The organism is Spirosoma validum, assembly GCF_014699035.1.
Taxonomy (GTDB): domain Bacteria; phylum Bacteroidota; class Bacteroidia; order Cytophagales; family Spirosomataceae; genus Spirosoma; species Spirosoma validum.
This window is the reverse complement of sequence record NZ_JACXAA010000015.1, coordinates 57,672-115,342: the sequence shown is the minus strand read 5'-3', so window position 1 is coordinate 115,342 and position 57,671 is coordinate 57,672. Positions and strand designations below refer to the sequence as shown.

Here is a 57,671-nt window from a genome sequence, read left to right as displayed (position 1 = left end):
ATTCCATGAACGTACGCCACCAGCGCACGTGTGGAAGCCCATCGTAAGGACGTAACGGCGCTGGTCCGGTCCACATGTTATAATCTAGAAAATCAGGAATGGCCTGTACGGGTGGGTTGCCATTGTTGCGCATGTGGAAGTAGCAGCACATTTCTACGTGCGATACTTTGCCAAGCAGACCCGCATCGACGATGTTTTTCTTGGCATCAATCAGGTGCGGAGTACTTTTGCGCTGGGTTCCGACCTGAACCACTTTATTGTATTTCCGGGCAGCCGCTACCATTGCTTCGCCTTCCATGACGTCGACACTGATGGGTTTCTGGACGTACACGTGGGACCCTGCCTTCACGGCATCGATCATCTGAAGCGCGTGCCAGTGGTCGGGTGTACCGATCAGTACGATATCCATCTTATTCTCTGCAAGCATTTTTTGATAATCGCCATACAGCTTAGGCGTCTTCCCCGATTTCTGCCGTTGACTGACGAGCTTGGCCGCATCAGCCAGCATGTTCTTGTCAACGTCACATAAGGCTACTACCTCGACGGGAGCCACCTGAATCAGTCGAAACAAATCGCTCTTACCATACCAGCCCGTACCGATTAGCCCTACGCGGAGCGTTTCAGGCGGGTTAATAAGGTCTAAACCTCGTTCTCCGAAGGTGGAGAAAGCGAGAGCGGCTGAAGAGCTCTGCAGAAAACGGCGACGGTTAATGTTGAACGTATGCATGCAAGTTTAGGGTTCGGATGGCTGGTTCCGGATTAGAGTTGAAAGGAGCGCCCGTTGAGGTTTTTCCTGACGAATGTCTTCCAAGAAAGACCGTTTCATTTCGTAAATACTCCTATTGCTTCGTTAAAATGTTCAGTTGAAATAACAAGGCGAGGGTTATCGATTTACCGTAAATCGATAACCCTCGCCTTGTTCTATATTTGTAGAGACCAGTTGAGATGGTAATCAGCAACCAAAATATCCCGCATGATTTTTGACGCTATTGTAGTTGGATTGGGTGCCGTAGGGAGTGCTACACTGTATCAGCTTTCAAATCAGACGTCCAACGTTTTGGGTATTGATCAGTTTGATCCTCCGCATACATTGGGGTCAACGCATAGTGATAGCCGTATTACCCGGCAGGCCATTGGTGAAGGAGCGTATTTTGTGCCGCTGGCACTACGTTCCTACGAAATCTGGCAGGAGCTCGAACAACGTAGTGGTGAGCAGTTATTTACCGTTACGGGAGGCCTTTTTGTTGGCAAAGAACACTCGACGATGCAGACGCACAACAAGCCAGGCTGGCTAACAACCACTATTCAGGCAGCGGAACAGTTTGGCATCGCGCATCAACTTCTCGACGTAGCGACCCTTCGGCAGCGATTTCCGCAGTTCCGGTTTCTGGATAGCGACGTTGGGTATTTTGAAGAAATGGCCGGATTTCTTCAGCCGGAGAAATGCGTTTCAGTACAATTGGCGCAGGCCCGGCAAAACGGCGCAGCACTACGTATCAACGAGCGAATGCTATCGTTCGAAACTGTTGGCGAATACATTCGGGTGCAAACGGATCAGGCTATGTATCGAACCCGAAAACTGATTTTAACGACGGGTTCCTGGCTTACGGAATCGCTGCGTAATACGCCGTATCGTGATTTGCTCAAGGTGTACCGGCAGGTTCAGTACTGGTTCGATATTCAGGACGATTACGAACCATACACACCCGGTCATATGCCGGTGTATATTCTGAGTGACCGGGATGTATATGGTTTCCCGGCTATCGGTGGAGCAGGAGGAGGTATCAAGATGGCGACGGAACAGTACGTGCATTCAACCACGCCAGATGACGTAACGCGCGAGGTTAGCCAAACCGAAATAAAGCAAATGTATGAGCAATACGTTGCTCCGAACTTTGTCGGTATTGGTCCTACATGCATTAAATCAGCCGTGTGTCTGTACACCATGACGCCCAATGGTGATTTTATTATTGACCAGCACCCGGTCTATTCCAACGTATTACTCGCTTCAGCCTGCTCAGGACATGGCTTCAAACATTCAGCTGCAGTCGGGCAAATTTTAGCAGAACTAGCGTTACATGGTCAGACGAATTTTGATATTCGCCCGTTTCAATTGCTGTAACCTGGACGGCCACGTCCGGGTGGAATAAACATTTCTTTATGCCCGGACGTGGCCGTCCAGGCTACCAGTAGCTTATGTCTGATCAAATAGCCAATGAACGGGCAAAAATGCCCACCGTCCATAATCCGGTTTTGGAACGGCGAACAGTCGAGAATGCGAATCGTAATTTGCTGAAATACCTGAAGCCTGGTATTCGTGTGCTCGATATGGGATGCGGCTCAGGTGCCATTACCCGTAGCATCGCCGAAAAAGTTGGTCCAACTGGCTACGTATTGGGTGTTGATCCTAATGAAAATCTGATTGAGCAAGCTCGGCAGAATGCAGGCAATCAACCGGGGCTTACTTTCGAGCAAGGAGACGTCTATACGTTTGATACATACGAACGATTCGACGTAGTAACCTGTGCCCGAACATTACAATGGCTGGCCCAGCCCAAAGAAGCGCTTGTCAACCTGAAGCGGTTGGTTAAACCGGGAGGCTATTTAGCAATTCTCGACTTCAATCACGAAAAGCTTACGTGGATGCCTGAAACACCGAACGCCATGCAATTATTTTACAACGCTTTTCTGAAATGGCGGCAGGAGGCTGGATTCAATAACGCCATTGCAGACCATCTGAAAGATCTGATGCTGGAGATTAGTTTTCAGAATGTATTGGTGGAGGCCCAGCATGAAGTGGCAAAGAAAAATGATCCTGACTTTGTGGTTGCCAGTCGCTTGTGGGCAGAAGTAGCCGAGTTGCGCGGACCTCAGTTGGTTAAAGCGGGTTGTATCACCGAAGAACAGCGGCTTCAGGCGATCTCGGAGTATGATGCCTGGATTGCTGGGGTAGGCGAGTCAATGACGGTGTATCTGCTGGCTGTAGAAGCACAACAGTCTATTAAATTGTAACTTACGCTCTCAAAACACATTCCTACACCCATGAAAAAAAGTATTTTGTTTATTCTAGCTATGGCTGCATTTCTTGGTTGCCAATCGAATAAGAGCGAACAGACAACGTCTACGGCCAACTCGGACTTCGCTACGGTAGTAGACGATTATTATGAACAGCGGTTGAAATTGTTTCCCCTTGAAGCTACCCAACAGGGGGATAACCGCTATAACGATCAACTGCCTAATGATATATCCCAGGCGTTTCTAAATGAGACAAAAACGTTTTATTCGAACACCCTGGATAAACTGAAAGGCTTTGATCGGGAGAAGTTATCTGATGAAGACAAGATCTCCTACGATATTCTGAAACGGGAAATGGAGCTTCAACTGGAGCAGTATCCTTTTCATCAGGAAGAGATGCCGTTTAATCAGTTCACCGGTAACACGCTGGGATTCGGTCAGTTGGGTAGTGGGGAAAGCGCGCAACCCTTTAAGACGGTAAAGGATTACGATGATTGGTTGAAGCGCGTTTCCGCTTTTGCCGTTTGGGGCGATACGGCTATTGGTACGTTTCGACAGGGAGTCGCAACCGGGCGAGTTTTGCCAAAGAGTTTAGTCGTAAAGATGATTCCGCAAATGACGGATCTGGTCGTCAGCGATCCGACCAAAAGCTTGTTTTATGGACCCATCAACAAACTGCCCGCTACATTCAGCGCAGCGGATAAAGAGCGTCTGACCACCGCCTACAAAAAAGCCATTACGGAACAGATTGTACCAACGTATCGGAAGTTAGGTACGTTTCTGAAAGATGAATACTTGCCCAAAGCCCGCACTACATCGGGAATTGACGCCATTCCGCAGGGGTCGGAATTATATACATATCTGGTCAGAACCTGGACCACGACCAATGATACGCCCGAGCAAATTCATCAGATTGGTTTGAAAGAAGTGGCCCGGATTCGGGGCGAGATGGAAAAAGTGAAAACGCAGGTTGGTTTTAAAGGGACCCTGAATGAATTTTTTACGCACCTCAAAACCGATAAAAAGTTTTACCCCTACAAAAAACCGAAGGACGTATTGGACGCCTTCAATAGTATTCTGGCTAAAATTGAGCCAAATCTGAAAAAATATTTCACTACTACGCCTAAGTCAAAATTTGAGGTGCGGCAGACCGAAAAATTCCGGGAAGCTTCGGCCAGTGCAGAATACAATCAGGCATCAGCCGATGGGAGCCGACCAGGGATTTTCTACGTACCAATCCCCGATGCTACCAAGTTCAATATTACGTCGGGCATGGAGTCGTTGTTTTTGCATGAAGCGATTCCCGGACACCACTATCAGATTTCGCTGCAACAGGAAAACACAAGTCTGCCTAAATTCCGGCGGTTTGCCTGGTACGGCGCGTATGGCGAAGGATGGGCCCTCTACTGCGAATCGCTTGGCAAAGAATTAGGTTTATACACCGATCCGTATCAGTATATGGGTGCCCTCGGCGACGAAATGCACCGGGCCATTCGGCTCGTGGTGGATACCGGCATTCATACCCAGCACATGACCCGCGAACAGGCTATCAAGTACATGATGGATAATGAGCCAATCGCAGAACAGGGCGCCGTAGCTGAAATCGAACGATACATGGCCATTCCCGGTCAGGCGTTGTCCTACAAAATTGGCGCATTAAAGATCCGTGAGCTACGTTCGAAATATGAACAGCAATTGGGCGACAAGTTCAGTCTGGCCGCTTTCCACGATGAATTTCTAAAAGACGGCTGCATGCCGCTGGACGTATTAGAGCGGAAAATGGACGCCTGGGCGGAAAAACAGAAGTAACTACATTTCACATAAATCTCTTTCGAACGGCTCTCTCTTTTTTACGAAAAAGCCATCCGAAAGAGATTTATACATTTATAACGAGGAAGTTTACCAATTCGCCCGACGTAGCTTATCCGGCTGTAATACGCGGATACCCGCTCCGGTAATTTCGATAAGATTATCGTGCTTGAATTCGCTCAAGGTTCGGATCAGTGATTCGGTAGCGGTACCAATAACAGCGGCTAAGTCATCGCGCGAAAGCTGGATCGGCGGAGCGGGTTCACCACTTGATAAGGGCTCTTGAAGGCGTAACAGCGCATCCGCTACGCGCCGACGTAGTGAACTGTAGGCCATACCCAGCAATTGGTTCTCTTTGTCACTGACACGCCCCGCCAGCAACCGAACAAACTGCCGGCCCACTTCGGGTTGAGACGTCAGCAGTTGTCGGAAATCCTCTTTCGGAATGTACACTAGTTCAGAATCATCGAGTGTCAGGGCTGAGTCGGTGTAGTTGGTTTCTTCAAGCAGCGCCAGGTCACCGAAGAATTCACCGGGGCCATAGAGACCGGTTACCAGTTCTTTGCCGTCGTTGTTGGTACGAGTGGTTTTGATACGTCCGCTTTTCAGAAAATACAGTCGTGTGGGTTCGTCGCCTTCAGTATAGATAAACTGCTTTTTAGGAACGTAGTGCGTCTTGCGATCAACCGATAAACTGTGCAAACCGCCAACTGAACGGGCATCGTCCAAGAATTGGGTAAGACCTTCTTGTTTGAGATTGTAATCTTCGGCCCAGAGCTTGCTGAAGCGATTGAGTCGGCCTTCAACGGCGCTGAGTAATTCGGTGTCGTCGAAGGGTTTGGTGAGGTAATCATCGGCACCGAGTTCCATGCCTTTTCGAAAATCAATCCGTTCGGATTTGGCAGTCAGGAAAATGAACGGAATACCGTTAAGCTCGGGATTTTTGTTGACGATATGCAGGACACCATAACCGTCCAGAACCGGCATCATAATATCGCAGATAATCAGGTCGGGCCGGTCGGCTAAAGCCAGTTCAACGCCGATTTTACCGTTTTCGGCAGTCGTTACGCTGTATCCGGCAAGTTCCAGAATTTCGGCCGTATTCTCCCGAATATCAGCGTTGTCTTCAATGAGCAGAATGGTCTTCATAAGGAAATGTAAGCGTTACGGTGGTGCCTTCGCCTAGCTGGCTGGTCAAGTCAATGGTGCCGCCCAACAGTTCGAGGTATTTGGCAACAATATGCAGGCCCAGACCCGTACCCGCGAAATTGGTCGCATTTTTTGCCCGAAAAAAACGTTCAAACAGGTGCTTCTGATCGTCCGTCGAAATACCAATTCCTTCGTCGCGAACGGTTAGTTGAAGATCCGCTTCATGGCAAATGGCCGTTACGTATATAGTCTGGTTCTCGCTGGAGTATTTGATGGCATTGGACAGCAGATTGACTAGTATTTTTCGCATCAATGACGGGTCAGTCATTACCGGCTTTGTACAATCGAACTGGGTCTGAATGGCTTGCCCGTCTTTTAGCATATCGTGCAAATCCAGTCCTACTTCGTCAATCAGACCTGGCAGGCTAATCCATGACCAGGTCGCTTCGATACGTCCTTCTTCGAGCCGTCCGACCGACAGAAATTCTTCCAGGATAGTATTGAGATGATTGACTGACGATTTGATCCGATGAATGTGTCGGAGCCGCTTTTCCTGCTGATCCGTGCTCGGGTATTTTTCAATCAACGAGGCTGACGTAAGAATGGCGCTCAAAGGCGTTCGGAACTCGTGCGAAGCCATCGATACAAAACGCGATTTGAGTTCACCCAGCTCACGCTCAGCGGCTAAAGCTTTGGCCAGCTCATCTTTCGACTGTTCGAGCTGGTGCAGCGTCGCCATGAGCGCATGGGTGCGGTCGATGACTTTCTGTTCCAGTTCAGCGTTGAGTTGCTCAATACGGCTATTCTGTTCGAGCAACGTTTGTTCGGCTTGTTTTTTTGCCGTAATGTCAATGACGTAGCCGACCGCCAGGAGTGCATTATTCCGGTAGAAATAACTCAGACTGATTTCGGCTGGAAATACCGAGCCATCCTTTCGTTTGGCGAACAGATCACGCCCATGCCCCATTGCTCGTACCGACGGATTTGCGTTGAAAGACGCGCGTAACTGTGCATGACGACCGGCTACGGAATCAGGGACAAGCGCGTCGATGGAAATGGTGTGCATTTCGGCCTCGCTGTAGCCAAACAGAGATCGGGCGTGTCGGTTCGAGGAGACAATACGCCCCTGTTCATCGGAGACGATAATACCAATGGTAGCGTGCGTAAAAACGGCCTCAAACGAATCGTCGAACATTGTCGTCAAACTTTCTGCAAAGTAAAGGACTGCAAGCCGAATGCGGTTGACAAAAATCAGCTTCCTGCTTGATCTACCTCACGATTCGCCCAGAAAAAATAAGGCAATTTTGACTCATTAACCGGATTATTGGCATGATACCTTACTCTTCGTTGATGACATCGGCTCTTCAAGCGCCTGTTTTATTGGTATTTACGGCTGCTACGCCGACTCAACGTAGCGAAGTAGAACAACTTCTGGATAAGGCTCAATCGGTGCTGAACCCAAGTTTGCAGATTATACGCGTCAGCGAAACGACCCATCCTGAAGTGGTACGTAGCTTTGGCATTACGGCCTTACCTGCGTTTGTATTGCTGCTGCGTGGGCAGGAATTATGGCGATATGCTGGCCCTGTCGATAATCCTCAACTGTTTCATCAACTGGACAGCCAGATGCTCAAAACTTCCCCGAAAACTCGTTAATCGTCAATTTATATGAACTGTACACCGTCAATCGACTCATCTGGTCAGCCCATAACGACAGTGGCCTGTCATCAGGAGCATCAGCACTGGCAGAAAATCATTCGCCAGCAGGAAGAAGAGATTCGCCAGCTTCGGGCGCTATTGCTTGACGTAATGAATCACTACAACTGTCGTAGCCTTCGTCACGATGCGGTCGATTACTATCGAGATCTGAATCAACTGCAAACTAAACTCGACCGGCTGCACCGCGACCTGATCTGCGAAGGAGCTGATTGTTTAGTGGCTGAAAAGAAATCGTCGTGCGCTGATACACGCTTCGGACTGTCGGCAACGATTGAGCGTCACGCTACGTCGCTCGTTAGTGAATTTACCCGCATCAAAGATGGCTGCCTTCAATTTCTGGCCGGAATGATGAGTTTAAATAGGCTGTAGGGCAGAGGGCATGGGGGAAGGGCAGAGGGGTTGCTAAACCCTTCCCCTCTGCTCTTCCCCCCATGCCCTGCGCCTTACAACCCCTGTCCGCCCGATACTTCAATACGTTGGGCGTTGATCCAGCGGGCTTCGTCGCTACACAGGAACGCCACAACGCCACCGATATCGTCGGGCAGACCGACGCGACCCAGGGCGGTGAGGCTGGCAATGTGCGCATTGATTTCTTGGTTGTCCCGTACACGGCCTCCGCCAAAATCGGTTTCTATCGCTCCGGGCGCCACTACGTTTACGGCAATGCGTCGTGGTCCCAATTCCAGCGCCATATAGCGCGAAAGTACCTCTATCGCTCCTTTCATTGAGCCATAGGTCGATGAGCCCGGATAGGTCATGCGGGCAAGTCCTGACGATATATTGATGATACGGCCACCGTCATTCAGGAAAGGCAAGGCTTTCTGGGTGAGGAAAAAGACGCCTTTGTAATGAATGTTCACGATGGTGTCTAGCTGCTCTTCGGTCGTTTCGGCAAAGGGAGCGTAGAGGGCGGTTCCAGCATTGTTGATCAAAAAATCAAAATGATCGGCTTCAAAGCTTTCCTGCAGGACGGTTTTTAGCTGGGCGAAAAACGCATCAAATCCTTTCACATCGCTGGTGTTCAGTTGAAGCGTAGCCGCTTTCTGTCCAGCCTGTTCAATTTCGGCAACTACCGCTTCGGCTTCATCCTGTTTGCTGTTATACGTCAGAATGACGTCGATTCCTTTTTTTGCGAGGCTAAGTGCCATGTTTTTGCCTAGTCCACGGCTACCGCCGGTAACTAATGCGATTTTACTATTGCTCATCTTTCTGGTTGATTTTGATGAGACAAAGGTAGATCAGCAGCACGACTAGCTGGTTGCAAACATCAATCCGAAGTTTGCGAAATTCAAACTTACTATGTTACGCACGGAAAGCTACGGGAGCGAGTGACGTCTGTTTTTTGAAGAAATTGGAAAAGTGTGCCACTTCTTCAAAGCCGAGCGTGTAAGCGATTTCAGAAATATTCCAGTCTGTTTGTTTCAACAGAATCTTGGCTTCTTGGATAATTCGGCTGCCGATTAATTCGGTCGTGGTTTTGCCCGTATTCTCTTTCAGGACTTTATTCAGATGATTGACGTGTACGGACAGCCGATCCGCAAAATCTTTAGCGGTACGTAGTGAAAGTTTCTGGTGTGGAGACTCAATAGGAAATTGCCGTTCCAGCAGTTCAACAAATAGTGAAGAGACCCGTGCCGAGGCTGTATGCGTTGGGTATAAAGCCGTAGCCGGTTGTAATTTCTGACCGTAATGAATAAGTTCGAGGACGTAGTTACGTAGCAAATCGTACTTGTACACGTAGTCTGAAGCGATCTCTTTAGCCATCTTTCGAAAGATATACATTAACTCTTCGACGTTCTCGTCGGTCAGTAGAAAGACAGGGTAACCGCCTGGTTTAAAGATGGGTAAGTCGTCTAACACGACGCCACTTTTATTCTGAATTAGAAAATCAGCCGTAAAAATGCAGAAGTAACCCGACAGACCTTCTTCCTGCGGAATCCAGTGATATGGAATTTTGGGCGTAGCAAACAGCAGCGCACTCGTCTCAATGTCAATCACCTTATCAGCGTATTCAGCTTTGCTACGTCCGCGAATCAGGCTGATTTTATAATAAGCCCGCCGATTGTACGGCATCAGGCGAGGATTCTTTTTGATTTTTGCGTGGACCTCTTCTATGTTAAATACGTTGAAGTGCCCAATCTCTTTGTTGAGATCTTCAGGAATGAGCGTAGCAATTTCTTTATAAAACCCTTCCAGCGTCGTCGTTTCCATACCTGCTCTGATTTGCGAAAATCAAATGTAGGAAATTTTTGGTAGAGGGCATAGGGGTAAGGGCATAGGAATGAAGCCCGTTTTATCCTAGGCCCCAACCCCTATGCCCTCTATTACTCACTACGTAACGATTTTACGGGATTCACCAGCGCGGCTTTAATGCTGTGGAAACTTACTGTTGCCAAGGCAATCAGGACGGCAGCGCCACCGACCAGTACGAAAACCCAGATGCTTATATCGATCCGGTACGGATATTCCGCCAGCCATTGATTCATCAGAAACCAAGTCAAGGGTGTAGCAATCGCCAGCGCGATGAGTACCAGTTTAACGAAGTCGCGGGAGAGCAGGAGAACAATGCCGGGAATACTGGCTCCCAGCACTTTCCGAACACCGATCTCTTTGGTACGTTGTTCGATAGCCATCAATGCTACCGCAAACAAACCCAGACAGGACAGCAGAATCGCAATACCCGAAGCAAAGCTGAAAACCTGTGCCATCGAATCTTCATTCCGATACCACGCATCGATATTTTCGTCCAGAAACGAACCGGTAAATTCAGCACCCGGCGCTATTTCGCCCCATATACCCCTCAGTTTTCCCATCGACGTATTCAGACTTTGCGGAGTAACCCGAACAAAAATATAGCTAATAGGCTCGGAATGTGACAGGTGCATGGTGATTGGTTTTTTCTCCTGCTGCAACGAATACAGATGATAATCGGGAATCAAGCCGATGATCTGATACTTCGTACCTGCCGTATCAGTCTGGAAAAATTTACCAACCGGGTTCTTTTCACCAATCTGTCTGGCCATACTTTCCGTGATGATTACCCGATCCAGCGAGTCGGCAGGGTAAGCGGGATTGAATTCACGGCCCGCCAGAAGCTGGATGTTGAGCGTTTTGAGGTAGTCGTAATCAACCAGCAACCAGTCGGTTGAGATTTCCTTTTCTTTGTACGTAAACCCAAGCATAGACCGTGACGTACTACCATCTTTCCCGCGTCCCAGATTAACACCGCTGCCCGAAATACCTAGTACGGTGGGGTCATTTGTGAGTTTGTTGCGCAAGCGTTGGATTAACTGTCGACCGCTGTATTTATTCCCGACGGGAATACTGATGACTTGCTCTTTCTCGAAGCCCAGCGGTCTGCTACGTAGGTAACCAACTTGCTGAAGGGCAAAAATGGTACAACAGGTTAACAGACAGGATATGGTAAACTGCGTAACAATTAGCGAGTTACGTAGAAAGCCTGGTCGTTTCATGGTGATTTTTCCTTTCAACACGTCCACCGCGTTGAACTTTGCCATCTGCCAGGAAGGGTAACCGCCCGCTGCCAATGTAACGAGTAAAAACATAGCCAGTATACCACCAATAACACCCGGTCGAAGCAGCGAAGCCAGACTGATTTTTGCGTTGAATTGCGCGTTAAAGACCGGAATCAACAAGTAGGCCATCAACGAACCGATCAGGAAGCCAACCAGACAGATCAGCGCGGATTCACTCCAAATCTGTACAAACAACTGCTTTTTCAATGCGCCCAGCGACTTCCGTACACCCACTTCGCGGGCGCGGGTAAACGAGCGGGCAATACTCAGGTTGATGAAGTTAATGCAGGCAATCAGCAGAATAAAGAAGGCAATCCCCAACAAGGCATACACAACGGCGATGGGAGCGCCTGAACCGGATATGTCCCGATCAAAATGAACATTCGCGAGTTTCTGCAAACGTATGGCCACTAAATCACCCCGTTCGTCGGGCTTGGCTCCCTGTTTCTTCAGTTTCTCCAGATCGCCCGACAAATACGTTTGGGCGAATGGCTTTAGCCTGTTTTCAAGCGTCGCCTGATCGACGTTGGGCGCTACTTTCACATAAACGTTATGGGAGAAAGCATCCCACTGATCTCTAGAGTTCCGATACGTCGGGGTATTCTCAATTCGGGCTATTACGTCGTAGCGAACAGACGAATTATCGGGCGCATCGGCTACTACGCCAGAAACAATGTATTGTTTTTGACTTCCTTCGTTCCCCAATAGCAATGCTTTTCCAATAGGGTCTTCGTTTCCAAAAACGGCTTTGGCCGTGCTCTCGCTGATAACCAGGTTGCTTAAGTCACGAAGCGCCATAGTCCGATTTCCTTTGAGCATCGGAAACGAAAAAACTTGCAGAAAATCAGCATCCGTATAGCTAATATTTTTATCGACATACTTGCCCTTGTATTCAATCAGACTGCCACCCGTTAAAAGTCTCGTAGCGGCTGCTATCTCCGGATAGTCTGCTTTCAAGGCGGGCGTGAGCGGCATGGGCATGCTACCTGATCGATCAGCTTTTTCCGGTTCGTTCAGGAATCGATAAACCTGAAAAATACGGTCGCCGTCCTGATGAAAGGAATCAAACGTAAGCTGACGGTAAACCATCAGAAACAGAAACGTACAAACGCAGAAAGCCACCGAAAGGCCAACCACATTGATAGCCGCATAACCTTTACTACGCCAAAGCGTGCGGATAGCGATTTTTAGATAATTACGTAGCATAGATGGATGGAATGATGAGGGTTGTGGGTATTGATTTTTTTGAGATTGACGATGTAGCACGAACGGTGGCAACACGGATACCACATTCAGGACGTACCGAAGACTGGCCTGCGGTTCGCCGGCTCGTTTGTACCAGTACGTATATAGCTCGTCCAGATCGCCCTGCACTTCTTCGAGCGTTTCGGCAGGATGCAGCCAGGCCAGCAGTCGTTCAGCCCAACGAGGGGGCTGCTTATCCGCATGGTTGGGATTGTTCTGTTTTGCTGGATTCATATGCCACTAACTTTTAGAGCGTTTGGCGGCATCAGTTGCCAAAGCTGACTGCGTACCTGCTGAATGTCCTGTAAGGCCCGACTACCGAGCGCCGTAACGGAGAACAATCGTTTCCGGCGGCCGCCCCGTTCGGCCGTTGCTCCACCCAGATCGGATGTAACAAAGCCCTTTTCTTCCAGGCGGATAAGCGTATTGTGCACGGTCCCGAACGTGACCAAACGACCTGTATGCTGCTCAATTTCCTGCGATACCGTAACGCCGTAGGCTTCCCCGTTCAGGATGGCTACCATCAGCAAAACGATCTCTTCAAACTCACCTAAATACGTTCGACGCATACCCTTAACTCATTAGTCTCTATTTTATCGTACAAATCAACTGCCAAAAATAAAAATCCACCGTAGACGAGCGTAAAACCCTATTTACGATGGATTCAGATAGCGAAGATGTCCATAAGCGGACAGTATTCGTCCCGAAGTGGACAGGGAGCAGAGGGACAAAAGATCTGGATGTGATGTCGGTTACTTATAACCGACGCGTGAGGTTTCTCAAAACCGAACGTCTGTAGGGATGCGAAATATCACTACCGTTGAAACCTTGTGTCGTTCGGTTTTGAGAAACCTAACAGGTCAGGTGTGAGCACCTGACAGCACGCTAGAATCCCCACGCCCTCTGCTAATTCACTTTTATATAGTCAGTTTCCTGCTTAAGAGCGACCGTTACGGAAGGGGGTACGCCCAGAATTTCGTGCATGTTTCGGCGGATGGTTTGGGCAATCTGGTTTAGCGGCAAGTCGTTGCAATCCAAACCGAACGGTTCTTCAATTTCGTCGCCAATCATTTCAATGCCGATCAGCGCATAAGCTGCTAACGTAATAGCAACTATGGCAAAGTACCCGTACGTTTGAACGAGCACGAAGGGGATCAACAGCACATATAACGTAATGAATAGCTTGATAAAGAAGCTATACGAAAACGGAATCGGTGTTTTTTTGATACGTTCACAAGCGCCGGTTATGTCGAGTAAATTCTGATGATAGAGCCGAAAACTAATCAGATCGGTATCGTTGATGAGCCGATCCTGACGTAATTCCTGCATTCGACGTAACAACAATGCGGCAATCCGGCTGGGAACATGCGTGTATTGCGGTAAGGTCTCAAGCTCGCCATCGCCGGGATCTTCCAGCTCAGCAAAATCAACACCAGTACGCAAATGCCCTTTGAGCGCCAGCGCAAAGTTGGAAAGCATTCGGGCGAAATAAATGCGGTTGGTGGTAGCCTCGTCGGGAAGCAATGAGTCCATCAGAACCGCCAGATTACGACTGTAGTTGACTAAAGAGCCCCATTGTCGGCGCCCTTCCCAGAACCGATCATAAGCCGTATTGGTACGGAAAACAAGCAGTAAACTTAACGTAATACCTAACAGGGAGAACAGCGTACCGTCGAAAGGCAGATGAACGTCAATGACATGCTGGTCAAATAGTGTGAGCAGGATGCCGTAGAGGCTGACAAAGCCTACGCGTCGTAAAAGTACCCGAATACTAAAGCTCGTATGAAAATGTTTGAGAGCGCCCCACCAATCTTTTGCTTCGTAGATAATCACCGGTTGTAGAGGAAAATGTAGTGTTGATGTCTGTTTTACGGAATCAATATACGTATTCAGCCGTCAAATTCTACCAATGACTAGTTCGTTACCGCTTGCTGAGTGACGACTCGTTGACAAACCAGCGCCTGGCTAAGCTTCAATTAAAAGGTAATTAATTAAAAGAAATTAATGCAACAGTGACATAGTGAAAGCCGTATTTCGCTCCTGAAAATACATGTTATTTTTCAACGAGTAGGCGTGGTCTCAATCGGGTAGCTGTCCACAACTTTCAGGCTGTGGTTTGCCTGCTCGCCACCAGGTTAATTCGTAACGAAAGCAACAGAAATAACTCTACACGTTCACCGCTCCCAATCATGAAAATGTTGTTTCATGTATTCAAACTAGTGCTGTTGATTGGCATTATTTTTAAAAGTAGCATTGCTACTGCGCAGTTGACGATTGATGATGGCCACTATCAGATCGATAAAAATCTTCGTCTTATTCTCTGTAATGCAATTCCCGATAAAATACCGGTGGGCACTACGTCGATTTCTATCGGAGAAACATACACCTTGCCAAATCCAATTACTAACATTCAGGTCGGAAAAGCATACGCTGTTACAAGAAATGACACGACGTATCAACTTTATTTTACCCATCTACCGATCATAACTATAAACGCAATAAATCCTTTAAGCGATCAAGAAACAAGTGGATCGATAACCATCCATGATACGGTAGGAACACTCTTCAGTTCATCGATCGGCATTAAAACGAGAGGCTCGTATTCAAGTACATTTCCTAAAAAATCATACCATATTCAACTTTGGACGGATAGTACGGGTAGGTCTACTAAAGACGAATCTCTGTTGGGAATGCGTAGCGATCATACCTGGCTACTTTTGGCGATGTATAATGAAAAACTTCGTCTTAATAACAAAGTATCGCACGAACTATGGCTGAAGATGCATAAACTTTATTACGCGGATCTGGAGCCTGATGCACACGCAACAATACGTACCCGATATGTAGAAATTTTCGTAAATAAGGCCTATCAGGGTGTTTATCTTTTTGCGGAAAACATGGATCGTAAGGAGTTAAAACTAAAGAAACAAACCACCGCCGGAACGGGTGGTGAACTCTACAAAGGCACCTCATGGGATGCTGGTACTTTGTTTGCAGGTGTTCCAAATCTACCGGCTAAACCGACGGCCTTGTGGGGAGGCTGGGAACTAGACTATCCTGATTCCAGTCAGACAAACTGGTCAGCTCTCCACAACTTTACTGACTTTATTGTAAACGCATCCGATAGTACGTTCAGTCAGCAGGTTTCTGCAAAAATCAGGGAAGATAATTTTGTGGATTATTTTATCTTTTTGAACCTTCTACGGGCCGAAGATAACCAGGGTAAAAATCTGTTTCTGGCTCGTTATAATGAAACGGCGCCCTATTTTATTGCTCCCTGGGATCTGGATGGTGCATGGGGGTATTACTGGAATGGTGATCAGCGAAACATGACGAATGATATTCTCTCGAATAATCTATTTAATCGTTTACTATCAACTAACGAAAGTTTTAAATCGCAGCTTGCCAAACGTTGGTTTTCATTATGACCTACGCTTCTTTCAATAGATAGTTTATCAGCAGCTATTACAACTAATTATACATTTTTAATGACCAATGGCGTGTATGAGCGGGAAAATAAACTATGGAACGGAGATTACCTGTCATACGGCCCGGAAGAACTTAATTATGCTAAAAATTGGCTACAGGAACGGGTAACGTTTCTGGATACGTATTTTGAAAATTTCGCCGGTAATCAGCCAATTATTTATAGTTTCAACGCGGCAGTATCAGGAACAGATGTTGTCTTAAACTGGCGCGCTAATTGTTCGGCTATTTCTTCGTTTGCTGTAGAAGCTAGTTCGGATAGTTTGAACTGGCATACCATCACACCGATCTCTATTTTAGCGAATGACTCGATTACCTGTAACTACTCATTTACTGATACAAACGTAGAAGCAAATACTGTATACTATCGGCTAAAAGTAGCTGATAAAAATAGTGGGATTTTTTACAGTTCTGTTCGATATGTTCATCTGGATTTTCCTGTTAATTTTTCCATCGTCAGCATTTTTCCTAACCCTGTTTCCACTACGTTGCAGATACAGGGTAATATCGAAAAGGTGAATATTCTCTCTTTGCAGGGTGTCTCTGTTTATGAAGCCGATAATGGGTCTCCAACTGGGATCAACGTCCAGTCATTTCCGGCGGGGGTATATGTGGTTCGGGTTACGCAAAAAGATGGGCTAATCAGCTCACATAGAATCGTTATTAACCGATGATCAGTCGAGCGCATTATTTCTACCAATGAATTAGCCTACGTAAAGACGGTAGTATCGTAGAACTCGAGCATCAGAAACGCGTGTTCACCCGGGAAAGCCCGTTGCTCCTACGGGTATCAGTCGTTCCGGTACCTGTCGGTCTTGCATTCGCACCGATTGAAATAGATTTATCAATAAGCCCCGGTCGTAGTATTTACGGTTTTTCTCAAACCGTATTTTCTCTTTTGGCGAGAGATTCACATAACGGCAAACTACGTAACAAAAACGCCATTATGCCTCAGAGCGTAGTACGTCTAAGGGTGGACGGACCAGCACTTCCCGGCTGTTGAAAAGTCCGATCAGAATGGTCAAGCTTGTTACTACGGTCGTTACGACAACCAACGGCACTGCATTGGGCCGGTAAGCTACCTCGAAGACAAACTGCGCCAGCGCCCACGTTCCGATCACAGATAATAAAATACCCGATAGAGAGGCCAGCAAACCCAGAAGCCCATATTCCAGCGCCGTGATCCGTAAAATCTGAGCCCGGCTCGCCCCAAGCGTTCGCAATAGAACACTTTCGCGAAGACGCTGATATTTACTGATTACAACTGAACTGGCCAGCACCAGCAATCCCGTTAGAATACTGAACAAGGCCATAAACTGAATGACGAATGAGATCTGATCGAGAATTTCGTCGATCGTTTTCAGAATCAGACCCAGGTCGATGGCCGATACGTTCGGGAAACGACTCACTAACGCACGCTGCAATTGAGCTGAAACCTGGTTGTTGGGCACCTTCGTCATCAGTACGTGAAACTGCGGAGCCTGTTCCAGTACGCCCGATGGAAATACAACTAAAAAGTTGGTTTGTACTCGGTTCCAGTCGACTTCGCGCGTACCGCTTACAATTGTCTGAATCGGAGCGCCCTGTACGTTGAAGTCAAGCGTATCGCCGAGTTTGAGATGCATCCGGTCAAAGAAGCCTTTCTCCATGGAAATATGCACAGCGCCGTTAGCCTGATAGGCGTTCTTCCCGGTAACCAGTTTCTCCGACGAAATCAGCGAATCCCGATACGTAACGCGGTACTCACGTGTGAAGGCCCAGTTCGGCGTTTTAAACGTAGTGTCTTTGCGACTTATGCCCGTCGATTTTCCATTAACGTCAGACAGTCGCATCGTTACGACAGGCACCTCTTGTAAAATGGGCAGTTTTTTCGCTTTCACCAGTGATCGAACTCCGGCAATTTGCTCATTCTGAATATCGAACAACACCATATTCGGCTGGCTGCCACTGCCTGATAGCTCAACGCGACCAAGCAGAAGACCCTGCGTCAGATATAACGTAGCAATTAAGAAAGCACCGAGACCAATCGACGTAACGAGAATGAGTGTCTGGTTGTTGGGTCGGTACAGATTGGCTAAACTCTGTCGCCAGACGTAACTCCACGAAGCAGGAAAGAAACGACGAACCAGCCAAATCAGCCCCAAGCCGAGACCCGTCAGAATACCGAATGCAATGACTAAGCCGCCCGTAAAGCCAAGCGCTAACATGAAATTTTGGGTTTGCAGGTAAGCAAAGCCAATGATGAAGCCAATCACCAGCAGATAAACCAGCCAACGTAATGGATCACGTCCGGAGAGATCATCTTCGTAGGATGAGCGAATGGCACGTAACGGCGATACGTTTCGAATCGTTAATAGTGACAACAGCGAGAATAAAATCGAGATTAACAACCCCGTTCCAATACCGCTCAGAATAGCGGGAGCCGATAAAGCCGTATCCACTGTAACCGGCAGGAAGTTGCCGAAAACGCGCGGCAGAATCAATTGCACAGCTGACCCAACCAAAGCGCCAACGGTCGCACCAATCAAGCCCATTAGAGCCGTCTGGATCAGGTAGATCAGAAACGCCTGTCGACCGCTGGCACCGAGTGTTCGGAGAATAGCTACCGATGATACCTTTTCTTTTACGTAAAGCTGTACGGCGCTGGCAACTCCTACACAACCCAGTAGTAACGCTACGAAAGCGACCAGGCTCATGTACTTGGTTAAATCAGCAAACGAGCGGCCGGTCTGGCGTTTGCGACCAGCTACCGTGTCGTAGCTAATGCCTTCTTTGTCTAGCCGTGCCGAGATGGTCTTAACGTACTTTTCAATATCGGTACTAGCTGCAAATTGATAGTAATATTTGTAGTTTACCCGACTTCCCCGCTGCAACAGCCCCGTGTTTGTCAGAAATTGGTTGGGAACAAAAACGGTCGGAGCTACGGTAGCAGCTACGGCAGCTTGCCCAGGTGTTTTCATAACTCGACCGGTAATCAGGAACGACAAATTACCAACCCTCACCGAATCGCCGGGTTGAGCACCCAATTGAACCAGTAAAGCATCATCGACCAGGGCTACACGCTCCCTAGCCTGCCGGAACGACTGAATGGCCGATACCGGTTGCACCTCCCACGTACCATAATACGGAAAATTACCCTGCAAACCTTTTACCTGCGCCAGCCGGACTCCTCCCGTTTTCGGAATCGAGACGAGTGACGCAAACGAAACTTCATACGCCCGGTCCTGGCCGATGGTTTTCGTCAGCTGCTGCATAGATCGGGAAGGGGGGCGATTCCAGGAGAGGGTCAGATCGGCGCCTAGGAGTTCGCGCGCCTGCTCATCGATGCTCCGGGCCAGGTTATCGCCAAAGGAATTAATCGCGACCAGAGCCGCAATCCCCAGCACAATAGCGGACATAAATAACAGCAACCGCTGCCGACTCCGGCGACTGTCGCGCCACGCCATTTTGAAAAGCCAGGTCATATTAATTTTGAATGATAGAGTGATTGACGGGTTGACCAGTACACGCTACTATTCGCCTAGGCGCTCAGTCGCTGGAACGCCAGCCCGGTCATTCACGAATTGGTCTACCACCGTTCCCCCTTTGATACGTATGACTCGTTGGGTGCGAGCGGCTAATTCGAGATCGTGTGTAACGAGAACGAGGGTTGTACCGGCCTCTCGGTTGAGTTCAAACAACAAATCGACGACGGTAGCGCTGGTATCCGCGTCCAGATTTCCAGTGGGTTCATCGGCAAAGAGGAGCTTGGGACGGTTGGCGAAAGCCCGTGCCAGTGAAACTCGCTGCTGCTCACCCCCCGATAACTGAGTCGGATAGTGATGCCCACGCTGCCCTAAACCGACGCGTTCCAGAAGCGATTGAGCCGTTTTTGCGGCACCTTTTTCGCCCCGAAGTTCGAGTGGAACCATTACGTTCTCAAGTGCCGTCAGCGTCGGTAACAGTTGAAAGTTCTGGAAAATAAAACCGACGTATTGATTTCGCAAAGCCGCCCGCTGGTCTTCATTGAGGGTATCCAGTCGAATATCGTTCAGATACACACTTCCGGATGAAGCCCGATCTAATCCGGCGCACAGGCCCAACAGCGTGGTTTTGCCGCTGCCCGACGGTCCGACAATGGCGAACGTATCACCTGGTTCGAGGGTGAAGTCAACACCGTGTAGAACGGTCAGCTCCCGTCCACCACTTGTATAGGTTTTTGTCAGATTTTCGACGCGCAGAATACTCATTGGAACAAAAAAGGGTTGACGCTACTTTTATTCACCACAGAGGCATGGATGACACAGAGGTTTTCAGTACGTTTCTCTGCGGTTTGTTGTCACGTTGTCACGATGGCTCAGTGTTCATTAATTAACTCTTGCATAAACAATGAAGTTCTTCCCAGGTAAGAAAACGCCGTATTCTGTGATAAGTGGTCTAATGCTGCTCCTAACGGTCTGGGGATGTGGTTCATCTGACACGAAAACTGCTTCAAAATCAGATACTACGTCCTCTGCTACCGCATCTACTGAAGCAAAGCCCGATAATTCGAATAAAAAGCAGATTGTCCTTTTCTATGGCAACAGTCTAACTGCCGGTTATGGTGTCGAACCATCGCAGGCTTTTCCGGCATTGGTCGGTCAGAAAATTGACTCGGCTGGACTAAATTATCAGGTTGTCAATGCGGGATTAAGTGGTGAAACGACGGCGGGTGGAAAAAGCCGGATCAGTTGGGTCATGCGTCAGCCCGTAGCGGTGTTCGTGCTCGAATTAGGTGGTAACGATGGTTTGCGGGGCCTCCCGCTGACGGCAACCCGGCAAAATTTGCAGGCCATTATCGATACGGTTCGGCGTAAAAGCCCGGAGGCAACGATCGTACTGGCGGGTATGCAGATTCCGCCCAACATGGGCACTACGTATACGAAAGAGTTTCGGGGGTTATTTAAAGAACTGGCCGACAAGAATAAGACAATTTTGATTCCGTTCCTGCTCGAAGACGTTGGTGGAATTGCCAAACTAAACCAGCCAGACGGTATTCATCCGACACCGGCTGGTCATAAAATTGTAGCCAATACAGTGTGGAAAGTGCTTCAGCCCGTGTTGTAGCGTGGACGTCCACATCCGCATAGCCGTTAGGCTAAACATAATAGCTACATCTTAGCCTGACGGCTGCACGGACGTAGCCATCCATACTACGTATCAAAACGGATAGCCAATAGCAATGTTGAAGATTAGGTTTTGCTTTCGCCAGTCGCTACTTCGGAAATTGATCTGATTAATCACCCATTCGCTGCCTTCCGTTTGGTAAGGCTTACGTAATGGTGTTGCCAGATCGAAACGAACGAGGAAATACGATAGGTCGATACGAAGACCTACACCCGCGCCAACAGCAATTTGCTTGTAAAAGTTAGGCGAGAAATTCTCTACATCCCCATCGAAACTTTCCAGATTATAATACGTCCAGACGTTACCGGCATCAACAAATACGGCGCCCTCCAGGTACTTTGTGAATTTGGCCCGAATCTCCGTATTCGCTTCCAGTTTAATATCTCCTCCGCCATCCTGAAAAGCAGGTAGATTTCGAATCGTATCGCGTGTGAATAAACCGGGCCCAATAGCGCGGGGCCGGAATGCCCGAATGCTGTTGCTCCCACCTACGAAATATTGCTTTGTAAAGGGAAGCTGATAGCCTTTGTAATTTCCGAAAGGAATGCCAAATCCAGCAAAAAGTCGGTTAGCCCAGGTTATATTTTGGGATAGTTTCCGGTAGTATCGGGCATCGGCATCAAAACGTAGGTACTGTGCATACGGTACACCAAAAATTCCTTTTCTGGGGTCACCCTCTGCAGGCTGATGAAAGAAAAGACTCGCCAAATTGCCTGCCGCTTCAGCATTAGCTGTTAGTCGGAATGTGTTAGGAGAATTGGAGCGCGGTGACGAATTATAATTAAAGCTATACAGTGAACTCAGAATAAGCTGATTCGAGTTATAGACCGTGTTTTGATATTGCTGCTTAATAATGGCTGATATTTCTGGATCAAACAGAATGTCGTATACGCGATCGCCAATGCTACTGCTGGGAACATAAACGTAGTTAGCACTGAATGGCTGAAAGACATGCTCAACCTGTTGGTTCTGCCGCCAGGCGTAGCCAAACGTCGTCTGAAAGGAATTAATACGGTATAAATCTCCCCGGATAATGGTCTGATAGCCCAGCGTTACGTTCGTTTTAGGCAATGCCTGCCGCTGATCATACTGAAATCGAAAGGGGCTTACTAAACGGGGAAAACTTAAAATTCCCTCTAATCCAAAACGGTAGTTTGTTACGCCCTGATCGCCCGCCCCTATCTGAAATTCAATCCCTGCATTCGCATTAATCGTGAGCAGTTCGGCTCGCCGAAGGGCGTTCCGGTTGCGCCAGCTTACAGTAATCTGCGTACCATTAAAGTTGTTGGACCGTGAGGTAAAATCGGGCTCTATTCGGATTGACTTTTCGGGATACGGGGTCAGGTAATAATGAACATCCAACACGGCAGAGTCTCCCTGCTGGGCTGGCTCAAACCGGTTACGGACAAACTTGAAAGCGCCCACGTTGATAAAGCGTGAGAGGGTTAAATCCTGCATCCGGCTATTGTATCGCGTGCCCGGCAGTACCGTAACAATATCGCGGAACAACTTGGGATTAAACATCTTAGTCGAATCAGCGATTATAAAACGCTCTTCAGACTGGATAGCCTGACGCTGATTGGTATCCTGCTGGGCGGTCGAGAGGTTGTAATTCGGATAGATGAATACGTTTCGTATCGAATAGGGAACGCCGGCCGCGTCAGGTATGTCGGGCTTGATGTAAAAATAGAGCGCCGTTGTATGGGCAACGGAGTCATTATCGGCCAGGACACCTAAATAATCGGGCAGGAAGTAATAAAAACCCCGCTGCTTGATGATCTGGCTAATACGCTCCCGTTCCAGCTTAATGTTATCCAGTCGATACGGATCGCCCTTTTTTATAACCGGTCGCCTTGCGGATAACTTAAGCGCTTTCCGAACGGGCGTGGAGTCGACAACGTAGCCAACGGAATCGACGTGGAAGCGCTGTTTCACATTGACCTCATAAACACCTCGTGCTTTGTAGCCCTCTTCTTTTAACGAGCCGGTAGCCGTAGACCCAAAATAACCTTCGTTCTGTAGAGATGCCTGCCAGACCGGAATGTTGGACGAGATTGCTTTAGCGCTGGCTAAAACAGGCTCTTCACCGAATTTCTTCCGAAACCATGCCCGGAGGCCATTCTTACGAGGTTCGCCGAGGAGGTAATAAAAGCCAACTTTATAAGGGTAGCCAAATAGTTGCTTGTTTGGGCGTGGACGGGCCAGATCGGTTAATTTCTCCTTAAGACCCGACTGTTCATCTTTTGGAACGGTTGAGTCGGCTTTAATCGTAATGTCGGTTCCCATGTACAGCCGTTCATTTGCCGGTAAATGCTTGGCTATATTACAGGCGTTAAGCAAACAGGCGGTTACCAGGCAGAGGGCATAGGGGAGAGGGCGGGGGAATAAAAGGGTATGCTTTTTTGCGCTTTCCACGATAAGCACAAAAAAACGTGTACTATAATCAACTAGTATTTTTGATAAATTCCTCATAACGAATTAATTCGGCGTGGGCGTGGGGCTGGGTGTGCGACGCAGAATGTCGGAAAGCGTATTGTAGTCGAGCGTAATAACGAAACCGACCCCCGTTTCAATAATGTATCCATCCAGCACGGCCTGATAGTCATTGCGTCGGTATGCCCGCAATACGTAACGCCCATCGCGCGAGACATTATAGTTCAGCGATACGTTGTCGAACACCTGGTTGGGATTCGCTAATCCGGTTGTATTTTCCAGAACAAAGTTTTTACCTACGGATACACTCAAACGCCCATTCAGGAAACTCTTGGATAAGCCCACATTCAGATCCGTTCGCGCGCCCATCCCTCCACCGCTAGTAGCAATACCGTTCTCAGACTGTAAGTTAAAATTGACGTCAAAACCTTTCAGTACGTTCGAGGCCAGACGCCCCAACTGATCCGATATCAATTTGCTTACACTGCTCCGGGCAACGTTTTCGGCCTGTGCGTTCAATCCTCCGCCAGAATTACCAGAGAAGAAATCAGATGTGTTTTCGGGTAGGAACCGGTTGAGAATCAATAGGGCAAAAACCTGTTTGTTCACCTGTGACTGATCCTGACGTAAGCTTTTCAGTTTGTTCTCAACGAGAGTGCCAAATTCACTCGATGCAGCCGCACTATTGGCATTTTCCACCTCCGGCAGTCGAATATCAAAATCCAGTTTGGGAGCGGCTAAATTGTTGCTGATGGTTAGTGCTACGTTGAACGGTAATCGGCGATTAGCATCATTCGCACTGCCGGTTGTCAACTCATTACCGATGAGGTCAGCCGGTGAGGTTAACACCTGGTAAATCGCCGTGATGTTGATGTCGGCTCGAAGTGGATCACCCGAGAAATTGATGTATCCGCCTTTCTGGATCTGGAACTGACGCTTCAGCACCTGATACGTTAGGGAATATTCGCCTTCCGTTACTTCATAGCGTCCTAATACCGCAATTTGCCCAGATGCATTGATACCCACATTAAGTCGGGCATTTCCCCGCGCCCGAAGGTAATCACCATTTAGTTCGTCTACGACAATGGTCAACTCCGATTTTTCGTCGGCTTCCAGATCAAGCGAAATGTTTGAGTTACTCAGTTGATCGAAAGCCAGCTTGGGTGTCGTGCGAAGACTATCCTGCTTCGGGCGGGATATGTATTTCGCTATAGCCAGCGAATCATTATGATCAATGAACGTAACGATCTTATTCGCTTCTTCAATGTCAGTGGATTGATCGGGCAGGACAAGCGAAATCTTACTACCATCTTCCAGCCGGACTTTACCCGTTATGGATGCATTGGAACCGGCTCCTTTGATTCGTAAATCGGTTGTGACAGCTGCCTGTCCGTAGGCGTAGTCATTATCTTTCCGGGCTGCGTTCAGGACCTGGAAATGATCGGCTCGCACGCGCAAATCATAAGCGGCATCAGGCAGATTTTTGAGCACAACGGTTCCGTCAGTCCGGAGGGTTCGACCCTGTGTATCGCGGAGTTGGAAATTATCCAGCGTAATCGTCTGGCCCGAAAACGCGAGCTTTTCCTGATCAATGTGATACGTAGCGTTGAGTTGTTTGATGTTAAACGCCACGGAGTCGAACGCTACGCTGCCATCCAGTTTGGGGTTATCAACAGCTCCGCTAACATTGAATGCGCCGGTAAGTTTACCTTTAGCTTCCCGAAGTTCACCGAAGCTGAATGCTTCAATGGTTCGGGCATCCAGTCGGGTTAACTTAATAGCCAGATCGAGCGCCTGTTTGGCGTCGTCAGGGTTATAAAAGCCGGTTATACTGGCGTCATTGTTAGGTCCAGCCAGAACCGTATTTACATCAATACGTCCATCAGATGTATTGCGTAGCCTGGCCGTTACGTTCCCGATAGGCTGACTCATCACGTTCAGACTATCGACGTAAATAGACCCCGTAAAAGCCAGCTTACTATCGCTGCTCATATAATCACGTACAATGACTGTGCCGTTGAGCTGACCACTGGCCAGTGTCGTATCCTGATTGGCCAGCCGGGCCAGGTTTTCTATTTGAAGGGCATGAGCGGTAACGCGAATGGGAGCATTTCCATACGGCTCCGTATTGCTGATTTCAAGAAATTGATTGCCCTGTTCGAGATGTAGTCTATTGACCAGGATACCGCTTTTTCCGTATTGGGCAAAGCCTGTAGTATCGGTTTGCCAGCGTTGGTAATTCGTCAGTAAACCATTAGGCGCAAACTGGAATCGATAACTGGAATCGACAATGCTGAGCGTGCCGGCCAGTCCGTGTAAATCCTGATTGATGGAGTCTTTATTGACCATCGCAAACCGGAACCGATTATTCGCTGCCGTACCTGTCAGATCAGTTTGCCGGATCTTTATGCCATCATATAACACACCATCGACTCGCCCGTTTACCTTCAGTTGGTTATTCGCTCCCCGTATTGCCAGGCTAGCACCCTGTATGGTTGTCGTATCGTATACGATCTCGCCAGTACGTAACGTAGCGGAAAGGGTTGTGTCCCGGGTATTGTCTAAATAAGCGTTGAACCGAACGGTGTCCATCCGGGTAAGATCTGGAACAAAAGCACGTATCAGCGGATTTTGATAGGCTTTCAGATTCAGCGTGAAGGCATGCGGAGGGGGAATCCGTTTGTAGGTCAGATCGGGTAAAGCAATGTACTGACTTATCTCACCAGCTATGATGTCGTAAAGCTGAGCGTACTCAAATTGACCATTCAGGTTCATTCTCGCACCGGGCAGTTGAGCTACTACGTCTTTTGTATTACCATCGGCCGATAAACGAGCATATAGCGAATCGACAGGATAATCTTTCCCCTGCAACGTAATGACTGCATCACTGGCTGAAATCGTACCGACAGGCTTTGCTGGATTGGTAGAGGTCATATTCAGAAGGATACGTCCTTTCAGCGACAGTGGATCGTTATAGAGTTTGAGCTTTTGTAAGTTCAGCTCATTAATGACTGTCTCGCCAACGACGCTCGGAAACTCAGGATTCAGGTTTGATTTTATGTCTAATGCCAGATTCGCATTCGGGTCTTTTAAGGCGCCTGTGAGCGTCAGATTGCCATTCGTTAGTCGTCCATCAGCCGTGAGGTTCTGATACGTGTATCCCTGCAACTCAGCCGACTGGATAGCCAGGTCGAAGTTGGTGGTGAGTGTCTTTACGTCGATACCGCGCCCATCAACAGTGGCCCGGCCCGTCACTTTTCCAACCGTACCCGTTTGTTTGAGCCACTTACCCGCATCGAAGTCGTTCAGGTTAAGCGTACCTTTATAGGTCTGGTTTTTACCCGCCACGAATCCTGCCAGTCGACCATCAAAACCAGCTGTTCCCCAGGCTGTATTCAGTTTGGCATCTAAAATCAGATCATTTAACTGACCGTTAATCTTGCCGGTTAATTTTAAACCAGGTGGTAAAGCAATAGACGAGGGAATGGAGCCTTTAGGAGCCAATTTATTAATATCAGCCAGCGTTGTTGTGGCTTCCTGTATGGTCATGTCTACGCCCAGATGATCAGGGTCCGTTACGTTCGTCAGGCGTCCGCTAGCCAGAAGTTTTGTGCCACCAAGCATCTCAAATTCCACGCGGGGCAGATTTAGCGAAGCCAGCGTACCCGTCGCCTGCGCATTTGCTCGAAACACGCCACCGCGGTTACCGGCGAAGGGGGGCGTATCAGCCAGGAACGGAGCCAGTTGTAACACGTCATTGACAGACAGACGGCTCTGCTTTAAGTTCACGCGAACGCCCACACGTTTGGCAAAACGCGGATTGCTTAACTGACCCAGCGAATCATAACGTAGCACTAGCTGATCGCGAAGGAGTGTTGTAGGCGTCTGAATATACAGATTCGTTAACGTAGTGGTCGTATCGGTATAGAGAACGTTTCCGTCGAGTTGCTGTAGCACAAAGCTGTCCGCAGCCCGACCACTCGTTGCACGAAAGCGTCCGTTACGTAGCTGCCCGCTGATCCGTTGCCCGCGACTGCCTAAATCCTGATAGACCAGAAACCGTCCATTGATTCCCAAATTGTTCAGATCGAGGTGACCGTAGTCAAGTCCTGTCTTTTGCCGGGGAGCCGTTTCGTCGTCGTACCGAACGTGGTTGTTGGCAAAACGGACGTTCGTAAGTTTTGCCTGCCATCCTGGTGCGCCCGAAGACGTAGTGGACACTGGCTGCGTTGAAGAGGATTTTTTGGTTGGTTTCGTCAGGATAGCGGCAATATCGGCGTTTGTGAGATCGAGCGACTTTATGCCGATTTTCTCACCTTCCAGGTAGATATAATCCGACTCCATGGCCAGTCGTTCAGCACTCCCTTTCGTTTTAAAATCGGAGGTTTCGACACGCACATCCCATTTAGCGTTCGTAACCTGCCATTTCCCCAGAGCCAGATCGAGCGTATCGCCCGGCGCGCCAGGTGGACTGGGTGGGGATGGTAAACCCTCGTACAATCGTGTATAAACGTTTAAGCCGTTGACGGCTACGTCCGATAGATGATACTTCGATTTATCGACGTCCGTATCACTGAAGTTGGCCTTCATGTCCGCGACATAAGCATTGACGTCAGCGCCCGTTACGTCGTCGAGGTATTTGATCCGAACATCTTTCAGCCCAATTTTATTCAAATTAATGGCCATCGGTGTCGACACCGTATCCGACGGCTCCGGCTCCGATCCCGTATCGAAGGCATCAAGAATGTACTGGAAATTAAACGTCGTGTCGGGTAGGGTTCGATTAATATTGAGTTTAATGTGCTCGAACTCAATCTGATTTAAGGCAATCCGGTTGTTGAGCAACCCCCACATGTCGAGATCAACACGCATGCGGCCACCGTCGATCAATGTATCACCTTTGGGCGTTTTAAAATAAACATCCTCCAGCTCAATCCAGTCGGGAATGGAATAGCCGATTCGTCCAATGCGGAAGGGCGACTGAAGTTTTTGCGCTAAGTATGAATTAACCTGCTTCGTTACAAACTGCTGTCCCCAGGGCGTAGTGGCAACCAACACCACAAACCCGACCAGTAATAGGACGAGGGCAAGTATACCAAGTAAAATACGTACAAAAATTTTCGCCACAATACGTGAGTTTTCTATTGATCAGATTAACTATCTGAGAGCCACACTGGGCTGGGGCTATTTTGTTAATCCAGATACTCTTTTATTACGATTTGTGCCTGAAATACAGCTTGTAATCAATGTTCATATTTATAACGAGTCTAACAGGAAATATGTTACTGGTTCCTGTTAAAGCTACTAAATGTCTAGGAACATCCTGTATTTGTGAAATTATCAGCGCAAATCCATCGATAACTCTTTTGATATACGCAATTCAGGCTCCGATTGTTGCCAATTTATCGCCCGGAGCGTAATTTACCAGTTATGTAACGTACCAGCCTTTTGTCAGGCTTAGTGTTCTTTCTTTAATGAGTTGTTGCAGACACGGTTCGTAGCCGGTATTTTTGGGCCAATCTTCCCGTCAATTATGAGCGACCTATTTACGGCTGAGTCAATTATCAGTCTGTTGACCCTGACATTCCTGGAAATTGTTCTGGGTATCGACAATATCATTTTTATTTCTATTGCGGCCAATAAACTTTCTCCAGCCGATCAGCCCAAAGCGCGAAATATTGGATTAGTACTGGCCATGGCGTTTCGGCTGGCTCTGCTGATGGGGATTTCGTTTGTCATATCGCTCAGTAAGCCGTTTACGCATCTGGATGCGGGCTGGTTCAAGGCTGCTTTTACGGGGCAGAGCTTAATTCTGTTTGGTGGTGGGCTGTTTCTACTCTACAAAGCAACGTCCGAAATTCACCATAAACTGGAAGGCAGTGATCATGAGGAGACAGAAGGTAGTACGAAAGGAAAAACGACCATTTCGAGCGTCGTGACCCAGATAGCCATTACCAATATCGTTTTCTCGATCGACTCTATTCTAACGGCTATTGGGCTGACTCAGAACGTGACAATCATGATGATTGCCGTGGTTTTATCGATTTTGATTATGATGTTCTTTGCTGGTCCGGTAGGTCGGTTTGTCAATGAACACCCTACCATTCAGATGCTGGGTCTGGCATTCCTGATTATGATTGGCTTTATGCTGGTAGCCGAAGGTGCACACTTATCTGAAGTCGTAATTTTCGATCAGGAAGTCGGTGCCGTTCCGAAAGGGTATCTGTACTTTGCCATTGCCTTCTCGTTACTGGTTGAATTCCTTAACATTCGTTTACGGAAGCAGCAGAAACCGGTGAAGCTACATAAATACGAAGGCCACCCCAATCAGGATGGAATGATCTAATAAGTCGTCATTGGGCAGCGGTTAGCCTTTAGTTGTAGCAGATTTTATGTTTATTCACCTTGCAACTAAAGACTAACTTCTGTCAATGGCTGACTAACCACTACGTTATCTTGTCTCTTTCCGATCAATTAAACGATATTCTTGCCAGCCTCAGCGGTTTTGGACCAGAGGCCTGGCTGTCGTTGTCCTTTTGCGTACTGCTGCTGGTTGAATTAGTGATGCTACGTAGCAATCGGTTACGAACTCGTCAGGTTCTGGCTGGGTTGAGTGGGGTTGTGATCCTTGTAGCGGCTATGTGGGCGGTGTTATCATCGACACGGGGATTCCTGTTTATGCACTTGTTGTTTGTGGATAATCAGGCTGTTTTTATGCAGGTAGTCATTGCGCTGAGCGCGGTTTTTGTCCTGCTATACGAACTGTTTACCCATGAGGAAAACGCTACGTCAAATCCGTTGAATCGGTCGACTTTACCGCTCGAGTGGTATTCATTACTGATTGCCATGACGCTGGGGTTGTTTCTGATGACGATCTCAGTGAACATGCTTGGCATTTATCTGAGTATCGAGTTAGTATCCATCTGCTCCTACCTGTTAACGGCACTTACGGCTGACCGGAAAGCGTCGGAAGGGGGGATCAAATACTTACTGTTTGGCGCCGTCAGTTCGGCTATCATGCTCTACGGAATGTCGCTGCTGTATGGCATGACCGGTACGCTCGATCTGACAGCCGAATCATTTGGAACCCAACTTGCCGGGCAGGATTCGGCCGTTGTAGCGGTGTCCATGTTACTGACATTGGCGGGACTATTGTTCAAACTTGCGGGGGTACCGTTTCACGTCTGGACGCCCGATGCATACGAAGCGGCACCGGTGCCCGTTGCTGCGTTTTTTTCGGTTGCGCCGAAAGCGGCAGGTGTGTTGGTGCTTATGCGAATCGTAACGGCTCTCCCGCTGGAATCGTCTCTGGGCAACGTATCCGCATCGGTTCTCCAGACACCCCTGGCTGTACTGGCGTTGGCGGGTATTTTGATCGGTAATCTGTCGGCGCTACGTCAAACTGATGCCAAGCGGCTACTGGCTTATTCGACGATCGCCCATGCAGGGTTTCTACTAGTTGGGGTTGTCGCTTTGAATAATGCTGGTTTCGAGGCCGTGTTGTTTTACGCGGGTACGTACGTATTCATCTCGCTGGCTGCGTTTTTCCTCATTGATTTACTGGCACGTAGTAATGGCACCGACCTAACGATCAGCCATTTCGCAGGATTAGGACCCAAACAGCCGTTACTGTCAGTAGCGCTTATCGTGGTGATGATTGCACTGACAGGTCTTCCACCAACGGTTGGTTTTACGGCTAAACTTCTGTCGTTTTCTGCGCTTTACGACGCTTATCAGCAAACCGGCAATCCCTGGTTACTAGCCCTGTTTGGACTGGGACTATTGAACGCACTGATTTCGCTGGTGTATTATCTGAAAATTCCCTTTCTCCTTTTCTTTCGCCCGGTTGCTGTAGATTCCGAACCGAGAGAGGCTGCTACTTTGCCAAGATCTGCCGTTTATCTGGCTCTTGGCCTCACTGTGCCGATAGTGGGCTTATTTCTGAAACCTGACCTGTTGCTACGTATGTTGAGTGGCTGGTAATTGTTGTAAGTACCAGATCAATCAGGTTAGTCACTTTTTCAACTATATCGCGTAGCGCTACGTTTTAAGGATAAACGCCTTACTGCCATGAGATTTACGCTTATCACCCTCATACTAATTGGTTTAATCGGTTGCAATGGGAAATCAGTTGAGAAAGAAACGAGCAATCGCTTTGTGGGTAACTGGCAGCCGGTTGCCTTTTTCATAGCACCGACAAAAGTGTATGGAAACCTAAAGCCAGGCTGGAACCTTGATAACACGTTTCCTGCTGTTTCTTTTCGCGAAGACGGTACATTTCACGACCCACACGACATTACTAATGCCACAATTCGCTACCAGGTTCTGAACGAGCAGCAGTTTCATTTTACGAATGAAAATAACCAGGAAACCGTTTACCAGTACGAATTTCGGGCCGATACGCTTGTTACGTTAACCGAATGTGCAAACCAGCTTTATTGTGGCTGGAAATATATTCCTAAACCCTAATTCGCTGAAGAAGCCTCCGTTTGATCGAACGTATCGGCTCAATTTCGGAAATAGACCTCACTTTTCGTTCCTTTGTAGCTTCAATAAGCTTATTCTGCGCCTATGAATTCGGTCCGCGACCTGATGGTCTTAGACATGTCTCTTGATGAATTATTCGATCAATTCGATAAACTCCGCGTTTTGATCATTGGCGACGTCATGCTCGATTCCTACGTCTGGGGCCACGTCGAGCGGATTTCGCCCGAAGCGCCGGTACCCATCGTGCGGTTCGACCGGCGTGAATTTCGTCTGGGTGGAGCCGGAAACGTATTGCTGAACGTACAGGCATTAGGCGCTGAAGCCATTATTTGTTCAGTCATCGGTGCTGATGCACCAGGTGATCAGCTCGAACAGGAACTATGTAGTCGGGGCTTAAACTGCGATGGGTTGATACGTAGCAAAGACCGGATCACGACCATTAAAGAACGAATTATTGCCAGTTCTCAGCAAGTTGTACGGGTGGATACGGAGACCGATAAATACATCACCACCGACGAACGGACGCAATTAATAGCTAAAGCCAAAGAATTGATTCCGACCTGCCACGTCGTTATTTTCGAAGATTATGACAAAGGGGTGCTGAGTAAAGAAGCTATTGCTGAAATTACGGATTTTGCCAATGAACAGGGCATTCCAACCGTAGTTGATCCGAAGAAGCGCAATTTTTTAAGCTATCAGAATACCACACTGTTCAAGCCGAATCTTAAGGAACTGCGCGAGGGTTTAAAACTGGAATTCGATGTTGATAATCCTACTGATTTTCAGGGCGCCGTCGATCAATTAAAAACGCAGCTGAATCTGAAAGGGGCTTTGATTACTCTTTCGGAACGAGGTGTCTTTATCGACTTTAACGGGGAGAAAACCCAGCTTCCGGCGCACATCCGTAAAATTGCCGACGTATCGGGAGCAGGCGATACAGTGATTAGCATTGCTGCCTGTTGCGTAGCGCTACGTCAGCCACCAAGTATCATCGCAGGCTTATCGAATCTGGGCGGTGGCTTAGTCTGTGAATCGGTCGGCGTAGTGCCGATTGACAAAGCGCAGCTAAAAGCCGAAGCGAAAGAGAATTTGTGAAAGGTAGCGTGGGCTTCAGCTCGCGTAGCCGTAGGCTAAAAAATGAAGCACCACAACTTAGCCTACGGCTACGCGGGCTGAAGCCCACGCTACCTTACATCGCCTTTACGGCATCGACAAAGCATCGGGCTTTGTCGGGATCGGTATCCGGATAAATGCCGTGACCGAGGTTGGCGATATAATGCTGATGACCAAAGGCATCGATCATCCGCTTCACTTCCGCTCGGATCTGAGCAAAATCAGCGTATAGAACGCAGGGGTCTAGATTCCCTTGTAATACGCGATCCGGGATTAACTCCCGCGACTCATGCGGGTCCATGTTCCAGTCTAAACCCACTACGTCACAGCTCAGTTGACCAATTTCCTGCCGGGCGAAAAAGGCGCCTTTGGCAAAAACCGTCATGGGGACACCCGTAATCAGATCGCAAATCTGCTTGATGTAAGGAAGCGAAAAGGTTCGGTATTGCTCCGGCGACAGAATTCCTGCCCAGGAATCGAACAACTGTACCAGATCAACACCCGACCGGATTTGCGCCTGTAAATAAGCAATCGTACTGTCGGTGATTTGCTGAAGCAGCGCGTGCGCAAAATCCGGGTCGGTATACAACAGCTTCTTCGCCACTGAAAACGTTTTGGAACCCTTGCCTTCGGTCATGTAGCAGAAAATCGTGAATGGTGCCCCGGCAAAGCCAATAAGTGGTACCCGATTATTCAACTCTTTCTTCGTCAGCTTAATCGCATCCAGTACGTATCCCAGATCACTCTCGGCATCAGCTACGCGTAAGCGGCTTAAGTCGGCCATGGTACGAACCGTTTGTGGAAAAACTGGTCCCCGACTTTCGATCATTTCGTAGGGTAGTCCCATCGCTTCGGGAATGACCAGAATATCGGAGAAAATAATGGCCGCATCGACATCGAAGGCATCGACAGGTTGAATCGTCACTTCAGCCGCCAGTTCAGGCGTTTTCGCCAACGTAATGAAACTGCCGGCCCGCTCCCGAACCGCTCGGTATTCGGGCAGTACGCGTCCGGCCTGACGCATCATCCAAACGGGTATACGCTCTGTCAATTCACCCCGCGCGGTGCGGAGCAGCAAATCATTCTGTAAAGTCATATTGCAAAGATACGTCTCAACCGAACGTCGGCGCGGCAGGATTTTTATGATTTTAATGATGGACAGGATTAGTTTTGTTAAAATTTACAGACACAAATGCTTTCTCTCTTCATCGACGCCGAACGTTTACGGGATCTTAACAGTGGCTTAGGGCAAGTGTGTTTGCATCTGGGTCGTGAACTTGTTCGTCAGCGGCCTGATACGTGGCCGCTAACGTTTCTTGTGCCCGAAGATAAAGTTGGTGTGTTTGGACCTGAAGTTGAGTACATCAAAGCATCATGGATGCGAAAGTTATGGATTCCGGGGCAATATGATCTCTGGCATTGTCTGCATCAGGATTCGGCTTATCGATCAACACGATCGAAACTAATCTTAACGATTCACGATCTAAATTTTCTGGAGCGCCCCGACTATTCGGCTGGTGAAAAAGCACGTAAGCTGGCTCGTTTGCAACGTAACGTCGATCAGGCAACGGCGCTGACTACTATTTCTAACTATACTGCGTCGGTAGTAAAGAAGGAACTGCATATTCCAGATAACAAACCTGTACGGGTTATTACAAATGGTGTCGCTGTCAATCCCGCCGAAACGCCTGATGAAGCCACAAATGCAGTCATTCACTTATCTGCCCAATCGCCATTTTTTCTTTTTATGGGTGTTATCCATCCCAAAAAGAATGTACTTACGCTACTGCCCTTGCTTGAAGCTTTCCCTGACTACCAATTGATATTGGCCGGACCGGACAGTCATCCATACGCGCAACACATTCGCGAACAGGCGCAAAAACTCGGTGTTGCTGATCGACTAGTAATGCCGGGTCCTGTTGATGAACCGACAAAGTTGTGGTTATACTCGCATTGTGATGCCTTTTTGTTCCCGTCTTTATCCGAAGGATTTGGTTTGCCCGTTGCGGAAGCCATGACGTTTGGTAAACCGGTTTTCATCTCCCGGCTAACCAGCTTACCCGAAGTTGGCGGTAAGGAAGCGTATTATTTTGATAATTTCGAGCCGGAGAACATGGCTCAGACCATTGACGAAGGGATGCGTGACTTTGCCCAGAATCCATTACGTGAAGAGCGGATGAAAAAACGAGCCGCCAGTTTTAGCTGGCCGGACGTAGCAAAGCAATACTGGGATTTGTATCAGGAACTAGCCGGAGACAAAGGGATATAGAAATAAAATCCTGGCAATCCTGTAATCAGCTAAATCCCGGTTCAGACGGTATCTTTGCGGTATACATGAAAACGTACCTTCGATTACTCTCGTTTGCCAAACCATTAAGTCGCTTTCTGGTGCCGTTCGTAGCCACATCGTTAGCGTCGAGTGTATTTGGTGTGCTCAATTTTACGCTGCTGATTCCACTGCTCGATATTCTGTTCAATAATGTGAATGCCGAACGAATGCGGATGTTTCTGAGCCAGCCCGCACCTTCATTCATTACGTCGCCAACCGAGGCATTCAGTTATTACTTCGCCCAGATTTTTCAGGAACACGGTAAAGTAGGCGCTCTTCAGTACGTGTGTATCGTTATCATTTTGTCTGTACTGCTAAATAACCTTTTCAAATACTTATCCATCAGGCAGTTAGAAGCATTCAAGGCAAAAATGGTGTCTCGATTAAGGGAAACCGTTTTTAGTCGAACGATAAGTTTACAACTCGGCTTCTTCTCGAATGAACGGAAAGGAAACCTGATTTCACGCATTACGACCGACGTGCAGGAGGTCGAAAATTCCATTGCCAATACGCTTTCTGCGGCATCAAAAGAAGTGTTTTTGCTGATCGGCTACGTGATTGCTCTGTTGAGTATTTCCGTGAAACTGACCCTGTTTGCCATCCTGGTCATTCCCATATCAGGCGGATTCATTGCGTTCCTGGTTCGGCGTATGAAGCGCGATGCACAGGAAGGACAGCAGCGATTGAGTAGTCTCGTGAGTTTGTTGGACGAAACTTTTGGCGGCATGCGGGTTGTAAAAGGCTTTGTTGCTGAAGGCTTTATTCTGGATAAATTTCGGCAGGAAAACGAAGGGTACCGACAGGCGATTCGGTCGCTGGCCAACCGGCGAGAACTGGCCTCACCGTTTTCCGAAGTGATGGGCGTAGCTGTCGTTGCGGGGATTCTTTTCTATGGCGGTTCTTTGGTACTTAGCGGACAATCCGATCTGACAGCGGCTCAGTTCATTGCCTATATTGCTATTTTCTCACAGGTAACGCGGCCCGCCAAAGACATCTCCAACGCGTTTAGTGGTTCGCAGCGCGGGCTTGCCTCGGGGGAACGTGTTTTAGAACTGATCGACACGCAGCCGCTGATTCAGGATAAACCCTGTGCCCTAACGCTACCTGATTTTCAGGACAAAATCTCGGTACAGAACGTATCGTTTGCCTACAACGCTGATACGCCTGTTCTGCGTAACATCAGTTTCGACCTGATGAAGGGAAAAACCATTGCTCTGGTTGGTTCATCGGGTGGGGGTAAATCGACGATTGCCGATCTGATTCCGCGCTTTTATGACCCAACGGCGGGTCAAATTTTGATTGACGGCGTGGATCTGCGCGATGGCACGATGGCATCTTTACGAGGGCAGATGGGCATCGTAACCCAGGAAAGTATTCTGTTTAACGACACGATCTTCAATAACATCGCCTTTGGAAGTGCCGCTACAGAGGCCGATGTCATGGAAGCCGCCCGGATTGCCAATGCGCATGACTTTATTGTGGCTCAGACCGATGGCTATCAGACCATTATTGGCGACCGGGGTGGCAAGTTGTCGGGTGGGCAGCGTCAACGAATTAGCATTGCCCGCGCCATACTGAAAAACCCACCAATTCTGATTCTTGATGAAGCCACATCCGCGCTCGATACGGAGTCGGAGAAGTTGGTGCAGGAAGCTCTGACTCGCTTAATGACGAACCGCACAACGCTCGTGATTGCCCACCGGCTCAGTACGATCCAACATGCCGACGAGATTCTGGTTGTCAATCAGGGACGTATCGTCGAGCGCGGCCGTCACGACGAATTGCTGACGCTGGATGAAGGCTTCTACCGGAAATTAAGCACGATGCAAAGTGTTTAGCATCTGTTCAGAAACAGTTATTTGCTGATAATAATTGTCCAGTCCGGGCCGCTGAGAACTTTATGTTTTTCAGAAAAATTTCCTTGATTGACGGCAACCGAAAAATTCAGCAGGCTATTGATATACGCTACGTCCTCGCCGACTGGTGCTTCGCCAAACGTATGAACCCAACGAACCGATTTGTCGTAAACGAACTTGCCATTCTGAGCGATTTGAACGTGTACTTTGTCGCCTGGTTTGAGGCTTAATTGGTCAATGATGGATTTAGGAATGTTGCTCCAGACATTACCGTACTGAACATCGAGTATGGGAATATTTCCCTTAACAACTCCATTTTTAACGTCTGCTTTCTGATAAGGCAATCGAACCACCTCGTTCGGCAGTTTTGGTCCAACCTGCTCAAAACGAATGGTATGTGCGGCTAACCGCGCGGCTGTGTAGGCATACACATCACGCCCGTGAAACGTATATGATTCATTGGAGTTTTTACGGCGGTTAATGGCTTCGTCAATTTGCCGGACCTCGCGAATACCCATGTGTTCAGCCACTAACGTTAGCGTACCGTTATCAGGTGTAACAATGTATTGGCCGGAATTAGTCATCATGACAATCGAATGCCGTTCGGTACCAACGCCAGGGTCGCAGACGGATACGAATACTGTTCCCGGTGGATAGTATGGAACGGTCTGGTAGAGTCGGTAAGATGCCTCCCATATGTTATAAGCCGGAATTTCATGGGTGAGATCAAACAGTTTGAGTTCAGACGAGACACCTAATGCCACACCCTTCATCGCCGATACGGCCCCGTCTTTCAAACCGAAATCCGACTGAAAAACAACGATGCCATTTTGTCCCAGCGATGTTCGTTTCGCCAGGAGGAAAACCAATAAAGCAAATACGTAGCGAATACGCATAGAGCCAGATTTAAAGAATGTTATAAGATGAATGGAAAAGAATGAGGCAGTCTCGCCTTGAAGTACTACAGTTAACTAACTATCAGCGTTTTCCACTGACTTTGTACTAGTAAAATAAACAATTAATCCGATACTGATCTTAGCGGTGAGATCAGTGATAGTAAAAGCAATGTGAATCCAGCTAAAGTCAATAGGCGTAACGGTCAGGAAATAGCCAAGCAGGTAAATTCCCCAGCACGTAGCGATGATCACCATCATCTGCCGATAGGCCATCTGCCGATAGGCACGTTGTTGGGTAAGCGTCGTTTGTTCACCGAACTGCTGCTCTAACCGACGTAGCGTGAATAGACTAAATCCATAAGCTATCGTCGCAACCAATCCCCAGATAACTTTCATGCCAACCTGAATTTCGTTGTCGAAGGATAGCTGCTGGTGGCCGATATAGCTGGCAAAATATAGCAGCAAAGTAGCTGTCAGCAAATAAATTAACGGTCGCTTGACTGCATTTCGCTGGAAATTAAGACCAAAGATAATTTGCAGTAAGAGCAGCGGGGACGTAATAAACCAATCCATATAGCGGAATTGGCCAATGGCATTGTATGACTCGCGAATGAGCGTTTGCCGATCGTTGGCATCCGTAACGGTCGCTAATTCGCGCAACATATCGTGGTAATACGTCTGTGTCAGGTAACAAGATACTGCTGACACAACCGCAACAACCGCCGTTACCGAATGAACAATACGAAACTCTGGACGAATAGACGGCTGGATTGCCAGCGAGAGAACGAAATTACCTATAAAAGCAAACATGGCCACGACCAGGAAAAAGTACGTGACCATGGGCAGAAGGCCAACAACACCCGCTGTTGGCATAAAAGAATCAGTTACTTCCATGAATGCAGTAATGGGAAGCTTGAATATACGACCATTACTGCATTCACGGCAAAACGTTCGGTTTTATTTAGGCTGCTGCGCTTTGAGCGTAGCCATTTGCTGTTTGGATTTATCGACTAATTGCTGCGCATAAGTCTTCAGCGCGGCATTATTACCGTATTGTAGATACGTAGTGGCCATGTCAATTGCATCCTGACGCTGGTCGAGTAGCAACGTAGCAAAGTTTTTATCCAAGTTGCTTGTCAGCTTATCGCTGGAGCCGGTTTGCTGTAATTTCAGGCTCATAGCTTCGATGTTGCGGTTCTGTTGCTGCGTGTAAGCCTGACTTGGACGCGTTGGTTTGAGTTGGCGCATTGTGCCGTCAAACATCGCTAGATCAGCTTCTGTGGCGGGCAGCGTTGATTTTGCCATATTCACCATGGCGGTGTCCTTGCCGTTCTGGATTTCGGCTTTCAGCAAATCCTGTATACCCTGCGTATGCGCTTTGGCCTGGAAAGCATAATCAAAGTCGGGATCGCCTGTTGCTGATAATTTTTTCAATCTGGTAATACTTTGCTGCAAAGGAGTAAGCAGGGTTGATTTAGCAGGGTCATTCGTTGTTGCGGCCGCTGTTGAGCCTGTTGTCGCCTGAGCACAAGCCATTAATGAACTACCTGATAGCAGGGCTGCCAGGGCCCAGATGGATAGATTGGATTGTAGCGTTTTCATAGTATTTTGATTATTAGTGTGTTTCCGTGTGTCAAATTAAACGTGTTACGTACTAAAGACAAAAATGAATAAAGAAGGTTTAGTATTGATTAATTTGAGTTGTGAGATTTTCAACTGCAGTCGTAATGGTTTTTCACAGAAAAAGGGCCTTGATGGCCCTTTTTCTGTGAAACTTAAGAATCAAACTTTTACAACCGGATAATCTCGGCACCAATAGCGTTCAAACGCGTATCGATGTGTTGGTAACCCCGGTCAATTTGTTCTATGCTGTCAATAATGCTGGTGCCTTTGGCCGACATCGCTGCAATCAACAGAGCAACCCCCGCCCGAATATCCGGCGACGACATGCGAATACCTTTTAAGGGAACTTGACGATTCAAGCCAACGACCGTAGCGCGGTGTGGATCGCAGAGAATGATTTGAGCCCCCATGTCGATCAGTTTATCGACAAAGAACAGCCGACTTTCGAACATTTTCTGGTGAATAAGTAATGTTCCCTGCGCCTGTACGGCAGTAACGAGAACGATACTCAGCAGATCGGGTGTAAAACCGGGCCAAGGTGCGTCGGCAACGGTCATCATGCCCCCATCCAAAAAACTGTCGATCTGGTAATGCTCCTGCGCCGGAACGAAAATGTCATCACCTCTAAATTCCATCTGGATACCCAACCGTTTGAATTGATCGGGAATAATACCTAATTCAGGAATCTGACAGTTTTTGATCGTAATCTCTGACTGAGTCATAGCTGCCATACCAATGAACGAACCAATCTCGATCATATCGGGCAACATGGTGTGCTCGGTACCTTTCAGTTCGGACACACCCTCAATTGTGAGCAGATTCGAGCCAACGCCCGAAATCTTGGCGCCCATCGAATTGAGCATCTTACAGAGTTGCTGAAGATAGGGCTCACAAGCAGCATTATAAATAGTCGTAATCCCTTCGGCCATAACAGCAGCCATCAATATGTTGGCTGTACCTGTTACTGAGGCTTCGTCGAGAAGCATGTACGTACCGCGCAGATTGCTGGCGTCAACCTGATAATAACCTCCGTCGTTAGCATCGTAATTGAATTGAGCGCCTAGTTTTTCAAAACCCAGAAAGTGCGTATCGAGTCGTCGCCGACCAATTTTATCACCACCGGGCCGAGGAATACGCCCCGTTTTGAAGCGCGCGAGCATGGGCCCCAACAGCATAACCGACCCACGAAGGGCAGCGGCTTTGCGTTTATACGTATCAGTCTCCAGATAATCCAGATTAACGTCGCTGGCCTGAAAGCGATACGCGCCTTCACCAATTTTTGTTACCCAAACACCTAAATCACCAAGCAGGTCAATGAGTTGATTGACATCCCGTATTCCCGGAATATTATAAATCGTAACGGGTTCTTTTGTGAGTAATACGGCGCAAAGAATTTGCAGGGCTTCGTTCTTTGCCCCTTGTGGGATCAGTTCACCTTTTAGTTTACGACCACCAGTAATTTGAAAGGATGCCATTTAAAGAATGATAAATTATGAATGATTAATTATAAATGATAAGCGAGAGAAATAGTTTGATCCTATCCAGCATTTATACCTCATCATTCATAATTAAAATATTAGCGTCTTCGGCGTGGACCGTCATTGCGGTTGTTGCCAGGGCGCTGACCGCCATCCCGATTGCCAAAGTTACGTGGCGATCCGTCGTTGCGGTTGTTAGGACGGCCCTGTGGTCCGCCATCGCGGTCGTTTCGGTTCCGGCTACCGAAGTTTCGTTGTGAACCCGAATTATCGTTCCGATTATTGGAACGTCCCTGATTTGGTCCAGAGCGTTGGTTCCCTTCGCGATCATTCCGGTAATTATTACCGCCAATCCGCTGGGGTTGATCACCCGTACGTTCGCGTGGGGTTGCATCCACGAGCCCTTGTTCCCGAATCAACTGAATGTCGTCGTGGAGTTTACCGTTCGATAACTCAATAAGACTCTGGTAAATAGTCTCATCTTCAACGGATTCTTTATTCCATGCCTGATAAAACGTACGCATCAGACGCGTCAGATACGAAACAAAAGCCCGCCGTTCGTCAGGATCTTCCAGCGACGTAGCCTTAGCTATCAATAAATCGACATTACGTCCAAAATGCTTGAATTTTAGATGATGGGTATTATAGGGAACCCTCTGTGGCTTTTTACCCAGTGCTTCTTCCGATGGCGGAGGATAAGGACTTTCTACATCCAGCGTAAAACCCGACATGATATACAGATCGTCCCACAACTTATTGTAGTAATCCTGACCGTCTTTCATGTTTGGGTGAATCTGCCGCATCAGTTCGATCAGGATATGCGCATAACGAGTGCGTTTTTCCCGATCGTCGATGTTGACCATGTTGTCAACCAACTTTTGGATACTACTGCCGTATTCTTTCAAAGGCTTATCCTGATTTGTGATAAAGAAGACAAAAGTACGAAGAAAGCAGCAGGGAGAACATAAAAAAATAATCGCGCTGGGTGAGGCACTAATCTGAATGAATAAATGATCAAAGGAAATGGCATTTTGATATAGTGAGGTCGAAACTGATATCCCGAATTATGAGTCATGACGGGCTTCAACCCACTGAGGGTTCATAGAAAATGATTTGTTTCCCACTCATCTACAGGACTCTTGTGGATGAGTGGGAAACAAATTTAATTATACGACACGTTCGTTTTCCGTTAATTTCGGATCAATCACGTAGGTCATACCTCCCGTTAATAACCCATTCGCCCATACTTCAATTGTAATGGTCCGATCTCGCTGCGAACGCACCGTTTCTGGCTTAAATTCCTCTCCCGGCTTCATCGCCATTACAGCTTCGATCTTGCCGCGCTTGTCGAGCCGGCTCAACTCCTGCTCATTCTGGAAAACCAATTGCCAGCCAAGTTTTGTAAGCCATTTTGGCTGCTGAACCCGCACGTCTAACTTGACAACTTCATCGAAGGGATTCCGAATCAAAAATCGCCGGCCTTTAAACGCTTTAACCAGGCCGTCGGGGAGGGCAGCCACCGGCGCTACGTTTCGTTGGCCAATGTTGTTGTCATTCGGTACTAAGCGCCATTCGGGTATTGAGTCGCCTGCCGTAAAATTATCGATGTTACTGGCATCGCCGGTGGCGGACGCAATCATGAGCATGCACTCATGACCAAGTTGCGTCGGTGTCCATTCAAACGGGCCGACTACCACTTCTGCCGTATTATTCGGCGCGATATTTGGGGCCGAACGCTGAGCGGTTGTCATGGGTTGCCAGTCGTTTGGCCAGGTCAGACCTGTGCCAGGATTGCAGTGAAACGCTTTCACCCGTACGTTCGTCGCGACTTGAGTGCCCCGATTTTTTACTTTCACGTAAGCAAAGTTGGGCTGGCCAACTACGGGTTCCTGGTGGGTCATCAGTCCATCGGCACTACGTCGGTTCCAGATGCGCGTATTATTCCAGTGAACGGGCTGGAAACTATACTCACCTGCCCGGCCATCCTCAATGTAAACGTCAACAGGAGGAGGAGACCCAACCGCTGTGGCTGGTGTGCCGGGAGCCCGAAACAGGGCTTGCTTCTCAAACGCCCATCGAATCACTTTTCCATAGGCACCACCCGAATGCCCGGCAGTGGTCCAGTCGCCGAGATCGGCGGTCATCAGAGCCGATGCGAAACCGCTGGCGTTGCCAGGGTTAGTGGCGGGGGTAAGGGTACTAACCGCCCGGAAAATCAGATAACAGGTGTAACGAGCGGCAAACTCACGCATGGAAACGCTGCCTGAATCGCCCCCTATTGAGCGGTAGAAACGGAAGAGCGTTGTCGAGAGTATTTGTTCGCTGCTGTAGCCACCTACATCGCGGGTACCGCCCCAGCCCCAGCCATCGACAAGAGTGCGATCGTGGCGCCGTCGTGACGTAGCAGGGAGCGATGAAAACGTCCAGGGAAAGGTCTCGAACCGGTCGGGTGCCTGACTCGTGGGGTCGTTGAGAATAGCGGCTACTGAATCACCGGCGCTGTGTGCAAAGCCAAAGTTGGGTGAGGAAACATTATCCCATAAAATGCCATGCCCGGCCAATTCGTGCAGAACTACGCGCCAGTCGGCGGCAATGCTGATTGGGTTGGTTGTATCGGTCGTATTAGCGAGCATATAGGCTGACCGTCCGATGCCATTCCCCGAGGCATTACCAGCACAATAGGCATTGACCTCTACCCCATCTACTGTACTATAACGCCCTCGGTGATCAATCGGGATTGGGAAGGTTGTATTATTGAAATAGCTTACAATGTTGAACCCCATGCTTTGCATGACCCGGAAAAAACGGTCACAGTTGTAGTAAGCATTGACGGCGGCAAATTGGTTAGAGCGACTATTGAAATTGAAGTTGACTCCAGCCGGCTGAACAGGTGCCGATACGGTAGGCAGCTCAAAGTCTGAAATTCGCACAAATTGACCTGTCAGCGTCTGGATGTTCACAATCGGCAGGGGCGGATTCAAGGGCAGAGGTACCGACTGGCGCAGTGGATTTAACGTAGCGTTACTGGCTGTTGGGCCATTTGCCGGGTTACCTGTCAACGTAATCGGGTCTGTTGTGAATACCAACCCGTTTACGTTGTCGATCAGCGCACGAAGTTGAAGCACCGAACCGGTTTCGACCTCTATAAACGCCCGCCAGTTAACAGGCCCCAAATTAGGGACAGTTGTTGTGAACAGGGCTTCAAGAGCAACGTAATAACGACCGTTTTTGATAGAGTCAGCTACGGAAGGTATTGGTAGAGTAAGGTGCAGTTCGGCGAATCCCTGAGTGAATCCCTCATTATCGGTGTGCGGGTGATCTTCTGTTCTCTTTTTCGCATCGTACAGGAAGATCCACAGCTTTTTCCCGTTAAGGGCTAGTGATTCGGGTGGTAGACCGAGCAGTTTTGCCAACTGATCAGCCGTAAGGTTCTGCATGTAGCTGACGGCGCCGTCATTGGGCTGGTCTACGTCAATGCCGGGGTCGCCGGTGTGTTGCGCTGATAACACTCGGTACGGTTCGTGTTTGACTTGTACACTCACGCCCGCTCCCCAGACTGGTAAACCAAAAAATGTTTGTTGGTAGCCTACGGTCGTAATGTCAAATTGAGCTTTTTCATTCTGAAATCGGTAGCCACCAGCCTCGGACTCAGGACTGCTGGCGGTTAAACTCTCTAATCCGCGTAATGATTCTTGACTGGTCATGAGTTGGTCGGCCTGCTGACGCAGGTAAAGATCGGCAGCTTCGCGAGCCGAGCCAGCTGGTTGCGTTACGGGCGCTTCGGCATGGTTGATGTCGCGTACGACGCCCGCGTCATTGCGGGTGATCAATGTCTGTTCATTGGGAAGCAGTTCCTGAAACATAAGAAGTGATTGAGTTAAGGGTTATAGATCGAGCTACTTTTAGCGGGTTAAAGATTGCCGAATCTGTTCAAGTGTATTAGCGTGGAATTCCGTGTTTGATAAATTGCGTGGTTTCCTGCTATCTATTGCCTGAACTACTTGATTATCTGATCAGTATGGCTTTTCAATACTTGATCTGTTCCCTTAACAAGCCAGTGCTGGGAACTCCTTATCACGTTCGTTGCTTCTGTTTTTGTGTGACTTGTTTGCATGTTCTTTTTTATCGATTCACCCCATGGTTTCCACTACTCTGTTTCGCGCTTACCGTACCGAACTTGCTGATACGCTCCGATTAAGTGTGCCGATCGTTATTGCTCAGTTAGGTGTTGTCCTGATGGGCGTTACGGATAATCTTTTTGTCGGGCGTTTGCTGGGCGCTGTGCCGTTAGGAGCGGCTGGGCTGGCTAATTCGTTGTCTTTTCTGCTATCGGGTATCGGTGTAGGTGCCTTACCGGTCGTGGCTGCTTTAATTTCAAAAGCGCGTAGTCAGAACGACGTAGCAACTGTGAACCGGCTCTTTCGGGCAGGACTACGTGTTGCGATATTGTTGAGTGTTATTCTGGGCGGCCTATCCGTAGTACTGGCTTATAATTTTGAACTATTTGGTCAAACGCCAGAGGTAGCGCGACTGGCTCGGAACTTTATGTTGATTTTGAGCGCGTCGGTTCTGCCGTTATTAATTTTCGTATCAGCTCGTCAACTCTGCGATGGCCTGCGGTATCCACACGTAGCCATGGCGATTACCCTCTCCGCTTTAGGCATAAATGCTGTTTTTAACTACGTACTTATTAAAGGCATAGGGCCATTTCCTGAGCTGGGACTGATGGGATCGGCGCTGTCTACGCTCATATCCAGGCTATTTATGGCAGCAGCAATCCTGATTTACATTTACCGGGCTGAACGGTTCAGGGAATACCTGCAGTCAAGCTTTCAGAACCTCTCAACGACGAGCGATATCTGGACGATTTTGCGGTTGGGTATTCCTGGCGGCATGACGTTTTTCTTTGAGATTGCTACGTTCTCCCTGGCTGTCGTTATTGTTGGCTGGCTTGGCGAAGACCGATTGGCGGCTCATCAGATTGCGATTAATATGGCTTCTGTTACGTATATGATGGCAACGGGCATCTCGTCGGCGGCTGCCATTCGGGTGAGCGCGGCTGTGGGGCGGGGGAGCCGGGAAGGCATTTTTAAAGCGGGGATAGCCGCCTTCCTGTTGTCTGTGAGTTTTATGAGTTTGGCTGCCCTCTTGTTTCTTACCGCTAACGACTGGCTGGTTACGCTCTACATTCGCGACAATCCGGCTGTTATGACGATTGCTGCTTCGCTGGTCATTATGGCGGGCTTCTTTCAATTGTCTGACGGCGTGCAAGTCGTTGCCCTGGGTGGCTTGCGCGGCTTATCGGACGTCAACGTACCGACGCTCATTACGTTGTTTTCTTACTGGGTTGTCGCCCTACCGTTGAGCTACGTATTAGCTTTTCCCTTTAAGATGGATGCTATTGGCGTGTGGATTGGTTTACTGGCAGGGTTAACAATTGCAGCTGTTCTGTTGACATGGCGCTTTTTCCGGCGAATCGCTCGAATGAATAATTTCGATCAGCTTAAATCGGAAGTCGCTGTAAGTATACACTAAGTTACTTATGCTGATTTTTTGATAGCTAATGAAGTAAATTGTTTGTAATGAGTATATTGCTTTCTGATTTCGTAACGGTTCCATCGTTAAGTTTTCATACGCAATGCTATCCACCTTACTTCGTTCCACTCTGGCCTTACTACTAATTTGGGCCCTTTTTTCGCAATGTCAGGACGAGCCACCTGCGGCAGTAAAACAGGTATACGTCAGCGCCGACCGTAATGAGACAGCCCGTCGTCCATCAACAGAGTGTAATTTTCGCTATACAGTTCTAAATAGTTTCGATAAGCTCAATAACGATAGCCAGCGAGAGGCTATCCGAACCGGTTTTACAGTCTGGCAGCAGATGTGCCCTAATCTCGGTTTTCTGGATTTTCAAGCAACCGACCGAGCTCATTTAGTGGTGCGGTTCGTTGATCCGTCTGAATTCCCAATGCCGTATATGGTTGCTCCTGTTGGTTTGATGGATGGACGGACTGGAGTAGGTGGAACGCTACGTAAAGAAAGTAATGGGACATATAGCCTATTGCTGAGTAATACCTTCAATTGGGATAAGAATTCGCTTACCAAAGCAGTGGCTTATCATGCTGGGTTGTTTTTAGGTATGCCTACCTCAACAGAGCCGGGCTCGTTAATGGCGCTTCAGTTTCTGGATCAGCCGGTAGTCCGTTCTAAAGCGGATTCTGTGGCGATAAATAGCTTATACAAATCAACTTGCACCGACTTGACCGTAAGTTATCTGCCCCTTACATTAAAAGTGAGTGGACCAATAAGCAAAACTATCCAGCTTTATAAACCGGGGATGATTTCGATAAAAGCCAATGGGCAGATGAAGGTAGGGGACATCGTTGGCACGGTTGGGCCTGAAGGCGCGACAGTTTTTCCGGTGCTTCCTGGTTATAATAAAGTATCCGCTATGTTTCACGCTGCTCTTATGTACAAAATCAACAATGAAGCAGACTGGCGTTATTGGGCAGATAACCAAACGTTTAAAGTTGATAATAAACAAGTGGTTGATTTAACTTTTGACATTAATGATGATGATCAGAAAAACAACACTGGTGCATTTACCGTCGTGATTGACTATCAATAAATAACCTAATTCCGCTTTCATCCTCTTACTGCTCCGTGAATTGTCGAAACATCTTCTGGTTCTTACTACTCCTGCCTCAGGTAGGCTGGACGCAGATTATATTGGCTGATACGTATCGCCAGAAGGCCGAAACATTGTATGTCCACAAAAAATACGAAGAGGCCACACGTTTTTACGAAAAAGCTTTTCAACTGGTACGTACCAGCGATCCTATACGAGCAGCCAATCTTTGTGTCGATCTAAGCAGTATGGACTACATGAAGAACCAGAACCGTATCGCCATCAACCGGTGTCTGTTGGGTCTGCGCTATCTTCATGCTATTCCGACTGCTCCCGACTCCGCTCGGTTTAAACTGTTTTCGAGCCTTGGTACGTTCTACGGTGCTCTCTATCGGAACGACTCTGCACAAATCTACTTCCGCAAAGCCGATGCCTTGCTAACCCAACACCCAACGATCGAACGGCAAATTCCGCTTTACGTATTGTTTCATTTTAACAACCAGGGAAACTGGTTTCTTAAAACAGGCAATTACACCCGAAGCCTCTCGTATTTGACTAAAGCACAGGAAATAGCTGCAAAATACGGTACTGACGATGATCTGACGTATGTTGAGAGTAACCTGGCCCAAGCCTATGACGCAATGGGAGATTTTAATGAAGCATTACATCATCGACTATTAGCCAAAAAACTGTATAAAGGAGTTGATATTCGAATGTATGGTAATCTATCCGGTATTGGATGGACGTTGTACAAATTACACCAGTATTCTAAGTCGTTAGCCTATTTTACTGAAGCAGAGCAACTCTTGACAACACTACGTCGAGGAAAGGCCGTTACTGATTATGCATCAGAACAGATACATCTTTGGTGGATGATGAGTGCCTGTTATCGTGCAACCAATCAATTAGAAAAGACAGAGCGGTACCTTACCCAAGCCCATCGGCTTCACCTGAAATCGTTTGGTAGCCAGGGCCGGTTAATGGCTAGGATTTTTGTGGAGAAAGGCCAACTTCTTGAAATCCGTCATGAATTAAATCAGGCCTTACAAGCTTATCAGGAAGCAGTGCGGGCCATATGTCGTAACCCGGAAAGTTGTACTGGTCAATGGCAGAATCCGAGGGCTGACGACGTATCCGATGAAACAACATTACTGCTGTCAATGTGGCATAAAGCAGCCGTGTTGAGAAAGTTACATACGCTTACAGCTAATTTGGTTTATCAAAACGCTGCTGTTAAGTCATATCAAGCCTGCGTTGATCTTCAGGAGCACATTCGTCACGGAATCGACTCTGAACAGTCGCAGCTTATTTTCGCAGCCCAACACAGCCTTGTACCCGAAGCCGTTAGCACTGTTTTCGAGGCTTATCAACGCAGACGAAGCGGAGCTTTACGCGATACGTTGTTTCGCTTGTTCGAGCAGGCTCAGGCAGGAAGTTTGCGGGAAGCACTTCGACTAAGCACGATTAAGCCACAAACCATACCGACGCATCTGCTTGAGCGGGAGCAGCAACTGAAAAAACAAATTAAACAAGCTCGACGAAAAAGTCTCAGTGATACAACAGCCACGGTTTCTTTAACGACTGCTCAACTGCAATGGCACCAACTCCTTGATACGTTCAAGCATGATTATCCTGCTTATTATCGGCTCAATTATCGTGGGACCAGTTCAAGTAGTTGGGCATTGCAACAACAGATCGACAACGAAACCGCTTACATTTCGTACGTACGAAATGAGACCAGTTTGTTTATTCTGCTTGTTACGCAACAGGCTGTTGAGATAATTCAGCAGCCGATCGACTCCGTACGATTTACAAAACAACTGGCTCAACTCAAGCACCAACTTTACCATGATCCTTTTCTGGCCAGCTACGAAGGAACAGGTAGCGCTGCAGATTTGTACGCCCTATTAATTGGACCTGTTCGGGGGTATCTTAAAGGAAAAACAAGGCTAATTATTGCCCGAGACTGGAGTTTTGCGTTTTTACCGTTTGAAGTACTGGAAACGGGTCGACAGGCACACGATTACTTAACCAGACACTACGCTATTGCCTACGCGTTTTCGGCACAGTTGTTTTTTGATCGTCCCCGAACTGATTTATCGAATAAACCTGTGCTCACAGTGGCGCCATTTGCCCGAATGGGTACTGTGCCATCAACCACGAATCGACAAGCGAATTTTCGGCCGCTGGCTTCAAGTGAGGCTGAAGCACGTAGTATTGGAGGAGATGTACTCTTAGGACCAGAGGCTACTTTAGCGAATTTCCTGAAAGCCGATATGGATCGTAACGTGATCTACTTTGCTACCCATGCCGAAACAGACGACGCTGACCCATCTAACTCGTATGTTGCGTTCTATCCGGATGATAACAATAAACTGTATACCGATGAAATTTACGATTTGTCCTTGTCGGCTACAGGCTTAGTGGTACTGGGGGCCTGCGAAACAGGATCGGGCAGGGTAATAAAAAGTGAGGGAGTACTATCGTTAGCGCGGGCGTTTGCTTATGCGGGTTGCCCATCCGTAGTAACAACTCTTTGGAAAGCCAACGACGAAACAACCGCTTTCCTAACCATCCGGCTTCATGAATACCTAACGCAGGGAATGGCTATAGATCGGGCTTTGCAGCAGGCTCGACAAGATTTCTTCGAGTCGTCGCTGTTTCTTAAATACAATCATCCTTACTACTGGGCCAATTATACGTTGCTTGGCAACGCGTCGCCTGTAATGGCCGCTAACCGCCGACCAGGATTAGTTAGTGGATTGGTAATTAGTATGCTATTATTGAGCATGGGCGTGTTTTGGCAGCGTAAGCGGATAACCTATTTTGTAACGCGTCGCTTATCTGGTAATCTATAATGGAGCAACCAGGATGAATAATAAAAGAGGCCTCCTTTAGAAACCTCTTTTATCAATTAATATCCTTCTCCTCCTCCAACTGTCTTGAGAGGTTGATCATCGTAGGCACGTACAATGAGCGAGCTGGGGGCAGTTTGATGAATGGATGCTGACCGGGGTATCAATCTATTGTGATTGGCAGGAGGCCAGGGTAAATGTTGATGCGATAGCACTAAGAATCAGAGTGTTTCTGACAACGCATGGTGTTGAAGATGTATGAACTTATTCGATTGGGAAATATTGTAATTTTTCATATGTAAAATGCTGCAAATAAAACTATGAATTAAATCACTATGTGCAGTTATAAAAACACGCCAGGATTCTTGAAGAATCCTGGCGTCAAATTAATTATAACCTTCTCCGCCATTTCCCCCGGTCTTCGGGGGTTGGTCATCATACGTACGTACGACAAGCGAGTCAGAGGTAGTTTGATGAATAGATGCTGGCTGGGGATCAATCTGTTGTGATTGGCAGGAGGCCAGCATAAACGTTGACGCGATGGCACCAAGAATCAGGGTGTTTTTGACTGATAAACGCATAGCATAGGAGGTTTAATGAATCCGGTTCGTCCGAACTCACTGTTCCACGCGTCGTTTTTTTGATTTCCCGCGGTTCTCTTTAAAAAAATAGTGACTTTTTTTTCGGCTGTTACCTCTCCCTCTTCAGGTGGTATATAAGGCAAATAACTTCCTCCCAAATGCATGAAGAAATCCTTTACTGATCAGCAGATTGTTGATGGTTTGCAGAGTAAGCAGGTTGCGATCACAGAAGACATCGTTACGTACCTTTATGAACAGTGCCAGCGAAATATCACGAATCTGGTTACCCGAAAAGGGGGAAGCGAAGACGACGCCAATGATTTATTCCAGGAAACGATCCTTGCCTTTCTTCAGAATGTCTGGACAAGTAAGTATCAGGTTCATCACGACGCTAAAGTGACGACGTACATCTACGGCATTGCCAGTAATCTCTGGCTTAAGGAGTGGACTAAACGTAATGCGGTTAATCAGCGCCATGAGAAATACAGCCGCAATCAACTGCTGAATGACCGCAGTCCGGAAGAGGTGTTGATCGATGAAGATGAGCTTCGGTCTGCCTGGGCCCTGTTCGGCAAACTCGGCAAAACCTGCCAGGATATACTGACCGCCTTTTATTTTGACAAAAAGACAATGCAGGAAATTGCCGACGACTTTAATCTGGGCACTGCCGACAATGCGAAGACCAGGAAATATCGTTGCATACAGGCATTGAAGAAATTAGTGACAACACCATGAAGAGACCAGCTGATAAACTAGACGAACAGGATTGGATTGAGCGCTATCTCAACGATCAGATGCCAGCAGATGAACGCACATCTGTTGAGGCTGAGATGAACGCTGATCCTGATTTTCGGGAGGAAGTAACGTCACTTAAACGAACGCACGAGATCATGCACGAAGCTTTCTTACAACAGCGGGCCATTGGCCGGATAAAACAGCTTCAGCATCAAGCTAAATACCAAACGCATCGTATCCGCTTAGTACGTCGGTCAATGGTAAGCTTTGCTACGGTTTGTGTACTCTTTATCGCCTACTTATCCTTTACACCTGTCTCATTCCCGGATTCAGAAAACGATTTCAGCGTAACACGCAGTCTAAGTGATGATAGCGTAGTCGTAGCCCAAAAACGCATCTTTGAACAGTTTTTTGAAGGCCAGATGCACCTGGTTGACGGTCAGTACGCCTTAGCCGTAAAAAGCTTTGAGCAGATCGTACACGTAACCGACATTCGACCTTATTTTCGGGAAGCAGTCCAGTGGCATCTGGCGGTAGCCTATCTGAAAAGTGGTCAGCCTGACAAAGCCAATCGTATTTATGACCAGTATGCCCACTGCATTGATTGTGAGTACCGGATTGGTTTAGTAAACCGCTGGAAGCTCTGGTGGCAAATTAAATGGGCACAATGGACATAAAGGTTATTGATCAGCTTGTTGAGGCAGCCAGACGTCCAATCGAATTAGCATTTGGTCAACGGGTAAATGAGTTTATTGGGCGAACACTCGATCAGAATCTGACTCACTACAAATCACAGTCGCCTATGCTACGTCAGGTAGTTATACAGGAGCTGGGAAGCGTGCTACGTCAACTGCAACCCGATGAGCGAGCGTTTTTCGCAACAGCATTCGATTCTGTTTTACGGGATGTTATAAAAGCAGCTGGCTGGAAGATACAGATGCGCGCACAAGCGCCCGACGCAATCGAACGCTGGGACGAAAATCGACGCATGGACGTAGTGGTCTGGATGGATCAACTTGCTCAACAACCGGGCGATTCGTATCTTAAACCTTTGTTATCTAAACTAAGCCGAGAGGATCAGCTGCGGATAGCCGAGCGCACGTTACGAGCGATTGTGCACAGCGTGATTCAGGACGATGCCCGGGTAAGAAGTCCGATGTTTGTCTTCCATAAAGAGCGAGTTTGTCTGGAGAAAAAACTTGTGTTCGACTACCTGCACGATCAGATTGGCTTATACGTCTATCAATTTCTTGATCGGCAGGCAGGTGCTTTTTTAAATGAGCCTTGCTTAAAAGTCAGGCTATATGCCCGAAAACAATTGCAGGGGCTTCAGATTATGGAGGCAGACGATCTTAGTAAGGATATTATGGCCGAGGTTCGGGAGGATTTTCTTAGAAAGCTCAATACGACAAAAACAGGTAAGGATTCGTTTTTTCTGGATTCCTTGTTAAGCACCTATTTACTTGGGTTCGTTAACAGAGGCCGCTTAGTATGGCATGCTATCAAAAATCAACTGGCTGGGGATGTCTCGCCCGACGAAATTCCCATATTAGCTGTGCATGACAACGATGAACAGTTAAAGGAAGTCCTGGTGTCTTGCAAGCAGCAGTTGAAGCCCGACTGTAAGGAAGTGATCGACAGCCGATATAACAACGATTATCTTCGGCCCCTACCAGCCAGTGAAATTGCGGCTGATCTTGATAAAGGTGTGAAAGTAGTTGAAGGATTAATCCGACGTTGCCTGGAAACGTTAAGAACTTATGTTGCTGATGAATGTCGTCGGCAGCACCTGATTTTTTCACCCCGATGACGGACGAGCAACGACAGGAACTTATTGAAAAACGGGAGCAGGGAACGCTAACCGCCGACGAATACCAGCAATATATGAACTTGCTGGAAAATGACCCTGATTTTGCCGATCAGCTGGCGTTACATCAACTCCTGTCAAGTACAGCCCGCCAGGAAGCTGATGAGGAGTTGTGGATAGCTGCGGCCGAACCAATGCCTGTTAGTATGCCAGAGCCTCCTGAAGAAACTAAATCACAACCTGGCTGGTGGTTAATTGTCCTGAATCACCCACTCGCTCGCCGGGCTGCGCTTGGCCTTGTGTTGATAGGAATTGGTTTTTTAGGATACTGGGTGTATCAGCGTAATACCGATAAGCCACCGATTGCCGCTGAATTGCCAGTGTATAACGAAGAAACCGGCGAGGAAGGGCTGGGTTTTGGTAGTGACGACGATTCGCCTAATCGATTAATGCCTGTGTTGATCTCCCGACAAAAGATTGATTCGCTAAAAGAGGGGCAGTCTTACTACGCCTTTATGGCTGATACGCTTCGATTATATTTACCAAAGCCAGAGACGGAGACAATTAAAGGATGGCAGGTACGGTATGATCCGACTGCAGATACGTATCAGTTGATAAGGCCCGGCCAGTTGCCGGTTCCACTACGTATGACGGTCAACCAGATCGTACCGTTACGCTGATAAAACATTCAGGCATAGCATCTACCCCCGCTTAAACGTTACATTATATTTCCCGGTACGAATGTAAATGTGAGCGATACGCCTGCTAATCGAGGTTGGGAAAATTAGCAGCGTTGTACGTTCATTCCTGGTTGATGAATAAGTGTTCTGCTAGATTATCAAAAATATTTTTCCAGACAGTGTTACCTATCCACAGGTAGCTGGAATATACTACTAAAGTTCGCAAGGAGAGTTAATGGGTTCACTAGATTACTTCTATCCACATCATTTTTAACCGTCTATCCATTCCAAAATTAACCAGATCAACAAGGTAGAAACTTGGATCTATCTGTATCATCAATTTATCCTCAATAACAGCAAACGCCCGTTTTACTAAATCGAAACGGGCGTTTGCTGTTATTGAGGATACTGGTTTCTATTTATTCTAACGAAAAGATGTAAATAGGGCTACTACATTCTGGTTACCATCTCAGATCGCGTAGGTCGTTCAGCGGTTAAATCATATGAAATGCCTTGTAAATCAAGCAAATCCATAAAGGCTGAATAAATATCTTTCTCTACTGTGAATATGTACCAGTTTTCGTAAGGCTCGTTAAATAGTTCAACTTCCGTCTGCAGTGCCCGCTTTTGTAACGTCTGATATTGCGCTGTTTCGAGGGCACTTTGTTTGATAAGAAAATACCACATACCTAGTTTAAATAAAGGTTGTCTTCTTGTGCCAAGATCGAATGCCAAGTTTAGCATAAAAAGACATCCCTTTGTGAATCACTACCTGTCTTCCTGTTTCTTCATCGTCTGCAACACTCGCCCATTTTCGACTAGCTTGGTTTTTAACACAGTCTGCTTTGGGATAGCGACCAGGAGCATGGGTTGCGTTGTGAACGACTGCGGATTATTGGTAAACGTCGTGTCGGTCACACGTATGTAACGTACCGTAAGCGTTGAGTCCTGCACAAATAGTTTACTAACGGACAATTTAGGCGGTTTATTCGTGGCGGGAAGCGCGATACCAACGACCATTTCTTTCGTAAAATTCGGTACGTCAGGTCGTTTACGCATCGTAGTGGCCGGTTTGAAAACCTGCTCGAACGTATCTGCCTGCTCGAATACAAATAGAGTTGGTTTGCCTTTATTGATGGGGGCGTCAGCACTCAGAAAATAGCCACTAAGTAATCGGTGAGTTAGATTAAGCTGAGCGAGGCTAAAGACGCTAAAAAACAAGCTGGCAATAAAAAGTATGGAGATAAACGAAACGCGTACTCGACGATTGATAGGGGCAAAAAGAGGCATAATCAGGTATAAACTTCTGGGTATTAGCAATACCTTTTTAACGTCAGATTGCCTGATTCGGTGTATAGATCTACGATATATATAGAAAAAATGTGCTTTACTTTTGCGATGAACTTGAAGAATCTGTCGGATTGTGAAGATTCATCCCCGCTACGTTAAAGCAAGAATTCACATTATCACTCTTGCACTCAAACAGATCGAACGTTTCGACACCTTTATCCAATCGCTCGAAATAAAGAATAAATGGAACCTTTTCGTCATTCTTTATCTCACGTGAATCTGGCGTCATGGGAATGCCTTCTGTTTTGAGCAGGGCGTATGTCCGCTTGCCGTCAGCTGAGGCCAGAACGGCTTTTGGGTTGAAGGAAATACTGCTGGAACCGTAATAGTTGTTATTCCGGTCGTTAGGATCTTTGCCAAACGTCATATACAGAACTGTATAAGTGGCTGTCAGTCGGATATCCGTTACGCGAATATCGGGGTCCTGTGAGTGGCCCAGACCGCCCTGCGGGTCTGGGTACAGCCTATTCTGTGCCACGGCTAAAGGCTGACCAACCTGATAATACTCGGCACCATCGGCCGGGGCGTTTACCTGCGGCAATCGGTTCGACGTACAGGCCGAGACCAACAGAAGGAGGGCGACGAGGGTTTTCATACAGTTAAATTACGTCCTTTCGTCTAAATAACCAATAACTTACTTCGTCTGTTTTTCGAGTTTATTAACGGCCAGCATCTCCCAGATTTTGTTGTATACGTCCGTGGCTAACAGCGACTTGCCTACATTCTGACTGCTAACATAAACGGGGTGGTGCTCTGTGGCTGTGCCAATCCGTCCGTGCGATCCCTTGACTAACGTAGCGTCCAGAGAAATTACGTTCATGAGATACCGGAAGCCGAGCAATTTTCGTCCCAGTTTATAGCCCGCTTTGAGTTTAATCAGCGGATTGGTCTGGTCCATAAACATCTCGACGGGATCGTAACCAGGCTTCTGATGGATGGCCACCAACCGGGCAAAATCCGGGGCACGTGCATCGTCAAGCCAGTAATAATATGTAAACCAACTATCCGCATCGGCCATGACAACCAAATCTCCGGAGCGCTCGTGGTCGATGTGGTATTTCTTTTGTTGCTCTTTGTCCAGCACCAACTCAATGCCCGGCGTCTTTTCCAGTAGTGAACGCACTTTGTTGAATACCGTTGGGTCGTTTACGTAAACGTGAGCAATCTGGTGATCGGGCGTAGCAAAAGCCGGTGAGGCACCCGCATCGAACAATTCCAGTCCACGTTCTTCTCGGTAACGGATCATGCCCGCTTCGCGTAGAATTCGGTTGATGTGAATGGGTTTGCTTACGTTCGTAATCCCATACTCTGAAAGGACAATTATTTCAGCGCCCTGCTTTTCGTAAAACTGAATCAGGTCGCGGCAAACGTCATCAATTTCGCGGAGGTCGTTTGCAATCTTCGAAGAATCCTGCCCAGAAGCGGGACCACCGAATTTTTGCAAACAGTAATCCAGATGGGGCAAGTAGATCAGCGTAAGCGTAGGGTTGTGCCACTGATCAACCAGCATCGACGCATCAGCAATCCAGCGACTGCTTTTGATGGTGGTAGCTGGTCCCCAGAACTGGAACAACGGAAACGTACCGAGTTCTTTCTGAAGTTTATCGCGTAGGTCGCCAGGCTGGGTGTAGCAATCCGGAATTTTCATTCCGTCCGAAGGATATTGCGGGCGGGGCGTCGCGGAATAATCGGCGCTGGAGTACATGTTGTACCACC

The 57,671-nt window shown here is 47.8% G+C and carries 45 protein-coding genes (2 of these 45 cut by a window edge); 21 read left to right on the top strand and 24 right to left on the bottom strand.

Annotated elements, in window-relative coordinates:
• A protein-coding gene (locus tag IC230_RS28935) for a Gfo/Idh/MocA family protein (RefSeq protein ID WP_191042560.1) crosses the window boundary here: on the bottom strand, positions 1-727 show its 5' portion. The gene continues 653 nt to the left of window position 1, outside the view; the window shows 727 of its 1,380 coding nt (coding positions 1-727); the start codon lies at positions 725-727; its stop codon lies off the left edge, out of view.
• 246 nt (positions 728-973) lie between these two features.
• On the opposite strand from IC230_RS28935, the gene solA reads away from it, so the two are divergent.
• The 3 genes from solA (at position 974) to IC230_RS28920 (ending at position 4,824) form a co-directional block, all read left to right on the top strand.
• Complete coding sequence (gene solA / locus IC230_RS28930; protein WP_191042559.1) at positions 974-2,122, top strand: N-methyl-L-tryptophan oxidase; 1,149 nt, start codon at positions 974-976, stop codon at positions 2,120-2,122.
• Between the two features lie 74 nt (positions 2,123-2,196).
• Positions 2,197-3,012 carry a methyltransferase domain-containing protein gene (locus IC230_RS28925; protein WP_191042558.1) on the top strand — a complete coding sequence of 272 codons (816 nt, stop codon included), beginning with the start codon at positions 2,197-2,199 and terminating at the stop codon, positions 3,010-3,012.
• 30 nt (positions 3,013-3,042) lie between these two features.
• Positions 3,043-4,824 (top strand): DUF885 domain-containing protein, encoded by a 1,782-nt coding sequence (locus IC230_RS28920; RefSeq protein WP_191042557.1) that lies wholly within the window; start codon positions 3,043-3,045, stop codon positions 4,822-4,824.
• A gap of 90 nt (positions 4,825-4,914) precedes the next feature.
• Here the strand turns inward: IC230_RS28920 and IC230_RS28915 are convergent, their stop codons facing one another.
• Entirely contained in the window at positions 4,915-5,973 is a 1,059-nt protein-coding gene (locus IC230_RS28915; protein WP_191042556.1) for a response regulator, read from the bottom strand.
• Entirely contained in the window at positions 5,951-7,168 is a 1,218-nt protein-coding gene (locus tag IC230_RS28910; protein ID WP_191042555.1) for a PAS domain-containing sensor histidine kinase, read from the bottom strand. The genes IC230_RS28915 and IC230_RS28910 overlap by 23 nt, the downstream gene beginning before the upstream one ends.
• Before the next feature lie 134 nt (positions 7,169-7,302).
• Between IC230_RS28910 and IC230_RS28905 the strand changes: the two genes are divergently transcribed.
• Together IC230_RS28905 and IC230_RS28900 are read left to right on the top strand one after the other, a co-directional pair.
• A complete protein-coding gene (locus tag IC230_RS28905) occupies positions 7,303-7,629 on the top strand; it encodes a thioredoxin family protein (protein ID WP_191042554.1) in 327 nt (108 codons plus the stop codon).
• 12 nt (positions 7,630-7,641) lie between these two features.
• On the top strand, positions 7,642-8,061 hold the full coding sequence (locus IC230_RS28900; RefSeq protein WP_191042553.1) for a hypothetical protein: 420 nt from the start codon (positions 7,642-7,644) through the stop codon (positions 8,059-8,061).
• 74 nt (positions 8,062-8,135) lie between these two features.
• On the opposite strand, the gene IC230_RS28895 is transcribed toward IC230_RS28900, so the two are convergent.
• From IC230_RS28895 to IC230_RS28875, 5 genes are all read right to left on the bottom strand, one after another.
• Positions 8,136-8,897, bottom strand: coding sequence for an SDR family NAD(P)-dependent oxidoreductase (locus tag IC230_RS28895; RefSeq protein ID WP_191042552.1), 762 nt, complete (start codon positions 8,895-8,897; stop codon positions 8,136-8,138).
• 97 nt (positions 8,898-8,994) lie between these two features.
• On the bottom strand, positions 8,995-9,903 hold the full coding sequence (locus IC230_RS28890; protein WP_191042551.1) for a helix-turn-helix domain-containing protein: 909 nt from the start codon (positions 9,901-9,903) through the stop codon (positions 8,995-8,997).
• 113 nt (positions 9,904-10,016) lie between these two features.
• Positions 10,017-12,707, bottom strand: coding sequence for an ABC transporter permease (locus tag IC230_RS28885; protein WP_223860913.1), 2,691 nt, complete (start codon positions 12,705-12,707; stop codon positions 10,017-10,019).
• Positions 12,704-13,042 (bottom strand): PadR family transcriptional regulator, encoded by a 339-nt coding sequence (locus IC230_RS28880; RefSeq protein WP_191042550.1) that lies wholly within the window; start codon positions 13,040-13,042, stop codon positions 12,704-12,706. Before IC230_RS28880 ends, IC230_RS28885 begins: the two co-directional genes overlap by 4 nt.
• Before the next feature lie 337 nt (positions 13,043-13,379).
• On the bottom strand, positions 13,380-14,306 hold the full coding sequence (locus tag IC230_RS28875; protein ID WP_191042549.1) for a bestrophin family protein: 927 nt from the start codon (positions 14,304-14,306) through the stop codon (positions 13,380-13,382).
• Between the two features lie 356 nt (positions 14,307-14,662).
• On the opposite strand from IC230_RS28875, the gene IC230_RS28870 reads away from it, so the two are divergent.
• The gene (locus tag IC230_RS28870) at positions 14,663-15,901 is read left to right on the top strand and encodes a CotH kinase family protein (protein WP_191042548.1); all 1,239 of its coding nucleotides are present in this window, start codon (positions 14,663-14,665) and stop codon (positions 15,899-15,901) included.
• A 60-nt stretch (positions 15,902-15,961) separates the two neighbouring features.
• Positions 15,962-16,633 carry a T9SS type A sorting domain-containing protein gene (locus tag IC230_RS28865; RefSeq protein ID WP_191042547.1) on the top strand — a complete coding sequence of 224 codons (672 nt, stop codon included), beginning with the start codon at positions 15,962-15,964 and terminating at the stop codon, positions 16,631-16,633.
• A 270-nt stretch (positions 16,634-16,903) separates the two neighbouring features.
• On the opposite strand, the gene IC230_RS28860 is transcribed toward IC230_RS28865, so the two are convergent.
• Together IC230_RS28860 and IC230_RS28855 are read right to left on the bottom strand one after the other, a co-directional pair.
• Positions 16,904-19,405: an ABC transporter permease gene (locus tag IC230_RS28860; RefSeq protein WP_191042607.1), complete on the bottom strand. Its 2,502-nt coding sequence runs from the start codon at positions 19,403-19,405 to the stop codon at positions 16,904-16,906.
• A 66-nt stretch (positions 19,406-19,471) separates the two neighbouring features.
• Positions 19,472-20,188 (bottom strand): ABC transporter ATP-binding protein, encoded by a 717-nt coding sequence (locus tag IC230_RS28855; protein ID WP_191042546.1) that lies wholly within the window; start codon positions 20,186-20,188, stop codon positions 19,472-19,474.
• Positions 20,189-20,327: 139 nt separating this feature from the next.
• Between IC230_RS28855 and IC230_RS28850 the strand changes: the two genes are divergently transcribed.
• Entirely contained in the window at positions 20,328-21,044 is a 717-nt protein-coding gene (locus IC230_RS28850) for an arylesterase (RefSeq protein ID WP_191042545.1), read from the top strand.
• Positions 21,045-21,137: 93 nt separating this feature from the next.
• Here IC230_RS28850 and tamL read toward each other — a convergent pair whose 3' ends face one another.
• Both tamL and IC230_RS28840 read right to left on the bottom strand, forming a co-directional pair.
• Positions 21,138-23,519: a translocation and assembly module lipoprotein TamL gene (tamL, locus tag IC230_RS28845; protein ID WP_317171864.1), complete on the bottom strand. Its 2,382-nt coding sequence runs from the start codon at positions 23,517-23,519 to the stop codon at positions 21,138-21,140.
• Between the two features lie 63 nt (positions 23,520-23,582).
• On the bottom strand, positions 23,583-28,664 hold the full coding sequence (locus IC230_RS28840) for a translocation/assembly module TamB domain-containing protein (RefSeq protein ID WP_191042544.1): 5,082 nt from the start codon (positions 28,662-28,664) through the stop codon (positions 23,583-23,585).
• A gap of 406 nt (positions 28,665-29,070) precedes the next feature.
• Here IC230_RS28840 and IC230_RS28835 point away from each other — a divergent pair, with 406 nt between their 5' ends.
• The 4 genes from IC230_RS28835 (at position 29,071) to IC230_RS28820 (ending at position 33,119) form a co-directional block, all read left to right on the top strand.
• The gene (locus tag IC230_RS28835; RefSeq protein WP_191042543.1) at positions 29,071-29,883 is read left to right on the top strand and encodes a TerC family protein; all 813 of its coding nucleotides are present in this window, start codon (positions 29,071-29,073) and stop codon (positions 29,881-29,883) included.
• 110 nt (positions 29,884-29,993) lie between these two features.
• The gene (locus tag IC230_RS28830; protein WP_191042542.1) at positions 29,994-31,520 is read left to right on the top strand and encodes an NADH-quinone oxidoreductase subunit N; all 1,527 of its coding nucleotides are present in this window, start codon (positions 29,994-29,996) and stop codon (positions 31,518-31,520) included.
• Between the two features lie 87 nt (positions 31,521-31,607).
• The gene (locus IC230_RS28825) at positions 31,608-32,006 is read left to right on the top strand and encodes a hypothetical protein (protein WP_191042541.1); all 399 of its coding nucleotides are present in this window, start codon (positions 31,608-31,610) and stop codon (positions 32,004-32,006) included.
• A 123-nt stretch (positions 32,007-32,129) separates the two neighbouring features.
• Positions 32,130-33,119, top strand: a complete 990-nt coding sequence (locus IC230_RS28820; RefSeq protein ID WP_191042605.1) for a bifunctional heptose 7-phosphate kinase/heptose 1-phosphate adenyltransferase — start codon at positions 32,130-32,132, stop codon at positions 33,117-33,119.
• Positions 33,120-33,213: 94 nt separating this feature from the next.
• Here IC230_RS28820 and hemE read toward each other — a convergent pair whose 3' ends face one another.
• The gene (gene hemE, locus IC230_RS28815; protein WP_191042540.1) at positions 33,214-34,233 is read right to left on the bottom strand and encodes a uroporphyrinogen decarboxylase; all 1,020 of its coding nucleotides are present in this window, start codon (positions 34,231-34,233) and stop codon (positions 33,214-33,216) included.
• A gap of 96 nt (positions 34,234-34,329) precedes the next feature.
• Here hemE and IC230_RS28810 point away from each other — a divergent pair, with 96 nt between their 5' ends.
• On the top strand, positions 34,330-35,406 hold the full coding sequence (locus IC230_RS28810) for a glycosyltransferase family 4 protein (protein ID WP_191042539.1): 1,077 nt from the start codon (positions 34,330-34,332) through the stop codon (positions 35,404-35,406).
• A gap of 65 nt (positions 35,407-35,471) precedes the next feature.
• Positions 35,472-37,304: an ABC transporter ATP-binding protein gene (locus tag IC230_RS28805; RefSeq protein WP_191042538.1), complete on the top strand. Its 1,833-nt coding sequence runs from the start codon at positions 35,472-35,474 to the stop codon at positions 37,302-37,304.
• A 17-nt stretch (positions 37,305-37,321) separates the two neighbouring features.
• On the opposite strand, the gene IC230_RS28800 is transcribed toward IC230_RS28805, so the two are convergent.
• From IC230_RS28800 to IC230_RS28775, 6 genes are all read right to left on the bottom strand, one after another.
• Complete coding sequence (locus tag IC230_RS28800) at positions 37,322-38,218, bottom strand: SAM hydrolase/SAM-dependent halogenase family protein (RefSeq protein WP_191042537.1); 897 nt, start codon at positions 38,216-38,218, stop codon at positions 37,322-37,324.
• A 75-nt stretch (positions 38,219-38,293) separates the two neighbouring features.
• The gene (locus tag IC230_RS28795; protein ID WP_191042536.1) at positions 38,294-39,112 is read right to left on the bottom strand and encodes a bacteriorhodopsin; all 819 of its coding nucleotides are present in this window, start codon (positions 39,110-39,112) and stop codon (positions 38,294-38,296) included.
• 63 nt (positions 39,113-39,175) lie between these two features.
• Positions 39,176-39,820, bottom strand: a complete 645-nt coding sequence (locus IC230_RS28790) for a DUF305 domain-containing protein (RefSeq protein WP_191042535.1) — start codon at positions 39,818-39,820, stop codon at positions 39,176-39,178.
• A gap of 188 nt (positions 39,821-40,008) precedes the next feature.
• Positions 40,009-41,316 carry a UDP-N-acetylglucosamine 1-carboxyvinyltransferase gene (gene murA / locus IC230_RS28785; RefSeq protein ID WP_191042534.1) on the bottom strand — a complete coding sequence of 436 codons (1,308 nt, stop codon included), beginning with the start codon at positions 41,314-41,316 and terminating at the stop codon, positions 40,009-40,011.
• A gap of 101 nt (positions 41,317-41,417) precedes the next feature.
• Entirely contained in the window at positions 41,418-42,224 is an 807-nt protein-coding gene (locus tag IC230_RS28780; protein ID WP_191042533.1) for a DUF4290 domain-containing protein, read from the bottom strand.
• A gap of 261 nt (positions 42,225-42,485) precedes the next feature.
• Entirely contained in the window at positions 42,486-45,182 is a 2,697-nt protein-coding gene (locus IC230_RS28775) for a hypothetical protein (protein WP_191042532.1), read from the bottom strand.
• Between the two features lie 274 nt (positions 45,183-45,456).
• Here IC230_RS28775 and IC230_RS28770 point away from each other — a divergent pair, with 274 nt between their 5' ends.
• The 3 genes from IC230_RS28770 (at position 45,457) to IC230_RS28760 (ending at position 50,805) form a co-directional block, all read left to right on the top strand.
• On the top strand, positions 45,457-46,854 hold the full coding sequence (locus IC230_RS28770; RefSeq protein WP_191042531.1) for an MATE family efflux transporter: 1,398 nt from the start codon (positions 45,457-45,459) through the stop codon (positions 46,852-46,854).
• A 103-nt stretch (positions 46,855-46,957) separates the two neighbouring features.
• Complete coding sequence (locus IC230_RS28765; RefSeq protein ID WP_191042530.1) at positions 46,958-47,947, top strand: matrixin family metalloprotease; 990 nt, start codon at positions 46,958-46,960, stop codon at positions 47,945-47,947.
• A 35-nt stretch (positions 47,948-47,982) separates the two neighbouring features.
• A complete protein-coding gene (locus IC230_RS28760) occupies positions 47,983-50,805 on the top strand; it encodes a CHAT domain-containing protein (protein WP_191042529.1) in 2,823 nt (940 codons plus the stop codon).
• Positions 50,806-51,188: 383 nt separating this feature from the next.
• Here the strand turns inward: IC230_RS28760 and IC230_RS28755 are convergent, their stop codons facing one another.
• Positions 51,189-51,383 carry a hypothetical protein gene (locus tag IC230_RS28755; protein WP_191042528.1) on the bottom strand — a complete coding sequence of 65 codons (195 nt, stop codon included), beginning with the start codon at positions 51,381-51,383 and terminating at the stop codon, positions 51,189-51,191.
• 162 nt (positions 51,384-51,545) lie between these two features.
• On the opposite strand from IC230_RS28755, the gene IC230_RS28750 reads away from it, so the two are divergent.
• From IC230_RS28750 to IC230_RS28735, 4 genes are read left to right on the top strand one after another with little or no spacing between them, the layout of a single operon-like run.
• Positions 51,546-52,118, top strand: a complete 573-nt coding sequence (locus tag IC230_RS28750) for an RNA polymerase sigma factor (protein WP_191042527.1) — start codon at positions 51,546-51,548, stop codon at positions 52,116-52,118.
• On the top strand, positions 52,115-52,795 hold the full coding sequence (locus IC230_RS28745; RefSeq protein WP_191042526.1) for a PgaA family protein: 681 nt from the start codon (positions 52,115-52,117) through the stop codon (positions 52,793-52,795). Before IC230_RS28750 ends, IC230_RS28745 begins: the two co-directional genes overlap by 4 nt.
• The gene (locus IC230_RS28740) at positions 52,786-53,928 is read left to right on the top strand and encodes an RNA polymerase sigma factor (RefSeq protein WP_191042525.1); all 1,143 of its coding nucleotides are present in this window, start codon (positions 52,786-52,788) and stop codon (positions 53,926-53,928) included. The genes IC230_RS28745 and IC230_RS28740 overlap by 10 nt, the downstream gene beginning before the upstream one ends.
• Positions 53,925-54,605 (top strand): hypothetical protein, encoded by a 681-nt coding sequence (locus IC230_RS28735; protein ID WP_191042524.1) that lies wholly within the window; start codon positions 53,925-53,927, stop codon positions 54,603-54,605. Before IC230_RS28740 ends, IC230_RS28735 begins: the two co-directional genes overlap by 4 nt.
• A 450-nt stretch (positions 54,606-55,055) precedes the next feature.
• On the opposite strand, the gene IC230_RS28730 is transcribed toward IC230_RS28735, so the two are convergent.
• The 4 genes from IC230_RS28730 to IC230_RS28715 form a co-directional block, all read right to left on the bottom strand.
• The gene (locus tag IC230_RS28730; RefSeq protein ID WP_191042523.1) at positions 55,056-55,292 is read right to left on the bottom strand and encodes a hypothetical protein; all 237 of its coding nucleotides are present in this window, start codon (positions 55,290-55,292) and stop codon (positions 55,056-55,058) included.
• Positions 55,293-55,373: 81 nt separating this feature from the next.
• Positions 55,374-55,895, bottom strand: coding sequence for a hypothetical protein (locus IC230_RS28725; protein ID WP_191042522.1), 522 nt, complete (start codon positions 55,893-55,895; stop codon positions 55,374-55,376).
• Between the two features lie 97 nt (positions 55,896-55,992).
• Positions 55,993-56,550, bottom strand: a complete 558-nt coding sequence (locus tag IC230_RS28720; protein ID WP_191042521.1) for a hypothetical protein — start codon at positions 56,548-56,550, stop codon at positions 55,993-55,995.
• A gap of 39 nt (positions 56,551-56,589) precedes the next feature.
• Positions 56,590-57,671, bottom strand: partial view of an alkaline phosphatase family protein gene (locus IC230_RS28715; RefSeq protein WP_191042520.1) — the 3' portion only. The gene runs 322 nt beyond the window's last position; only the last 1,082 of its 1,404 coding nucleotides appear in the window; its start codon lies beyond the right edge, outside the window; it ends in the stop codon at positions 56,590-56,592.

Bases quoted from the DNA above. Each gene is read 5' to 3' on its own strand.
- solA (WP_191042559.1), top strand. From the start codon at position 974: ATGATTTTTGACGCTATTGTAGTTGGATTGGGTGCCGTAGGGAGTGCT.
- IC230_RS28925 (WP_191042558.1), top strand. From the start codon at position 2,197: ATGTCTGATCAAATAGCCAATGAACGGGCAAAAATGCCCACCGTCCAT.
- IC230_RS28920 (WP_191042557.1), top strand. From the start codon at position 3,043: ATGAAAAAAAGTATTTTGTTTATTCTAGCTATGGCTGCATTTCTTGGT.
- IC230_RS28915 (WP_191042556.1), bottom strand. From the start codon at position 5,973: ATGAAGACCATTCTGCTCATTGAAGACAACGCTGATATTCGGGAGAAT.
- IC230_RS28910 (WP_191042555.1), bottom strand. From the start codon at position 7,168: ATGTTCGACGATTCGTTTGAGGCCGTTTTTACGCACGCTACCATTGGT.
- IC230_RS28905 (WP_191042554.1), top strand. From the start codon at position 7,303: ATGATACCTTACTCTTCGTTGATGACATCGGCTCTTCAAGCGCCTGTT.
- IC230_RS28900 (WP_191042553.1), top strand. From the start codon at position 7,642: ATGAACTGTACACCGTCAATCGACTCATCTGGTCAGCCCATAACGACA.
- IC230_RS28895 (WP_191042552.1), bottom strand. From the start codon at position 8,897: ATGAGCAATAGTAAAATCGCATTAGTTACCGGCGGTAGCCGTGGACTA.
- IC230_RS28890 (WP_191042551.1), bottom strand. From the start codon at position 9,903: ATGGAAACGACGACGCTGGAAGGGTTTTATAAAGAAATTGCTACGCTC.
- IC230_RS28885 (WP_223860913.1), bottom strand. From the start codon at position 12,707: ATGAATCCAGCAAAACAGAACAATCCCAACCATGCGGATAAGCAGCCC.
- IC230_RS28880 (WP_191042550.1), bottom strand. From the start codon at position 13,042: ATGCGTCGAACGTATTTAGGTGAGTTTGAAGAGATCGTTTTGCTGATG.
- IC230_RS28870 (WP_191042548.1), top strand. From the start codon at position 14,663: ATGAAAATGTTGTTTCATGTATTCAAACTAGTGCTGTTGATTGGCATT.
- IC230_RS28865 (WP_191042547.1), top strand. From the start codon at position 15,962: ATGACCAATGGCGTGTATGAGCGGGAAAATAAACTATGGAACGGAGAT.
- IC230_RS28860 (WP_191042607.1), bottom strand. From the start codon at position 19,405: ATGGCGTGGCGCGACAGTCGCCGGAGTCGGCAGCGGTTGCTGTTATTT.
- IC230_RS28855 (WP_191042546.1), bottom strand. From the start codon at position 20,188: ATGAGTATTCTGCGCGTCGAAAATCTGACAAAAACCTATACAAGTGGT.
- IC230_RS28850 (WP_191042545.1), top strand. From the start codon at position 20,328: ATGAAGTTCTTCCCAGGTAAGAAAACGCCGTATTCTGTGATAAGTGGT.
- IC230_RS28835 (WP_191042543.1), top strand. From the start codon at position 29,071: ATGAGCGACCTATTTACGGCTGAGTCAATTATCAGTCTGTTGACCCTG.
- IC230_RS28825 (WP_191042541.1), top strand. From the start codon at position 31,608: ATGAGATTTACGCTTATCACCCTCATACTAATTGGTTTAATCGGTTGC.
- IC230_RS28820 (WP_191042605.1), top strand. From the start codon at position 32,130: ATGGTCTTAGACATGTCTCTTGATGAATTATTCGATCAATTCGATAAA.
- hemE (WP_191042540.1), bottom strand. From the start codon at position 34,233: ATGACTTTACAGAATGATTTGCTGCTCCGCACCGCGCGGGGTGAATTG.
- IC230_RS28810 (WP_191042539.1), top strand. From the start codon at position 34,330: ATGCTTTCTCTCTTCATCGACGCCGAACGTTTACGGGATCTTAACAGT.
- IC230_RS28805 (WP_191042538.1), top strand. From the start codon at position 35,472: ATGAAAACGTACCTTCGATTACTCTCGTTTGCCAAACCATTAAGTCGC.
- IC230_RS28800 (WP_191042537.1), bottom strand. From the start codon at position 38,218: ATGCGTATTCGCTACGTATTTGCTTTATTGGTTTTCCTCCTGGCGAAA.
- IC230_RS28795 (WP_191042536.1), bottom strand. From the start codon at position 39,112: ATGGAAGTAACTGATTCTTTTATGCCAACAGCGGGTGTTGTTGGCCTT.
- IC230_RS28790 (WP_191042535.1), bottom strand. From the start codon at position 39,820: ATGAAAACGCTACAATCCAATCTATCCATCTGGGCCCTGGCAGCCCTG.
- murA (WP_191042534.1), bottom strand. From the start codon at position 41,316: ATGGCATCCTTTCAAATTACTGGTGGTCGTAAACTAAAAGGTGAACTG.
- IC230_RS28775 (WP_191042532.1), bottom strand. From the start codon at position 45,182: ATGTTTCAGGAACTGCTTCCCAATGAACAGACATTGATCACCCGCAAT.
- IC230_RS28770 (WP_191042531.1), top strand. From the start codon at position 45,457: ATGGTTTCCACTACTCTGTTTCGCGCTTACCGTACCGAACTTGCTGAT.
- IC230_RS28765 (WP_191042530.1), top strand. From the start codon at position 46,958: ATGCTATCCACCTTACTTCGTTCCACTCTGGCCTTACTACTAATTTGG.
- IC230_RS28755 (WP_191042528.1), bottom strand. From the start codon at position 51,383: ATGCGTTTATCAGTCAAAAACACCCTGATTCTTGGTGCCATCGCGTCA.
- IC230_RS28750 (WP_191042527.1), top strand. From the start codon at position 51,546: ATGAAGAAATCCTTTACTGATCAGCAGATTGTTGATGGTTTGCAGAGT.
- IC230_RS28745 (WP_191042526.1), top strand. From the start codon at position 52,115: ATGAAGAGACCAGCTGATAAACTAGACGAACAGGATTGGATTGAGCGC.
- IC230_RS28740 (WP_191042525.1), top strand. From the start codon at position 52,786: ATGGACATAAAGGTTATTGATCAGCTTGTTGAGGCAGCCAGACGTCCA.
- IC230_RS28735 (WP_191042524.1), top strand. From the start codon at position 53,925: ATGACGGACGAGCAACGACAGGAACTTATTGAAAAACGGGAGCAGGGA.
- IC230_RS28730 (WP_191042523.1), bottom strand. From the start codon at position 55,292: ATGTGGTATTTTCTTATCAAACAAAGTGCCCTCGAAACAGCGCAATAT.
- IC230_RS28725 (WP_191042522.1), bottom strand. From the start codon at position 55,895: ATGCCTCTTTTTGCCCCTATCAATCGTCGAGTACGCGTTTCGTTTATC.
- IC230_RS28720 (WP_191042521.1), bottom strand. From the start codon at position 56,550: ATGAAAACCCTCGTCGCCCTCCTTCTGTTGGTCTCGGCCTGTACGTCG.